Source organism: Micromonospora sp. NPDC005299, from assembly GCF_042872345.1.
In the GTDB taxonomy this organism is placed as follows: Bacteria; Actinomycetota; Actinomycetes; order Mycobacteriales; family Micromonosporaceae; genus Micromonospora.
Map to the genome: position 1 here is coordinate 1 of NZ_JBIAKG010000006.1, position 57,405 is coordinate 57,405.

The 57,405-nt window shown below is 73.4% G+C and carries 48 protein-coding genes (1 of these 48 only partly in view); 22 read left to right on the forward strand and 26 right to left on the reverse strand.

Annotation, left to right across the window (positions count from 1 at the left end; translation table 11 throughout):
• Positions 1-206 precede the first annotated feature (206 nt).
• From ACFYPD_RS18270 to ACFYPD_RS18285, 4 genes are all read right to left on the reverse strand, one after another.
• Positions 207-1,469 carry a WD40/YVTN/BNR-like repeat-containing protein gene (locus ACFYPD_RS18270; protein WP_387114423.1) on the reverse strand — a complete coding sequence of 421 codons (1,263 nt, stop codon included), beginning with the start codon at positions 1,467-1,469 and terminating at the stop codon, positions 207-209.
• Positions 1,462-2,019, reverse strand: coding sequence for an RNA polymerase sigma factor (locus ACFYPD_RS18275; RefSeq protein ID WP_387114426.1), 558 nt, complete (start codon positions 2,017-2,019; stop codon positions 1,462-1,464). The genes ACFYPD_RS18270 and ACFYPD_RS18275 overlap by 8 nt, the downstream gene beginning before the upstream one ends.
• An 83-nt stretch (positions 2,020-2,102) precedes the next feature.
• Positions 2,103-4,235 carry an RNA polymerase recycling motor ATPase HelR gene (gene helR / locus ACFYPD_RS18280; RefSeq protein WP_387114429.1) on the reverse strand — a complete coding sequence of 711 codons (2,133 nt, stop codon included), beginning with the start codon at positions 4,233-4,235 and terminating at the stop codon, positions 2,103-2,105.
• Positions 4,236-4,493: 258 nt separating this feature from the next.
• Complete coding sequence (locus ACFYPD_RS18285) at positions 4,494-6,044, reverse strand: chitinase (RefSeq protein WP_387114432.1); 1,551 nt, start codon at positions 6,042-6,044, stop codon at positions 4,494-4,496.
• A gap of 158 nt (positions 6,045-6,202) precedes the next feature.
• On the opposite strand from ACFYPD_RS18285, the gene ACFYPD_RS18290 reads away from it, so the two are divergent.
• Positions 6,203-6,493, forward strand: a complete 291-nt coding sequence (locus ACFYPD_RS18290; protein WP_387114435.1) for a GNAT family N-acetyltransferase — start codon at positions 6,203-6,205, stop codon at positions 6,491-6,493.
• 9 nt (positions 6,494-6,502) lie between these two features.
• On the opposite strand, the gene ACFYPD_RS18295 is transcribed toward ACFYPD_RS18290, so the two are convergent.
• The 3 genes from ACFYPD_RS18295 to ACFYPD_RS18305 form a co-directional block, all read right to left on the reverse strand.
• Positions 6,503-6,679: a hypothetical protein gene (locus tag ACFYPD_RS18295; RefSeq protein ID WP_387114438.1), complete on the reverse strand. Its 177-nt coding sequence runs from the start codon at positions 6,677-6,679 to the stop codon at positions 6,503-6,505.
• A gap of 176 nt (positions 6,680-6,855) precedes the next feature.
• Positions 6,856-7,488 carry a TMEM175 family protein gene (locus ACFYPD_RS18300; protein ID WP_387114441.1) on the reverse strand — a complete coding sequence of 211 codons (633 nt, stop codon included), beginning with the start codon at positions 7,486-7,488 and terminating at the stop codon, positions 6,856-6,858.
• 178 nt (positions 7,489-7,666) lie between these two features.
• On the reverse strand, positions 7,667-8,629 hold the full coding sequence (locus ACFYPD_RS18305; RefSeq protein ID WP_387114444.1) for a zinc metalloprotease: 963 nt from the start codon (positions 8,627-8,629) through the stop codon (positions 7,667-7,669).
• Between the two features lie 257 nt (positions 8,630-8,886).
• On the opposite strand from ACFYPD_RS18305, the gene ACFYPD_RS18310 reads away from it, so the two are divergent.
• The gene (locus tag ACFYPD_RS18310; RefSeq protein WP_387114447.1) at positions 8,887-9,822 is read left to right on the forward strand and encodes a hypothetical protein; all 936 of its coding nucleotides are present in this window, start codon (positions 8,887-8,889) and stop codon (positions 9,820-9,822) included.
• 24 nt (positions 9,823-9,846) lie between these two features.
• Here ACFYPD_RS18310 and ACFYPD_RS18315 read toward each other — a convergent pair whose 3' ends face one another.
• The 9 genes from ACFYPD_RS18315 to ACFYPD_RS18355 all read right to left on the reverse strand — a co-directional run bounded on the left by ACFYPD_RS18315 (position 9,847) and on the right by ACFYPD_RS18355 (position 21,098).
• The gene (locus ACFYPD_RS18315; protein WP_387114450.1) at positions 9,847-12,594 is read right to left on the reverse strand and encodes a hypothetical protein; all 2,748 of its coding nucleotides are present in this window, start codon (positions 12,592-12,594) and stop codon (positions 9,847-9,849) included.
• Positions 12,594-13,739, reverse strand: a complete 1,146-nt coding sequence (locus ACFYPD_RS18320; protein WP_387114454.1) for a Gfo/Idh/MocA family protein — start codon at positions 13,737-13,739, stop codon at positions 12,594-12,596. The genes ACFYPD_RS18315 and ACFYPD_RS18320 overlap by 1 nt, the downstream gene beginning before the upstream one ends.
• A complete protein-coding gene (locus ACFYPD_RS18325; protein ID WP_387114457.1) occupies positions 13,736-14,647 on the reverse strand; it encodes a sugar phosphate isomerase/epimerase family protein in 912 nt (303 codons plus the stop codon). Before ACFYPD_RS18325 ends, ACFYPD_RS18320 begins: the two co-directional genes overlap by 4 nt.
• Positions 14,638-15,846, reverse strand: a complete 1,209-nt coding sequence (locus ACFYPD_RS18330; RefSeq protein ID WP_387114459.1) for a CehA/McbA family metallohydrolase — start codon at positions 15,844-15,846, stop codon at positions 14,638-14,640. The genes ACFYPD_RS18325 and ACFYPD_RS18330 overlap by 10 nt, the downstream gene beginning before the upstream one ends.
• Positions 15,847-15,848: 2 nt before the next feature.
• Entirely contained in the window at positions 15,849-17,018 is a 1,170-nt protein-coding gene (locus ACFYPD_RS18335) for an ABC transporter ATP-binding protein (RefSeq protein WP_387114462.1), read from the reverse strand.
• Entirely contained in the window at positions 17,018-17,890 is an 873-nt protein-coding gene (locus ACFYPD_RS18340; protein ID WP_387114466.1) for a carbohydrate ABC transporter permease, read from the reverse strand. Before ACFYPD_RS18340 ends, ACFYPD_RS18335 begins: the two co-directional genes overlap by 1 nt.
• Positions 17,887-18,834, reverse strand: coding sequence for a sugar ABC transporter permease (locus ACFYPD_RS18345; protein ID WP_318298706.1), 948 nt, complete (start codon positions 18,832-18,834; stop codon positions 17,887-17,889). Before ACFYPD_RS18345 ends, ACFYPD_RS18340 begins: the two co-directional genes overlap by 4 nt.
• Positions 18,809-20,206, reverse strand: a complete 1,398-nt coding sequence (locus tag ACFYPD_RS18350; RefSeq protein ID WP_387114469.1) for an extracellular solute-binding protein — start codon at positions 20,204-20,206, stop codon at positions 18,809-18,811. The genes ACFYPD_RS18345 and ACFYPD_RS18350 overlap by 26 nt, the downstream gene beginning before the upstream one ends.
• 154 nt (positions 20,207-20,360) lie before the next feature.
• The gene (locus ACFYPD_RS18355) at positions 20,361-21,098 is read right to left on the reverse strand and encodes a GntR family transcriptional regulator (RefSeq protein ID WP_387114472.1); all 738 of its coding nucleotides are present in this window, start codon (positions 21,096-21,098) and stop codon (positions 20,361-20,363) included.
• A 189-nt stretch (positions 21,099-21,287) separates the two neighbouring features.
• Between ACFYPD_RS18355 and iolC the strand changes: the two genes are divergently transcribed.
• The 7 genes from iolC (at position 21,288) to ACFYPD_RS18390 (ending at position 27,967) form a co-directional block, all read left to right on the forward strand.
• Positions 21,288-22,271 (forward strand): 5-dehydro-2-deoxygluconokinase, encoded by a 984-nt coding sequence (iolC, locus tag ACFYPD_RS18360; RefSeq protein ID WP_387114475.1) that lies wholly within the window; start codon positions 21,288-21,290, stop codon positions 22,269-22,271.
• The gene (locus tag ACFYPD_RS18365) at positions 22,268-23,155 is read left to right on the forward strand and encodes an aldolase (protein WP_387114478.1); all 888 of its coding nucleotides are present in this window, start codon (positions 22,268-22,270) and stop codon (positions 23,153-23,155) included. The genes iolC and ACFYPD_RS18365 overlap by 4 nt, the downstream gene beginning before the upstream one ends.
• Positions 23,152-24,045, forward strand: a complete 894-nt coding sequence (iolB, locus tag ACFYPD_RS18370) for a 5-deoxy-glucuronate isomerase (RefSeq protein WP_387114482.1) — start codon at positions 23,152-23,154, stop codon at positions 24,043-24,045. Before ACFYPD_RS18365 ends, iolB begins: the two co-directional genes overlap by 4 nt.
• Entirely contained in the window at positions 24,045-25,886 is a 1,842-nt protein-coding gene (gene iolD / locus ACFYPD_RS18375) for a 3D-(3,5/4)-trihydroxycyclohexane-1,2-dione acylhydrolase (decyclizing) (protein ID WP_387114485.1), read from the forward strand. Before iolB ends, iolD begins: the two co-directional genes overlap by 1 nt.
• Positions 25,887-25,936: 50 nt before the next feature.
• The gene (locus tag ACFYPD_RS18380) at positions 25,937-26,509 is read left to right on the forward strand and encodes an RNA polymerase sigma factor (RefSeq protein ID WP_387114488.1); all 573 of its coding nucleotides are present in this window, start codon (positions 25,937-25,939) and stop codon (positions 26,507-26,509) included.
• The gene (locus ACFYPD_RS18385) at positions 26,506-27,582 is read left to right on the forward strand and encodes a hypothetical protein (RefSeq protein WP_387114491.1); all 1,077 of its coding nucleotides are present in this window, start codon (positions 26,506-26,508) and stop codon (positions 27,580-27,582) included. The genes ACFYPD_RS18380 and ACFYPD_RS18385 overlap by 4 nt, the downstream gene beginning before the upstream one ends.
• A 73-nt stretch (positions 27,583-27,655) precedes the next feature.
• A complete protein-coding gene (locus ACFYPD_RS18390; RefSeq protein ID WP_387114494.1) occupies positions 27,656-27,967 on the forward strand; it encodes an NIPSNAP family protein in 312 nt (103 codons plus the stop codon).
• A 36-nt stretch (positions 27,968-28,003) separates the two neighbouring features.
• On the opposite strand, the gene glpK (ACFYPD_RS18395) is transcribed toward ACFYPD_RS18390, so the two are convergent.
• A complete protein-coding gene (gene glpK, locus ACFYPD_RS18395) occupies positions 28,004-29,527 on the reverse strand; it encodes a glycerol kinase GlpK (RefSeq protein ID WP_387114497.1) in 1,524 nt (507 codons plus the stop codon).
• Positions 29,528-29,573: 46 nt separating this feature from the next.
• On the reverse strand, positions 29,574-30,341 hold the full coding sequence (locus ACFYPD_RS18400; protein ID WP_387114500.1) for an IclR family transcriptional regulator: 768 nt from the start codon (positions 30,339-30,341) through the stop codon (positions 29,574-29,576).
• A 125-nt stretch (positions 30,342-30,466) separates the two neighbouring features.
• Between ACFYPD_RS18400 and ACFYPD_RS18405 the strand changes: the two genes are divergently transcribed.
• The 3 genes from ACFYPD_RS18405 (at position 30,467) to ACFYPD_RS18415 (ending at position 34,670) form a co-directional block, all read left to right on the forward strand.
• Positions 30,467-31,300, forward strand: coding sequence for an MIP/aquaporin family protein (locus ACFYPD_RS18405; protein WP_387114503.1), 834 nt, complete (start codon positions 30,467-30,469; stop codon positions 31,298-31,300).
• 42 nt (positions 31,301-31,342) lie between these two features.
• On the forward strand, positions 31,343-32,860 hold the full coding sequence (gene glpK / locus ACFYPD_RS18410; RefSeq protein ID WP_387114505.1) for a glycerol kinase GlpK: 1,518 nt from the start codon (positions 31,343-31,345) through the stop codon (positions 32,858-32,860).
• Positions 32,861-32,945: 85 nt separating this feature from the next.
• Positions 32,946-34,670: an FAD-dependent oxidoreductase gene (locus ACFYPD_RS18415; protein ID WP_387114508.1), complete on the forward strand. Its 1,725-nt coding sequence runs from the start codon at positions 32,946-32,948 to the stop codon at positions 34,668-34,670.
• Between the two features lie 4 nt (positions 34,671-34,674).
• Here ACFYPD_RS18415 and ACFYPD_RS18420 read toward each other — a convergent pair whose 3' ends face one another.
• From ACFYPD_RS18420 to ACFYPD_RS18430, 3 genes are read right to left on the reverse strand one after another with little or no spacing between them, the layout of a single operon-like run.
• A complete protein-coding gene (locus tag ACFYPD_RS18420; protein ID WP_387114511.1) occupies positions 34,675-35,115 on the reverse strand; it encodes an ATP-binding protein in 441 nt (146 codons plus the stop codon).
• 58 nt (positions 35,116-35,173) lie between these two features.
• Entirely contained in the window at positions 35,174-36,811 is a 1,638-nt protein-coding gene (locus tag ACFYPD_RS18425) for a PP2C family protein-serine/threonine phosphatase (protein ID WP_387114513.1), read from the reverse strand.
• Positions 36,804-38,090, reverse strand: a complete 1,287-nt coding sequence (locus ACFYPD_RS18430) for an MFS transporter (RefSeq protein WP_387114516.1) — start codon at positions 38,088-38,090, stop codon at positions 36,804-36,806. Before ACFYPD_RS18430 ends, ACFYPD_RS18425 begins: the two co-directional genes overlap by 8 nt.
• A gap of 511 nt (positions 38,091-38,601) precedes the next feature.
• Here ACFYPD_RS18430 and ACFYPD_RS18435 point away from each other — a divergent pair.
• Positions 38,602-39,804, forward strand: a complete 1,203-nt coding sequence (locus ACFYPD_RS18435; protein WP_387114519.1) for a S1 family peptidase — start codon at positions 38,602-38,604, stop codon at positions 39,802-39,804.
• 160 nt (positions 39,805-39,964) lie between these two features.
• The gene (locus ACFYPD_RS18440) at positions 39,965-41,605 is read left to right on the forward strand and encodes a glycoside hydrolase family 10 protein (protein ID WP_387114522.1); all 1,641 of its coding nucleotides are present in this window, start codon (positions 39,965-39,967) and stop codon (positions 41,603-41,605) included.
• On the opposite strand, the gene ACFYPD_RS18445 is transcribed toward ACFYPD_RS18440, so the two are convergent.
• The 4 genes from ACFYPD_RS18445 to ACFYPD_RS18460 form a co-directional block, all read right to left on the reverse strand.
• On the reverse strand, positions 41,580-42,557 hold the full coding sequence (locus tag ACFYPD_RS18445; RefSeq protein ID WP_387114525.1) for a DUF817 domain-containing protein: 978 nt from the start codon (positions 42,555-42,557) through the stop codon (positions 41,580-41,582). The two genes, ACFYPD_RS18440 and ACFYPD_RS18445, sit on opposite strands and share 26 nt — an antisense overlap.
• An 11-nt stretch (positions 42,558-42,568) precedes the next feature.
• Positions 42,569-43,768, reverse strand: coding sequence for an MFS transporter (locus ACFYPD_RS18450; RefSeq protein WP_387114528.1), 1,200 nt, complete (start codon positions 43,766-43,768; stop codon positions 42,569-42,571).
• A gap of 37 nt (positions 43,769-43,805) precedes the next feature.
• Positions 43,806-44,522, reverse strand: coding sequence for a DUF1223 domain-containing protein (locus tag ACFYPD_RS18455; protein WP_387114531.1), 717 nt, complete (start codon positions 44,520-44,522; stop codon positions 43,806-43,808).
• An 86-nt stretch (positions 44,523-44,608) separates the two neighbouring features.
• Positions 44,609-45,022 (reverse strand): condensation domain-containing protein, encoded by a 414-nt coding sequence (locus ACFYPD_RS18460; RefSeq protein ID WP_387115583.1) that lies wholly within the window; start codon positions 45,020-45,022, stop codon positions 44,609-44,611.
• A 508-nt stretch (positions 45,023-45,530) separates the two neighbouring features.
• On the opposite strand from ACFYPD_RS18460, the gene ACFYPD_RS18465 reads away from it, so the two are divergent.
• Positions 45,531-46,433 (forward strand): NAD-dependent epimerase/dehydratase family protein, encoded by a 903-nt coding sequence (locus ACFYPD_RS18465; protein WP_387114534.1) that lies wholly within the window; start codon positions 45,531-45,533, stop codon positions 46,431-46,433.
• A gap of 250 nt (positions 46,434-46,683) precedes the next feature.
• Positions 46,684-49,923: a hypothetical protein gene (locus ACFYPD_RS18470; RefSeq protein ID WP_387114537.1), complete on the forward strand. Its 3,240-nt coding sequence runs from the start codon at positions 46,684-46,686 to the stop codon at positions 49,921-49,923.
• 51 nt (positions 49,924-49,974) lie between these two features.
• Here ACFYPD_RS18470 and ACFYPD_RS18475 read toward each other — a convergent pair whose 3' ends face one another.
• The gene (locus tag ACFYPD_RS18475) at positions 49,975-51,024 is read right to left on the reverse strand and encodes a zinc-dependent alcohol dehydrogenase family protein (RefSeq protein ID WP_387114540.1); all 1,050 of its coding nucleotides are present in this window, start codon (positions 51,022-51,024) and stop codon (positions 49,975-49,977) included.
• Positions 51,025-51,182: 158 nt separating this feature from the next.
• Here ACFYPD_RS18475 and ACFYPD_RS18480 point away from each other — a divergent pair, with 158 nt between their 5' ends.
• The 6 genes from ACFYPD_RS18480 to ACFYPD_RS18505 all read left to right on the forward strand — a co-directional run.
• The gene (locus tag ACFYPD_RS18480) at positions 51,183-52,091 is read left to right on the forward strand and encodes an arginase family protein (RefSeq protein WP_387114543.1); all 909 of its coding nucleotides are present in this window, start codon (positions 51,183-51,185) and stop codon (positions 52,089-52,091) included.
• Between the two features lie 265 nt (positions 52,092-52,356).
• Positions 52,357-53,619 carry a cytochrome P450 gene (locus tag ACFYPD_RS18485; RefSeq protein WP_387114546.1) on the forward strand — a complete coding sequence of 421 codons (1,263 nt, stop codon included), beginning with the start codon at positions 52,357-52,359 and terminating at the stop codon, positions 53,617-53,619.
• A gap of 165 nt (positions 53,620-53,784) precedes the next feature.
• Positions 53,785-54,237, forward strand: a complete 453-nt coding sequence (locus ACFYPD_RS18490; RefSeq protein WP_387114549.1) for a helix-turn-helix transcriptional regulator — start codon at positions 53,785-53,787, stop codon at positions 54,235-54,237.
• A gap of 198 nt (positions 54,238-54,435) precedes the next feature.
• Positions 54,436-56,868, forward strand: a complete 2,433-nt coding sequence (locus tag ACFYPD_RS18495; RefSeq protein ID WP_387114552.1) for a nitrate- and nitrite sensing domain-containing protein — start codon at positions 54,436-54,438, stop codon at positions 56,866-56,868.
• Positions 56,869-56,885: 17 nt separating this feature from the next.
• Positions 56,886-57,290, forward strand: a complete 405-nt coding sequence (locus ACFYPD_RS18500) for a roadblock/LC7 domain-containing protein (protein ID WP_121398599.1) — start codon at positions 56,886-56,888, stop codon at positions 57,288-57,290.
• Positions 57,291-57,336: 46 nt separating this feature from the next.
• On the forward strand, positions 57,337-57,405 hold the beginning of the coding sequence (locus ACFYPD_RS18505) for an ABC transporter substrate-binding protein (protein WP_387114555.1). 1,125 nt of this gene lie beyond the right edge of the window; only the first 69 of its 1,194 coding nucleotides appear in the window; its start codon is at positions 57,337-57,339; its stop codon lies beyond the right edge, outside the window.

The window sequence follows — 57,405 nt, forward strand, 5'->3', positions numbered from 1 at the left end:
ACGCCGGGCAGGTCACAGAAACGTACGTCGACGAACTTCACGTCCTCGTTGCTGAGGTATCGCAGGAGTTCCTCGGGATTGGCGAACACACGTCCCCCTGACACGTCTGACACGGCGGTTGAGCGCCCGGGATTACCCGTTCTGAGCCGGCGTACACCCGAATCGGATGCTCCCGGCGGCCGGCCCGCCAGGAGCACCCGGTCCGCTCAGGGCAGCTCGGGCGGGTCCAGCCACGTCCAGGTGACGCCGTCGGCGGAGAGCCAGGCGCCCTTGCTGTCCGGCCAGCCGGTCTGCACGTACCCGTCCGGCACCGGGCGGGGGTCGGCGCCGGGCTCCAGTGGCGCGGGGCGCAGCGTCGCGCCGGTGTCGGAGCTGGCGAACATCAGCGGGTTCTCCTGGGCCGAGACGCCGGCCTGGACGACCAGCACACCGTCGGGCCGCACCGCCGCGCGGATCGTGCGGTCGCCGACCGTGGCCGTCGCGGCGGTCCGCCTCCAGGTGCCTCCGCCGTCCGTGCTGCGCCAGACCACCAGGGCGCCGCGCACCCGGCCGAGCGCGTAGACGGTGCGGCCGTCCCGGGTGGCGACCGCCGGGCCGCCGACGTCGTCGGAGGCGCTGAGGTCGTCCGGGAACTCGTGCCGGGACCAGGTGCGACCGCCGTCGCGGCTCACCTCCACGGCGCCACCGGTGCCGACGATTCGGCCGTCGTGCTCGATGCGCTCACCGGTGAACCCGCTGACCCACAGACCGGCCGCGGCGGGCACGCTCTCGACCACCGCCGAATTGCGCAGGGCCGACCGCCGGGTGAGCTGCGCCAGGTCGCCGGTGGCCGGGTCGGCCGCGATGATCGGGTCGTTCGTGGGGCCGGGCTGCCGGCCGAGGACCCGCCAGCCGGTCGGTAGCGCGTCCACGGGCCGCACGGTCACCTCGCGCCAGGTGGTCCCGCCGTCGGCGCTGGCGATCCATCGCCCGGACCTGCTGTCCGGGGCAGACCGAGCCACGTAGTGGGCCACCACGGTGCGAGGTCCGGCCGCCCGCAGGTCCACCATGGCGTCGGCCGGCACGGGTAGCGGACCGGTGCGCCAGTGCCGGCCGCCGTCGTCGGTGCCCGCCCAGCGAGGGGGACAGTCGCGGCACTCGGTCCAGCGCAGGTAGACGTGGGTCAGGTCGCCGGCGGCGGGCCGACCGGTGGCGACCTGCGGGCCGGTGCCCGGGCTGGGCGTGCCACCCGGAGTGGGGATGAAGTCCGGCGTACGGTCGGTGCCGAATCGGGTCGCCGGCGGGCCGTCCTCGCCGGATCGGGCCGCCACGGCCACGCCTGAGCCGGCGAGCAGCGCCGCGGCGGTGGCGACGGTCAGGATCTGGCGCCGGCGACGGCGTCGGCGCGCCGCGGCGACGACCTGCTCGAAGTGCGGCTTGAACCCGGCCTGGGCGGCGGCGTTGAGGCTGGCGAAGTTCAGCTCAGGCATGGCGGGCCTTCCGGTCGGGGCGGGTCGGGACACCGTGCGAGGCGGCCGGCGCGGGCGCGGACGGGTCGTCCTCACCGAGCTGCTCGGCCAGCGCGCGGCGGGCCCGGACCAACCGGGTCTTCACCGCCTCCACCGAGCAGCCCATGGCGGTCGCCACCTCGGTGACGGGCAGGTCCGCGAGGTGGTGCAGCACCACGGTCTCCCGGGCCGCCCGCGGCAGCCGCTGCAACGCCGCCACCAGCGCGACGTGGTCCGGGGACAGCGCCGGTGCGCTCGGCTGCGCCGGGTCGAGGCGACCGGAGCGGACGAGACCGTGCAGCAGCACCCGCCGGCGGTGCCGGGACCGGGCGACATTCAACGCCACCGTCCGCAGCCAGGCCTCCGGGTTGGCCACCTCGCGGAACCGTCCCGGCCGGGCCAGCGCCCGGACGAACGCCTCCTGCACCACGTCCTGCGCCTCGGCGTAGTCGCCGGTCATTCCGTACACCTGCGCCACGAGGCGGGCCGCTGAGGTGGCGTACACCTGTCTGATCTGTTGCTGTGGCTCCACATCGTCCCCTCCCGTGCCGATCACTCCACCCGTACGACCGGCGAGCGGGCCGCGAGGTGACATCATCGTCGGGCGATCACCGATCAGGCGCTGGTGAGGACGACGAGCTGCTGGGTCGCCCGGGTCATGGCGACATAACGGTCCACCGCTCCTTCGATGCCGTCGCCGAACGCCTCGGGGTCGACGAGGACGACCAGGTCGAACTCGAGCCCCTTCGACAGCTCCGGGGTCAGCGACCGGACGCGGGAGGTAGCCCGGAACGAGGGGTCGCCGATGACGCAGGCGATCCCCTCGGCGTGCGCGGCGAGCCAGGTGTCGAGGATCGAGCCCAGATCAGAAGCAGATCCGTGTACGACGGGGACGCCGCTGCCGCGGATGGAGGTCGGCACGTTGGCGTCCGGGAGCACGGCCCGGATGACCGGCTCGGCTTCCGCCATAACCTCCTTCGGCGTCCGGTAGTTGATGCTCAGGGTGGCCAGGCTTATCCGGTCGAGCCCGATCCGTTCGAGCCGTTCCTGCCACGACTCCGTGAACCCGTGCCTGGCCTGGGCGCGGTCCCCGACGATGGTGAAGCTCCGGGACGGGCAGCGGAGCAGGAGCATCTGCCACTCCGCGTCGGTCAGTTCCTGCGCCTCGTCCACGACGATGTGCGCGAACGGGCCGGCGAGCAGGTCCGGATCGGCGCTGGGCAGTGCGGCCTCGTCGACCAGGGCATCCTGGAGATCCAGTTGACGCAGGCTCGACAGCACACCTTCACCGTCGTCATAGGCGTGGGCCTCGATCAGTTCGTCGACGACCGTGGCCATGCGCGCGCGTTCGACGGCGACGATGGCCTCCTGCCGACGCTTACGCCCGGACTCCTCCGGGTCGCCGAGCCGCTGCCGGGCCGCGTCCAGGAGCGGCAGGTCGGACACCGTCCAGGCCTGGGCGTCCGCACGCTGCAACGTCCGAACCTCGTCCGGGCTGAGCCACGGTGCGCACTTCCGCAGGTAGGCGGGGACCGACCACAGGTCTCCGACGAGGTCGGTCGCTTCGAGCAGCGGCCACGCCCGGTTGAAGGCCGCGTGCAGCTCCCTGTTCCGCAGCAGTGACCTGCGGAGCTGGTCAGCCGGTTCGTCGCCGTCGTGCTTGTCCACCAGGATCGTGAGCAGCTCCTCCCAGATCTGGTCGCGCGCCTCGTTGTGCGGTGTGCCGGGGTCCGGTGCCTCGAACGCCTCGGCCCAGTCGTCGGCGCTCAGCCGGATGTCGGACTCGTCGGTCGTGACGGTCATCCCCTTGGTCGGCGGCTCCTCGTAGAACCGGACGGCCGCCTCGATCGCCTTCACCAGGTCCGCGGAGGATTTCAGGAGCGCCACGGCCGGGTCGGTCTCGATGGTTGCCGCGGCGCCCGCGGGGACGAGGTCGCGCAGGGTGCAGGTCTGCACCTCCTCCTCGCCGAGGCTGGGAAGGACGTCGCCGACGTAGGCCAGGTAGGGCTGGTGCGGACCGACGAACAGCACGCCGCCCCGACGGTGACCGAGGCGAGGGTCGGCGTAGAGGAGGTAGGCGGTGCGGTGCAGGGCCACGACGGTCTTTCCGGTGCCCGGACCGCCGTCCACGACGAGCGCGCCGCGGGAGTCCGCGCGGATGATGGCGTCCTGGTCGGCCTGGATGGTGCCGAGCACATCCCGCATCCGGTTCGACCGGCTGCCGCCCAGGCTGGCGATGAAGGCGGACTGGTCGTCGAGCGCGGCGTGCCCTTCCAGCCCGTCCGGGGCGAACACCTCGTCCCAGTAGTCCGTGATCCGGCCGCGGGTCCAGCGATACCGGCGGCGGCTCGCCAGACCCATCGGGTTGGCGTGGGTCGCGCCGAAGAACGGCTCGGCCGCGGGGGAGCGCCAGTCGAGCAACAGCCGACGACCCTCGCTGTCCGTGAGGCCACGTCGTCCGATGTACACGGGCTCGACGTCGTCGGCGCCGACCATGCGTCCGAGGCACAGGTCCACACCGTAGCGACGCAGGGTGCGCAGCCGGGCGGTCAGCCGGCGGACCTCCTCGTCCCGGTCCGACGCCTGCCGGCCCTTGCCCCCGGGCGCTCTGCGCGCCGCATCGAGGCGGTCGGACAGGTCGGCGGACAACCGCTCGAGGCTCTCCGCCATGGCGGCGAAGTGCTCCTCGTCGCGGGCGATCAGCGTCGGGTCGGCCTTGGGCGAGAGACGGTCGGGAAGGTCGAACACGCTGCTGGTCAGGGGATTCAACGCACCATTTCCGATCTGGGGCCGCGGCGGCGCCGCCGGGTCACCGGCACCGTTCCGCCACCCCGTTTCCGCAGGTTGCTGGCTTAGGCCGGTGATTCTGCGGCACTACCGGGGTCTTGCCGCAAGCCCCCAGGTGCGATATACGTTGGAGGTGGAAGGGAGCAGGTGCTCCCTTTTTTCGTGTCGAGGCCGGCCGCCCCGGGCCCGGTCGGTGCGACCCGGGGCGCCGGCGCGCGGTCAGGGCAGCGCCCTCAGGAAGGGGCCGTGCTGGAGCCGGAACTCCCACCCGTAGTAGCGGTCCCAGTTGATCGACCACGTCATCAGGCCGCGGAAGCCCGGGTTGGTGCCGCTGCGCGGCGTGTAGCCGCCGCAGCTCTGGCCCCTGACCAGGCAGGTGACAGCCTGCTGCACCCCCGCCGGAGCGACGTAGCCGTTGCCGGCGCTGGTCGACGACGGCGCGCCGAAGGCGACCTGGTCCTCCCGTAGTGCCGGGAACACGGCGCTGGCGTTCCCGGCGACCGGGAAGCCGGCGAGCAGCATGTCGGTCATCGCGATGTGGAAGTCCGCGCCGCCCATGGTGTGGTACTGGTTGTCCAGCCCGACGATCGGGCCGGAGTTGTAGTCCTGCACGTGCAGCACGGTGAGGATGTCGCGCAGGGCGTGGATCACGGGCAGGTACGACCCGGCGCGGGGATCCTGCCCGCCCCACGGGCCCGACCCGTAGAACTGGTAGCCGAGCTGCACGAAGAACGTCTCCGGAGCCATCGTGAGGACGAAGCCGGCGCCGTAGCGCTGCTTGAGGGTCCGGATCGCCGCGATCAGGTTGACGACCACCGGAGTGGTGGGGTTGCGGAAGTCGGTGTCGCCGGGGTTCAGGTAGAGGGAGTGGCCCTCGAAGTCGATGTCCAGGCCGTCGAGGCCGTACCGGTCGATGATCGCGGACACCGACCGGACGAAGGTGTCCCGGGCGGCGCTCGTGGTGAGCTGCACCTGCCCGTTCTGGCCGCCGATGGACAGCAGCACCTTCTTGCCCTGCTGCTGCTTGGCCCGGATGGCCGCGGTGAACTCCGCCTCGCTCTCGACGGTGGGGCACTCGGCGACGGGGCAGAGCTGGAAGCGGATGTCGCCGGAGGTGACCGAGGTGGGCTCGCCGAAGGCCAGGTTGACGATGTCCCAGTCGGCGGGCACGTCGGCCATCCGCAGGTAGCCGGAGCCGTTGGCGAAGCTGGCGTGCAGGTAGCCGATCAGGGCGTGCTTCGGCAGCCCGCCGGCGGGCGGCGGGTTCGTCGGCGGTGGCGTGGTCGGCGGGGCCGTGGTGGGCGGAGCCGTGGCGGGCGGCGGGCTGGTCGTGGGCGGTGCCGTGGTCGTCGGCGGGGTGGTCGGGGTGCCACCGCCGCACGGGGCGCCGTTGAGGGTGCAGTCGGTGGGCGAGCCGGACCCGGTGGCGAGGAAGCCGAACGACACCGAGGCGCCGGGGGCGATGCCGCCGTTCCAGGACCGGTTCGTGAACGTGTGCCGCTGGCCCACGCTGCTGACCGTGGCGTCCCAGTACGAGCCCAGGGTGGTGCCTGCGGGCAGGGTGAAGGCGACCTGCCAGCCGGTGATGGTGCTGGCGCCGCCGTTGGTGATGGTGTATTTGCCCTCCCAACCGCTGCCCCAGTCGGAGGTCTTGACGAAGGTCGCGGTGGGGCCGGCGGCCAGGGCGGGGCCGGCGAGCGCCACGGTCGCGGCGGCGGTGGCGAGCGCCGCGAGAGCGGCCAGGAACGGGGTACGGGCGGTGCGGTGCATCCGGTCCTCCCGGTACGGGGGTGGGCCGTCGGACGTATCGACGGATGCACAATTATTAGGTTTGTTAACTGTAGCTGTCCAGGATCGGTCTGTCGCCGCGGTCACTATCAGCGGTGGACCCCATCGGGCCGTGGTTGGATGGCGGAATGGGTTTCACGGTGACTGACGTGCCCGAGCGGGACCGGTTCGAGGCGCGGGACGAGACGGGCGCGACGGCCGGCCTGGTCACCTACCAGCTGACCGGCAACATCATCGCCTACACCCACACCGAGGTCGCCCCGGAGTTCGAGGGGCGGGGCGTCGGCTCCCTCCTGGCCCGCGCGGTCATGGACGACGCGCGGGCCAACCGGCGGACCGTGGTGCCGATCTGCCCGTTCCTGAGCGGCTGGCTGGAGAAGCACCCCGAGTACGACGGCATCGTGGTCCGCTCGACCCGCAAGGTCAAATAGCGGACGGCCTCACTCCGCCGAACGGGTGAGGACCGGTGCCGCGCCGAGCGGCGGCGAGGAGACGGCCGTTTCGGTGCCGTCGCCGCCCCGGACCGGAAGGGCAACCGGCGGGGTGTCTCCCACGGCGTGCCGGCGCCCGGCGCGGACCACCGCTGCCGCCGCCACCACCGCCGTCAGTGTGATCATCGCTGCCTGCAGCAGCGACCGCCGCCTGCTCCGTCGACGCTTCATCTCGTTGCCTCCTGGCTCTCGCGTCCCGTCTCGTTGTCATGATGAAGGCGTCAAACCGGCCGCTCGGGACGTTTCGGAACTTCGACACCGCACGGGTGAGTCCGCCCGGCTGCCGTTCCGGCCACCCGCGGTCACACCGGATCGACCGGGCCACGGCCGGGCCCTATCCTGCCCGTCTCGCCCCGGATCGGCAGCCAGTAGAAGGGAATGAACGCGGCGATCACCGCGACGCCCAGAGCGGGAACGAGGGCACCCAGCAGCGTGCCGGCGGCGATCCAGGTGAGGGCGAGCCGGAAGCGCCGGCCGATGGCTCTGGCGCCGGCGACATCGATGGTGGTCACGAGCAGCCGGGGACGACGGCGTGCGTACGCCCAGATCACGTTGAACAGGATGGCCGCCAGTTCGAACGTGATGCCGTGGAGGACGACGGCGACGCGCTCGCCCTGCCCGTCGCGGAACGCCTGGGACAGCACCGAGGCGGCGAAGGGCAGGAAGGCGATGTCCATCAGCAGCACGGTGTTGAGGAACAGCACCGTCCGGTCGGCGGTCCGGATCTGGTCGAACATGACGTGGTGATTGGCCCACACCTGTCCGATCAACATGAAGGTGACGACATAGGCCAGGTAGGACGGCCATAGCGCGAGGAGGCCGTGCACCAGGTGCCGGCTGTCCTGCGGCGGACGGATCTCCAGGACGAGCAGCGTGACGGCGATGGCGATGACGGCATCGCTGAACGCGACGACCCGCGAGGGATCCCGCTCCACGCCGAACGGTGATGACCGTCCTGGCCCCCGAGCAGGTTCTGTCACCGTCCCAGCATCAGGCACCGACCGCCGCGCGACGCGGAGCCGAGCCGCATGTCGCGGCGCCGGAGGACGGCCGGGAGTGGGTGGGCGCTGACGGGCCGCTGGTTCGCGGCCCGTCAGCCCCGACTGGTGGTGGCTACTTGCCGCCGCCGGCCCGGAACGCCACCCAGGCGTCGCTCATCCGGTCCGCCTGTCCGGCGGTGAACATGTTCATGCAGGAGTCCTGCGTGTAGTCCATGAAGTTGTGGATCGGGTCCAGCCCGGGTGCGGTGCAGGTGTCCGCGCCCACCGGGCAGTTGAACTGCGGCGCGGCCTCCCGCGGGGTGTCCGCGACGAAGTCGCCGGAGGCGGAGCACCCGTGCGCGAAGGTGTGCTCCAGCATCAGCCAGTGCCCGACCTCGTGCGTCAGCGTGTCACCCAGGGCGTACTTGCCCGCCGTCCCGCCCGGCATCGACTCGTCGAGCATCACCACGCCGTCGATGTAGTCCCGGCCGTTGTTGTAGCCCTTGGGGAAGTACGCCCAGCCGAGGAGGCCGCCGCCGATGTTGGCCGCGTACACGTTCAAGGTGCGGGCGTCGCCCGTGTACAACGCCTTCTTCATGTCGCGCTCGTTCTTGCCGGGCACGACCGTGTACCAGTCGCTGTTCACCGTCCACGTCGTCCCGACCAGCGAGAACCGGAACGGGGTGTCGGAGGCGTCCGCCGCGGTGCGGCCGGCGTACGAATCGTTGAGCACCGTCATCTGCGCCGCGATCAGGGTCTTCCACCGGTTGGTCTCCGCCGCGCTGAGGGGGTGGTCGGAGACCATGTGGAAGACGGTGGGCACGGTGACGCTGCCGTTGGGCAGGCGCGGCGAATCCTTGATCACGCCGTAGGCGTTCGCCTCGTTCTTGGAGTACAGCTCGGGCTCCTGGGCGGTGGCGCCCCCGCTCACCCGCGCCGCGCTGTGCCCCTCGGCACCCGGCGCGCACGCCGTCACGCCCGCGGAGGCGGTCACGGACCCTGCCGTGCCCGCCGCCGCGGAGGCCCCGCCGGACGCCAGGAACGTCGCAGCGGTGGCGGTCAGGACCGCCAGTTGGAACGTGGATCTTCTGTGCATCGTTGCACCTTTCGCCGGGGGATGGCGTCACCGACCGGATGGACGAGCGCTGCCGCCGGCAGGTCGGTGACATCGTCGTTCCGTATGAGAACACGCCGTTGACCTGAGCAGAAGGCCCCAACCGGCAGCCTTTGCCAACTCCCCGACCCGACGGGCCGGCCGCACCGTGCCAGTGCGCCTCGCGCCCCGGAGGGTGACAGGCCGCCGCCGGCATGGGAACCTACCGATCGGTAACGTCCTCGGCGGAAGGCAGTGACATGGCGGACCTGACAGCGCTGGCGGATCCGGGCGGGCAGCAGCCGGCCGCGCTCGATCCCGCCGTCGTGCGCCGGGCGTGGCGGGTGACCGAGCCCCTGCACGCGATGATCTACTTCGTGCCCGAGGCGCACGAGCGGTACGCCGCCCTCGGCCTCCCCGCGCCGGCCGGCTACTTCGCCTCCCGCGCGGCCGCCCTGGGACCGGTCGGCCCCGGCCCGGTCGTGGCCAGCTTCTTCAACTTCAGCCCGGACCTCGTGGCCCGGGTGCTGCCGGCCGCCTGGGAGCGGGCGACACCGGCCGCCGTGCTGGCCGCCCGGCGGGACGCCGCCGACGCGGCCCTGACCCGGGCGCTCGGCGACGCGGTGCGGGCCCCGGAGCTGGTCGAGGCCGCCGAGCTGGCCCGGCGCGCCGCCGAATCCGCCACCGCCCACCCCGAGGGTCGGCCGCTGTTCGCCGCCCACGCCGCGCTGCCCTGGCCGGACCAGCCGCACCTGATCCTCTGGCAGGCCCAGACGCTCCTGCGGGAGTTCCGCGGCGACGGGCACGTGGCTGCCCTGGTGCTCGCCGGCCTGACCGGGCTGGAGGCGCTGGTGCTGCACGCCGCCTCCGGCGAGGTGGCGGTCCGCTTCCTGCGCCGCACCCGGGGCTGGACCGGCGAACAGTGGGCGGACGCGATCGAGCGGCTGCGTGGGCGCGGGCTGGTCGAGGGCGACGAGCCGGCCCTGACCGACAGCGGACGGGCGCAGCGCGCATGGATCGAGGCGGCCACCGACCGGCTCGCCACGCCCGCGTACGCGGTGCTCGGCGCCGACGGGTGCGCCCGCCTCGCCGAGCTGACCCGGCCGCTGAGCCGGGCCGTGGTCGACGCCGGACTGCTCGACGTCGACAACGCCGTGCCGCCGCGCGCCGACCGGGCGGCGCCCCGCGCAACGTGAGCCGCGCTGGGCCGTTGCCGACGGTCAGGTGAGGTCGAGCTGCACCGTGGCGATCTCCCAGGCCCGCAGGGGCAGCCGGACCATCCCGTCACCGTCGACGGCGAGCGGCTCGCCGGCCCGGCCGAGCAGGTCGGCCCGCCACGCCCCGCGGACCGTCGCGGCGCCGAGCACGGCGGTGGTGTCGACCGGGGTCTGCGCCACCAGCCGGACCTCGGTGCGGCCCGCCCGGTCCCGGACGCTGGTCACCGCGACGCCCGCACCGTCGACGGAGAGCCCGACCGTCGGCGCGGGCAGCGCGGTGGCCGGGTCGGCGGTGCCGGGGAACGCCAGCACCTCGTGCCGGTACGTCTCGGCCGCCGCCAGCACCCCCGCCTCGTGCCAGGCGCCCTGGTAGGGCAGCACCGCCAGCTCGACGGTGCGGGTGCCGCGGCACTGCGCCTCGGGCGTGGGCAACTGCGGGCCGGCGGGCTCGTCGCGCAGCGCGTGCCGGTTGCGCGACAGCATCCCGATCGACCGCAGCACGGTGACCGCCAGCTCGCGGCCGGCGTCGGTCAGCTCGTACTCGGTGGGCTGGGTGAGCAGCACGGCGAGCGCGCCGTGCGGCCCGCCGGCGGCGACGAACCCGTTGGCCGGGAAGGTGGGCAGCGGCACCTCGCCGCCACCGCCCTCGGCCGTCAGGCCGCGCGCCACGACGGCGAACTGGCCCTCGGCGTACGAGGTGTCGGCCGGCGACGGCAGCGGCAGGTGCAGCCGCACCCGGTGGTCGTCGCAGCGGTTGTCGAACTCGACGCGCAGCCGGACGAAGCCTTCGCCGCGGCGCAGCTCGACCCGGGTGGTGACGGTGATCGGCTCCCGGTCCACGGCGCGCGAGCCCGCGTCGACGTCCGCGGCCACCGGCCAGCGGTACTCGCGTACCACCTCCAGGACGGCCACCAGCGGTCCGTCGTGGCGCACCACGGTCCGCACCGCCCGCGGCTTGTCCACCAGTTCGTCGGCGGCCGGCGGGGCGTAGTTGTAGCTGTCGCCGACGTCGCCGCCGTCGACGATCCGGCCGACCCCGTCCACGGTCACCCCGTCCGGGGTGGACAGCGACAGGGTGCCGTCCTCGGCGACGTCGACCCGGAGCAGGCCGTTGTCGAGGCTGCGGCCGGCCACCGTGACCGGGTCGGACGCGGGCGTCGCGGTCGCCGGGAGCGGCGCCGGCCGGACCGCGGCGTGCCCCAGCGGTGGCACGTCGACCAGGGCGGCGACGGTGGCCCGGGGAGCGGCGAGGATCCGTACCCGCCACCGGTCGGGCTGCCCGGCGGCGGCGAGCGCCAGGCGGACGTCCTCCACGTCGAAGGCCGGGTCGCCGTGTCGCGCCACCTGGACGGTGAGGGTGGCGTCGTCGGGCGACACCGACCAGGCGGTCACCTCCTGGCCGTAGAGCTCCCGGCCGTGCACCCGGGTGAGCACGGCCGGCAGGTCGGCCGCCGGCACCACGTCGTCGGCGAGCAGCGTGCGGCCCCGGTCGAGGACCTGGGTTGCCACACTGTGGCCGGCCGCGTCGGCGAGCGCCACCGTGCTGTCGGCCGGTGCCTCCACATCCAGGCACACCAGGGCGGTACGCGCCGCCGGGGTGGGGTTGAACAGCAGGTAGCCGTCCCGGGGCACGGCGGCCGACAGCCGCGCGCCGACCAGGTCGCAGACCGCCCGGCCGAGCTGGTCGGCCTCGGCGAGCCGGGCGGCGACCTGTTCGGCGGTCTCGTCGCAGCCGCAGCCGGTCACCGAGTCGTGGCAGCTGGCGTCGATCAGCCGGGTCCAGGCCATGTCGAGGAAGCGCTGGACGGACCCGTCGTGGGTGAGCGCGGCGAGCGGTTCGGCGTACCGTTCGACGCGCCGCTCGGCGCGGTTCATCGCCTGCTTCAGGTGCGCGCGGACGGAGATGACGCCGGGCAGGATGTTGGCCCGGGCGTGCGAGCGCAGCTCGCCGCGGACCACGGGCAGGCCGTCGACCGTGGCCGGTTGCGTGGCGAAGTATTCGGCGAGGGTGCCCAGCCGCAACCGGGTGCCGTCCACGTCGGCGGTGGCCAGCAGGTCGGGGGCGTCCGGCGCCGGGGCGGCATGGTCGGTGCCGTACATGGCCAGGACCGGGGTGTCGTCGCCGGCGGGCCGCCACGCGGCGAGCCGGTCGGCGAGGTCGCCGGCGCGGCGGGTGACCTGCGCGGCGTCGTCCATCAGTCCGGCCGCGTTGCCGTAGCCGCCGGGCAGGTACTGGGCCCGGAGCGTGGTGCCGTCGGGCGCCTGCCAGGCGAACGCGTGACGGTGCACCCGCTCGGGCACGCCCCGGAACACGCAGGCGTGCGCCAGCCCGGCGCCGGCCAGGATCTGCGGCATCTGGGCGATGTGGCCGAACATGTCGGGCAGGTAGCCGACCGGCATGGCGCCGCCCAGGTCGGCGCTGCGGGCCAGGCCGCGTTCCAGGTTGCGGACGATGTTCTCCCCGGAGCAGAGGAACTCGTCGAGCAGGATCTGCCACGGGCCCACCGACAGGCGGCCGGCGCGGACCAGCTCGATCACCTGCTCCCGCCGCTCCGGGCGGACCTCCAGGTAGTCGTCGACCGCGGCGAGCTGCCCGTCCAGGGTGAACCGCTGCCGCGGGTCGCGCTCCATCCGGTCGAACACGTCGTCCAGCAGCGCCACCAGCCGCAGCCGGAACCGCTGGAACGGCTCGTACCACTCCCGGTCCCAGTGCGTGTGTGGCACCACGATGATCTCGGTCGGTCGCGTCATCAGCTCGCCGCCTCTCCGCCGATCGCCGCCCCGGTCAGCTCACCGTAGCGGCGTACCACCTGCTGGCTGGTCCGCACGTCGGCCGCGCCCTCGGCGATTCCGGTCAGCGGCGCGGCGCCCGCGGTGACCATCGCGTGGAACGCCACCAGTTCCTGCTCGAACGCCTCGGTCACCGACCGGTACGCGGCCCGCCGCTCGCCGCCGCCGTGCTCGTCCACCACGGTCAGCGTGGTCGGCGCGTTGAGCAGGTACGGCGAGGGGAACACCAGCTCCAGCGAGCCTCGGGCGTGGTGCACGGTGACCGTCTCCCGGTAGGCGGGGTAGTCCGGCAGGTTGAGCCACCGGATGCCGTAGCGGGCGCCGCCCGGCAGCCGCCCGCTGATCTCCACCGACGGCTCGGTCGGGCCGTCCGGGGTGAGCGGCCAGGTGGCGACCTGCTCCACGGTGGCCGGCGCCCCGCTGAACAGCCGCAGCAGGGACAGGTCGTGCGAGATGCTGTTGATCAGGATCTGGTAGAGGGTGCGGGCGCCCGGGTCGGCGCCGACGGCGGCGTCGAGCAGCGCCCGGTCGACGGCGGAGAGCCGGGCCAGCTCCTCGGCCGGCACGTCGCCGGCGGCCGGGGGCAGGTTGGCGAAGCGCAGCTGCCGGTCGCCGCCGGCGTGCAGCACGGTCACCTCCACGGCGTGCACCCGCTCCGCGCCGCCGAGGTCCGCGAGCAGCCGCGCGGCCTCGGCCACCGCCGGGTCGTACTGCTTCATGTAGCCGACCATCAGCGCCGGGCTGCCGGCGCCCAGCTCGGCCAGCCGGGCCGTCTCGGAGAGGGTGTAGGCCAGCGGCTTCTCGCACAGCACGGGCAGGCCGGCGCGCAGCGCCAGCGCGGCCAGGTCGCCGTGCGAGCCGGAGGTGGCCAGCAGCACCGCGTCGCAGCCGCCGTCGGTGACCATCCGGGCCGCGTCGGTGTAGCGGCGGGCGGGCTCGACGCCGTACCGCTCACCCAGCTCGCTCAGCCGGGACGGGGACAGGTCGGCCAGCGCGACGATCTCGAACAGGTCGGCGCGGCGTTGCAGCAGCGGCAGGTGCACGGTGCGGGCGATGATCCCCAGCCCGGCCACCGCGATCCGGATCCGCTTGCCGGGCTCGGTCATCGCAGCGCCTCCTCGAGCCACCGCCGGTTGGCGTGCTGGTCGGCGCGGATCCGGTCGAGGTCCCGGCCGTCCTCGGGGGCGTCCTGTTCGACCACCAGCCAGCCGGTGTAGCCGGTGTCGTCGAGCGCGGCGAACACCCCGGCGAGGTCGACGTCGCCGCGGCCCAGGGCGCAGAAGCCGCCGGCCGCGACCACGTCCATCAGGCCGCCGCCGGCCGCCCGGGTCCGGGCATGGGCGGCGAGGTCGGCGTCCTTCAGGTGCACCTGGCCGATCCGGCCGGCCCAGCGGCGCGCGGCGGCCACCGGGTCGCCCCCGGCCAGCGCCAGGTGCCCGGTGTCCAGGCAGATGGCGATGTCGGTCAGGTCGAGCAGCCGGTCGGCCTCCGCCTCGGTCTCCACGTCGGTGCCGAGGTGGTAGTGGAACACCGGCTCCAGGCCGCGGTCGCGGCACCGGTCGGCGGCCTGCTGCACCCGCGCGGCGAAGTCCGGCCAGGCCGCGGCGGGCAGCGCCGACGCCAGGTCGGTCGGGACGCCCGGCCGGGCCATCCGGCCCGGGTTGCCAGGGCAGGCCAGGGTCGGCCGGGGCGCGAACCGGGGGTCGTCGACCGGCGCGGCGGTGAACACGTCGAGCGCGGCGTCGAGCTGGGTCAGGTCCTCGGCGAAGCCGGCCGGGTCGGCGAAGCGCAGGTCGACCCAGCCGCCGGCCAGCCCGATGCCGGCCGTGGCCAGCCGGCGCGCCAGGGTCTCGCCGGTGCCGAGGTAGCCGATCGGGCCGGAGTCCACCCCGGTGTAGCCGTCGCGGGCCAGGGCCGCGAGCAGGTCCTCGGGGCCGACGGGCGCGCCGGTGGGCTGGTAGATGCCGTAGTTGACGGGGGCGCCGGCCACCCGCGTGCGTGCGGTCAGCTGCACAGTGCGATCACCTCCATGCGGTGGGACTCCAGGACGTGCAGCCCGTCGCCGGCCGGCAGCAGGCACCGGTCGCCGCGGACCACCCGGTGCCGCCCGTCCGGGTCGGCCAGCAGCGCGCCGTCGGCGTCGAGCGCCAGCAGCTCGTCACCGAGGCGCAGCAGCAGCGGCCCGTCGGGGTCGGCCGAGACGGCGGTACGGCCGCCGCGCAGCGCGTCCAGCACGGCGTCGCCGGGTGCGCGGTCGGGGTCGGCGAGCACCCAGGTGGTGGGGGAGCCGGGCGGCGCGTCGTCGCCGGGGCGGTGGAAGTCGCTGCCGCCCACCGCCACGACGTCCGACCGCCAGGCCCGCGCCCACGCGAGGGGGGCGCCCCAGGTGCGGTCCCACCAGCCGGAGTGCCACACCTCGACCAGCGGGGTGCGGTCGGCCAGCGGCTGGCGCCAGGCGCAGTCGCCGCCGAGGGGGTGGTTGACCGACATGAGCCCGCCGTCGCGCCGGGCGGCGGCGAGCCACTCGTCCGGCGGGCGGCGGAAGTCGACCCAGCCCACCGGCCCGAACACGTTGGCGTGCCCCCGGTCGGTGGTCACCTCCTGGCCGGGCAGCAGGGTGATGCCGTAGTGGGCGGAGGCGGCCGGCAGCCACGGGTGGTGGCTGACGGTGTTGTGGTCGGTGACGGCGAGGAAGTCCAGGCCCCGGGCGGCGGCGAGCGCGGCCAGCTCGTCGATGGTCTGGCTGCCGTCGCTGTGCACGGTGTGCGCGTGTAGGTCACCGGCGAGCCAGCGCCGGCCGTCGACGGCGGGCAGCTCGCGGCGGGGCGGGCGGTCGGGGCGCGGTGGCGCCGCCGGTGGGGGTGGCGCGGGCGGCGGTGCGGTGCTGGTGGTGGCGGTGACCTCGTAGTCCAGCCCGTCGGGTGGGATGCGGTGCAACCGCAGCAGCACCTGCCACTCGCCGGGTTCCAGCTCGCCCGGCAGGTAGCCGGGGGTGGCCCAGTCGGCGGCCACCGTGTAGCCGTCGCGGGCGCCGCCCGACCAGCCGCGGAAGCCGTCCGGCCCGATGCAGCCCAGGTCGAGCACCCCGGCCTCGCGGGAATAGTCCAGCCGGACGGTGAGCGCGGCGGTGCCCGGTGCGACGGTGACCGGCAGGGCCCGCAGCACGTCGTCGGCCCGGTCCTGGAGGGTCCACCTGCCGCGGTGCACGACCATGGTCAGCTCCGGACGGCCGCGTCGGAGCGGGGGGCCGGCACGCCGGCCGTGGCGGTGGCGGTGGCGGTCACCAGGTTCCCGTCGCGGTAGAGCAGGGACCGGCCGGGGCGGGGCACCGCCCAGCCGGTGTCGCCCGGTTCGGGCTCGCCGCCCTCGGGCACCACGACCTGCACGCTGGTCCGGCCCGCGCCGCCGGCCTCCTCGCCCGCGTCGGTGTCGTCGGTGGGGACGTCCAGGGAGACCAGGGAGACGCTGCCCAGGTTCTCCACGACGACCACCTCGCCGGTCAGCGCGCCGGGGACCGCGGTGGGGGAGTAGTCGAGGTATTCGGGGCGGATCCCGTAGACCAGCCGCTCGCCGTCGGTGACCTGGCCGCGGGCGTCGTCGGGCAGCGGCAGCCGGGCCCGGGCCACGGCCAGCTCGTCGCCGTGCACCCGCGCGTCGATCAGGTTCATCGGGGTGGAGCCGATGAAGCCGGCGACGAAGGTGTTGGCGGGGCGGCGGAACACCTCGGTGGGGGTGCCGACCTGGCGGATCCGGCCGCCCTCCATCACCGCGATCCGGTCGGCCAGGGCGAGCGCCTCGGCCTGGTCGTGGGTCACGAAGACGGTGGTGACGCCGAGCTCCCGCTGCAGGCGCTTGAGGAAGGTCCGGGCCTCCAGCCGCAGCCGGGCGTCGAGGTTGGACAGCGGCTCGTCGAGCAGGAACACCTGCGGGTGGCAGGCCATCGCCCGGGCCAGGGCGACGCGTTGCTGCTGGCCGCCGGAGAGCTGCCCCGGACGGCGTTCGAGCAGCCCGGACAGGCCGAGCTCGTCGGCGGTGTCGGCGGCCTTGCTGCCCCGGCTGCGCCGGTCGACCTTCTTGATCCGCAGCGGGTAGGCGATGTTGTCCCGCACGGTCATGTGCGGGAAGAGGGCGTAGTCCTGGAAGACCATGGCCACGTCCCGCTTGCCCGGCGGCAGGTTGGTGACGTCGCGCTCGCCGATTTGCACGCCGCCGCCGGAGGCGACCTCCAGCCCGGCAATGGTGCGCAGCAGGGTGGTCTTGCCGCAGCCGGACGGGCCGAGCAGGGCGAAGAACTCGCCGTCGGCGATCTCCAGGTCGAGGGCGTCCAGGGCGCGTACCCCGCCGGGGTAGACCTTGGTCAGCTCGCGCATGGTGATGGCGGACATCAGCGCTTGATCCCTCCGTGGAAGCGGAACCCGTACCGGCTGCTGACGAAGACGAACATGAGCGCCACCGGCAGCGAGTAGAGGAGCGAGAAGGTGGAGAGCAGCCGCAGGTCGGCCTGCCCGCCCTCGGTGTAGAGCGTGTACATGATCACCGCGGCGGGGGCCTTGTCCGGCCCGCGCAGCAGCAGGAACGGCACCAGGAAGTTGCCCCAGACGTTGGCCACCGCCCACACCCCGACGGTGGCCAGGCCGGGGCGGACCAGCGGCACCACGATGTGCCACATGATCTGCAACGGGCCGGCGCCGAAGACCCGGGCCGACTCCTCGTAGGACGTCGGGGTGGAGTCCATGAAGTCCTTGAGGATGAAGATGGCCGCCGGCAGCAGCCCGCCGCTGAGGATCAGGATGACGCCCAGCCGGGAGTCGATCAGGTTGAGCCGGAAGGCCAGCTCGAACAGCGGCACCATGGTGGCGGTGCCGGTGACGATCGACGACAGCAGCAGCAGCCCGTAGAGCAGCGCGTCGCGGCCGGGCACCCGGACCCGGCTCAGCGCGTACGCGGCGAGCGCCGCGAAGGTCACCACCAGCGCCGCGGTGCCGACGGCCAGGTAGACCGAGTTGAGCAGCGAACTCAGCGCGTACGGGTTGTCGAGCAGCGCGCGGAAGTTGTCCAGGGTGAACCGTGGCAGCGAGGCGGTGACGGTCGGGGTGTCGTCGAACGGGGCGGTGGCCAGCCACAGCAGCGGCAGCGCGAAGAAGCCCAGCACGGCGCAGAGGAACGTGTAGCGGCCGATCTGGGCGAGCAGGTGGCGTACGGCGACGGTGGGCCGGGTCGACTCGGTGGTGGGCGCGGGCGCGGTATCGGTGGTCACGCCGCCTCCTTCCGCCGGCCCAGCATGCGCAGGTAGACCAGCGCGATGACCAGGTTGATCAGCAGCATGATGAACGAGATGGCGGCCCCGAAGCCGAGTTCACCGCCGGAGAGCGCCACCTTGTAGACGTAGACCGGCAGGATCTCGGAGCGCTGCTCGGGCCCGCCGGCGGTGATCAGGAACGGCGCGAAGTCGTTGAACGTCCAGAGGCTGATCAGCAGCAGGTTGGTCAGCACGTGCCCGCGGATGCGGGGGAAGACCACGTCGCGCAGCTGCTGCCAGGTCGAGGCGCCGGCCAGCCGGGCGGTCTCCAGGTGCGAGCGGGGGACGTTCTCCAGGGCGGCGGCGTAGAGCATCATCGAGAATGCCGTGCCGCGCCAGGTGTTGAAGACGATGATCGACAGCATCGGGTGGTCCAGCAGCCACGCCGTCCCCGGAATGCCGAGCAGCGCGTTGAGCGTGCCGGCGTCCCGGTCGAGCAGGGCGATCCACAGGAAGGCGACCACCGAGCTGGGCAGGATCCAGGAGAGCAGGACGAACCCCTCGACCACGCGGCGCAGCGGGCCGCGGCGGTCGCGCAGCGCGAACGCGATGGCGAAGCCGAGCCCGGCCTGGCCGATGACCGCCGAACCGAGGACGAACTGCAGGGTCAGCAGCAGGGAGGTGCGGAACCGCTCGTCGCCGAGCGCCTGGGTGTAGTTGTCCAGGCCGACGACCTCGGGATGGGCGGCGGCCAGGCCGGTCAGCCGGTAGTTGGTCACGCCCAGGTAGATCGTCCAGGCCGCCGGCACCACCAGGAAGACCAGGATGAGCACCATGGCCGGGACGAGGAATCCGGTGGCCCGGGCCCGGCCGAGCCCGGCGGCGTCGGGGGCCGGGGAGGCGCCCGTGACCGGGCGCGCTCCCTCGACCACCTCGTCAGGAGGTGACGTTACCTGGACCACCGACGTACCCTTCGACCTTCTTCTGGTACGCGGCGGCCGCCTCGTCGGCGCTCTTGCCCGACGTGGCCGCGGCGGTCGCCTCCTGCAGCGCCACCGACACCTGCGGGTACACCGCCAGCGGTGGCCGGTACGCGGTCACCGGCAGCACCTTCTCGGTGATGAAGCTCAGCATCGGGTCGCCCGCGAGGACCTCCTTGTTGACGTCCTGCCGCGCGGTGATGCGCGCCTCGCCGGCGAGTTCGGCCTTGACCGCCTCCGCGGAGTGCATGAACGACAGCAGCTCCCACGCCTGGGAGGGGAACTTCGAGTTGGGGTTGAGCGTCCGCACACCGCCACCGGACATGCTGACGAAGTCCTGGCCGCGGATGCCGGCGCCGGGCTGCTTGGCGGGGATCATCGCGTAGCCGACGGCGGTGTCCCGGTCGGCCATCTTGGCGATGCCGGTGGTCGGGTTGATGACGCTGCGCCAGAAGTAGTCGCCCTCGGCGAGGATGCCGATCTTGCCGGCGGCGAACTCGGCGAACGACTTGTCGCGCCCCTTGGCCTCCTGCTGGAGCTTCGGGTCGCCCAGACCGCCACCGTAGACCTTGGTGTAGAAGTCGAGCATGTCCTTGACCGGCTGGCTGGCCCCGGCCCACTTGCCGTCCTTGTAGATCTCGCCGCCCGCGCCGACCAGCAGCGGCAGCGCGCCCTGCATGGAGGTGGCCTCGCCCATCGCGGTGCCGGCGTTGATCTGGATCGGGGTCACCCCGGGCAGCGCCTTCAGCTTGGCGCCGGCGTCGAGGATCTCCTGCCAGCTCTTGGGCTGCCAGTCGGCGGGCAGGCCGGCCCGGGCGAAGAGCTTCTTGTTGTAGTAGAGGACCCGGCCGTCGGTGCCGAGCGGGATGGCGTAGCGCTTGTTCTCGAACGAGCCGAGGCCCTGCACGGTCTCCGGGATCTGGGACCAGCCCTCCCAGGAGTCGACCTGGTCCCCGGCCACCTCGGACAGCGGCTTCAGGTAACCGGCCTGGACGAACTCGCCGACCCAGATGCCGTCCACGGCGATCACGTCGGCGCCGCCCTTGGAGCGCAGGTCCAGGGCCAGCTTGGTCTTGTACTGCTCGTCGTCGACGCCGCTGGGCACGAACGTCACCTTGGCGGTGACACCCTTGGCCTTCTGCGCTTCGACGAACTTGGGGATGACCCATTTCTCGATCCACTCCGCGCCGGCGGAGTTCTTGCCGCCGACGATGGAGTTGGCGGAGATGGTGAGGGTGATGTTCTTGGCGTCCTTACCGGCGGGCTCGTCCGAGCCGCCGCAGGCCGTGGCGGCGAGGGCGACGGCGGTGAACGCGGCGAGCACGCCGGCGGCGCGTCTCGACTTGGCTGACATGGGCTGTTTCCCTTCGCAAGGAGGAACTTCGAAGAGACTCGCGGGGTCGCCCCACCGGCCGCACGTCCGCCGCCGGCGGTGCTTGCGGCCACAATGTCATGACAGCCTGACGACGTAAATACCTGTCACTGAAATGAGCGCGAAACATCCACCGTCACCGCTCGGCGACGGTCACCTCGAGGGAGTAGCGGCTGGCCCGGTAGATGTGCGCGCCGTGCTCGACGTAGCGGCCCTGGTCGTCGTAGGCCGTGCGGGTCATGGTGAGCAGCGGCGCGCCGCGCCGCTCGCCGAGCATCTGCGCCTCGGCGGCGGTGGCGGCCCGCGCCCCGATCCGCTGCTGGGCGCCGCGGATCCGCCGCCCGCCGGCACGCAGGATCGCGTAGAGGCCGTCGGCCTGCAGGGCCGCCATGGTGAGCCGCGGCAGGTCGACCGGGAGCCAGTTCTCCATCAGGGCGAGCGGTTCCCCATCGGAGAACCGCAGCCGGCGCAGGTGCTGCACCTCGCCGCCGGGTGCCACGCCGAGCGCCGCGGCGACTGCCGGCGGGCAGGCCACGGTGGCCAGCTCCAGCACCGAGGTCGACGGCCGCTGGCCGGCCCGGACCAGGTCGTCGTGCAGGCTGGTCAGCTCGACGGCCCGCCGGACCTCACCCCGCACCACCTGGGTGCCCACACCCCGCCGGCGGACAATCAGTCCCTTGTCGACCAGGTGCTGGATGGCCTGCCGCACGGTGGGCCGGGACAGCCCCAGCCGGTCGGCCAGTTGCAACTCGCTGTCCAGGCGGTCCCCCGGGGCCAGCTCACCGCGCTGGATCGCCGCGGCGAACTGCTGCGCGACCTGGAAGTAGAGCGGGACCGGGCTGCTGCGGTCGACCGCGATCTCGGGGCCGGTCACGGAAACCTCCTCGCTGCGGCTGCGCGGGATCGGGCGTGCTGATGCGCGCCACTGTACCGAAGCGATCACGGAGCGCAGAGCACGGTTGTCATGACAACACATTGACACAACTCGTAGAGCACTGTTACCAATCAGGGACGGAATCGAGCTGGCGGACACGCCGACGCCGGCCGGGACGGAGGGCGCCGCATGCTCGATGTGCTCACCATCGGCCGGGTCGGGGTGGACATCTATCCGTTGCAGGTCGCCACGCCGCTGGCCGAGGTCGAGACGTTCGGCAGGTTCCTCGGCGGCAGCCCCACCAACGTGGCGGTCGCGGCCAGCCGGCAGGGCCTGCGCGCCGGGCTGATCACCCGCACCGGTGCCGACGCCTTCGCCGGCTACGTGCACCGCGCGCTGCGCGAGTTCGGTGTGGACGACAGCCAGGTTCGCCCGGTCGACGGGCTGCCCACCCCGATCACATTCTGCGAGATCTTCCCGCCGGACCACTTCCCGCTCTGGTTCTACCGCACCCCCACCGCCCCCGACCTCCAGATCCACCCCGAGGAGCTGGACCTCGACGCGATCACCTCGGCCCGCGTCTTCTGGCTCACCGGCACCGGCCTGTGCCAGCAGCCCAGCCGCGATGCGCACACCGCCGCGCTGGCCGCCCGGGCCAGCCGCCCGCACACCGTGCTGGACCTGGACTACCGGCCGATGTTCTGGCCCGACCCGGCGGCCGCGACCGCGGCCGTCGCCGAGGCGCTGCCCCGCGTCACCGTCGCCGTCGGCAACCTCGACGAGGTGGAGATCGCGGTCGGCACCCGCGACCCGGACCGGGCCGCCGAGCTGCTGCTCGAACGCGGGCCCCGGCTCGCCGTGGTCAAGCTCGGCCCGGCGGGCGTGCTGGCCCGCACCGCCGACCAGAGCGTACGGGTGCCGCCGGTGCCGGTGGACGTGGTCAACGGGCTGGGCGCCGGCGACGCGTTCGGCGGCGCGCTCTGCCTCGGGCTGCTGCGCGGCTGGCCGCTGGAGCGGACCATGCGCTTCGCCAACGCCGCCGGCGCGATCGTCGCCTCCCGCCTGGCCTGCTCCGCCGCCATGCCCGACTACGCCGAGACCGCCGCGCTGGCCGGGGACGCCGCGCCGGATCCGGCGCCGTCGACCGCCGTCCTGACAGGAGAAGACCGGTGAGCACCGAGTACGACGCGCTGACCCGCACCCGCGCGCACCGGCCGCAGGCGATCGCCGAAGCCGCCGCCCGTCGTACCCGTCGACCCTGGCCCGAACCCGGCCGGCCGCTGTTCGTCATCGCCGCCGACCACCCGGCCCGGGGCGCCCTCGGGGTGCGGGACCGGCCGATGGCCATGGCCGGGCGGGTGGACCTGCTCGACCGGCTGCGCGTGGCGCTGTCCCGGCCCGGCGTCGACGGCGTGCTCGGCACCCCGGACATCCTGGAGGACCTGCTGCTGCTCGGGGCGCTGGAGAACCGCCTGGCCATCGGCTCGATGAACCGCGGCGGCCTCTCCGGCGCCACCTTCGAACTCGACGACCGGTTCACCGCCTACGACGCCGACAGCATCGCCGCGATGCGCTACGACGGCGGCAAGATGCTCTGCCGGATCGACCCGGACGACCCGGGCACCGCCTCCACCCTCCAGGCCTGCGCCCAGGCCGTCACCGCCCTCGCCGGGCACCGCACCGTGGCCCTCGTCGAACCGCTCTGGGTGGCCCGCACCGGCGGCCGGGTCAGCGCCGACCTGCGCCCGGAGGCGGTCATCAAGGGCGTCAGCGTCGGGCAGGCGCTCGGCGCGACCAGCGCGTACACCTGGTTGAAGCTGCCGGCCGTCGACGAGATGGAGCGGGTGATGGCCGCGACCACGCTGCCGGTCCTGCTCCTCGGCGGCGACCCGGTGGAGGCGCCGGACGTGGTGTACGCGCGGTGGGCGCGGGCGCTGCGGCTGCCCGGCGTGCGCGGCCTGGTGGTCGGCCGGGCGTTGCTCTATCCGCCCGACGACGACGTGGCCGCCGCGGTGGACCTGGCCGGCTCGCTGCTGCCCACCGGGCAGGACGCGTGAGGACCCGCGAGGCCCACCTGCCCTGGGGCGGCACGGCCCGCGCGCCGTGGGCGCTGGAGGTCACCCCCGAGCGGGCCGGCTGGACCTACGCCGGGCTGCGGGTGCTCACCCTGCCCGCTGGCGGCGAGGCCAGCTTCACCACCGGCGACGAGGAGATGTTGGTCCTGCCGCTGGCCGGCGCCGCGACCGTGCACTGCGACGGGTTGCGGCTCGCCCTGACCGGACGGACGTCGGTGTTCGCCGCGGTCACCGACTTCGCCTACCTGCCCCGGGACGCCGACGTGACGATCCGCGGCGCGGGACGCTTCGCGCTGCCCTCGGCGCGCGCCAGCCGCCGGCTCTCGCCCCGCTACGGCGCGGCCCGGGACGTGCCGGTGGAACTGCGCGGCGCCGGGCCGGCCAGCCGGCAGGTCAACAACTTCTGCGCGCCGGACGCCTTCGACTGCGACCGGCTGGTCGCCGTGGAGGTGCTCACGCCCGGCGGCAACTGGTCGTCGTACCCGCCGCACAAGCACGAGCAGGACCGGGCGTACGACGACGGGCGGGTCGAGGCCGCGCTGGAGGAGGTCTACTACTTCGAGGTGGCCGGCGGCGCGCCCGGCGAGGGTCCGGTGGGCTACCAGCGGGTCTACGGCACCGCCGACCGGCCCATCGACGTGCTGGCCGAGGTGCGCACCGGCGACGTGGTGCTCGTCCCGTACGGCTACCACGGGCCGTCGATGGCCGCCCCGGGCTACGACCTCTACTACCTCAACGTGCTGGCCGGACCCGGGGCTGCCCGGACCATGGCCTGCGTGGACGATCCCCGGCACGGCTGGATCCGGGGCAGCTGGGCCGGCCAGCCGGTGGACCCGCGGCTGCCGCTGACCCGCGGAACGAAAGAGGCGTGATGCCCAGGTTGACGGTGGCGCAGGCGGTGGTCGCGTTCCTGGCCCGGCAGTTCTCCGAACGTGACGGGCGGCGACAACGACTCGTCCCGGCCTGCTTCGGCATCTTCGGCCACGGCAACGTCGCCGGGATCGGCGAGGCGCTGGCCACCGCCGGCGCCGACCTGCCGTACCACCTCTGCCGCACCGAGCAGGGCATGGTGCACACGGCGGCGGCGTACGCCCGGATGACCGACCGGCTCAGCACCCTGGCCTGCACCACCTCCATCGGCCCCGGCGCGACCAACCTGGTCACCGGCGCCGCCGGCGCCACCATCAACCGGCTGCCGGTGCTGCTGCTGCCCGGCGACATCTTCGCCACCCGGGTAGCCAACCCGGTGCTCCAGGAGGTGGAGGACCCGCGCTCCCACGACATCAGCGTCACCGACGCGCTGCGGCCGGTCTCCCGCTACTGGGACCGGATCAACCGGCCGGAACAGCTGCCGGCGGCGCTGCTCGCCGCCATGCGGGTGCTGACCGACCCCGTGGAGACCGGCGCGGTCACCCTCGCGCTGCCGCAGGACGTGCAGGCCGAGGCGTACGACTGGCCCGACGAGCTGTTCGCCGAACGGGTCTGGCACGTGCCGCGCCCCCGCGCCGACGAGGCGGCGCTGGCCCGGGCGGCCGGGATCGTGCGGGCGGCCCGCCGGCCGCTGCTGGTGGCCGGCGGTGGGGTGATCTACAGCGGGGCCACCGAGGCGCTGCGCCGGTTCGCCGAGGAGCACGGGGTGCCGGTCGCCGAATCCCAGGCCGGCACCGGCGCGCTGCGGCACGACCACCCGCTCGCCCTCGGCGCGGTCGGCGTCACCGGCACCACGGCGGCCAACGAGATCGCGGCCGGCGCGGACGTGGTGATCGGGGTGGGCACCCGCTACAGCGACTTCACCACCGCCTCCGGCACGCTGTTCGGCGACGGGGCGCGTTTCGTGAACCTCAACGTCACCGGCTTCGACGCGGCGAAACTGTCCGGCACGCAGGTCGTCGGCGACGCGCGGGAGAGCCTCGCCGCCCTCGACGAGGCGTGCGCCGGCTGGGCCACCGAGCCGGCGTACCGGGAGTCGGTGACCCGGCTGCGCGAGCGGTGGACGGCCGTGGCGGACCGCGCCCGGCACGCCGACCCGGACGCGCGGCCCACCCAGACCGCGGTGATCGGCGCGGTCAACGACGCCGCGGGCCCGCGCGGCGTGGTGGTGTGCGCCGCCGGGTCGATGCCCGGCGACCTGCACCGGCTGTGGCGCAGCGAGGACCCCAAGAGCTACCACGTCGAGTACGGCTACTCCTGCATGGGCTACGAGATCGCGGGCGGGATCGGGGTGAAGCTGGCCGCGCCGGAGCGCGAGGTGTTCGTGCTGGTCGGCGACGGGTCCTACCTGATGCTGCCCAGCGAGCTGGCCACCGCCGTCGCCGAGGGCGTCAAACTGGTCGTGGTGCTGGTCGACAACGCCGGCTTCGCCTCGATCGGCCGGCTGTCGGAGAGCGTCGGCGCACACCGGCTCGGCACCGCCTACGCCGACCGCGCTGGGGAGCCGCTGCCGATCGACCTCGGCGCCAACGCGGCCAGCCTCGGCGCCCACCTGATCCGGGTGTCCACCATGGAGCAGCTCCGGGCCGCTCTGGCCACGGCGAAGGCGGCCACCCGGACCACCGTGGTGCACGTGCGGACCGACCGGTTCGAGGCCGGCCCGGACGCCGGCGCCTGGTGGGACGTGCCGGTCGCCGAGGTCTCGACCACCGCGGAGGGCCGGGCGGCCCGGGCCGCGTACGAGGCGGGGCGCAAGAACCGCCGCACCCATCTGCGTCCCTGAGGACCTGTTCGGTCCTCACCTGTCACGATGTGGGCCTGACCGGACATGGGATGGATGTGAGCTCCGGGACCGAGCACGAGGACCGCTTCCGACGCGTCTACGCCGCCGACTTCCAGGCGCTGCTGGCGTACGCCCTGCGGCGCGTCGCGCACCCCGAGGACGCGGCCGACGTCGTCGCCGAGACCTTCCTCGTCGCCTGGCGGCGAAGACGCGACCTGCCGGTCGACGGCGAAGCCCGGCTCTGGCTGTACGGCGTCGCCCGCCGCGTGCTCGCCAACCACCACCGCGGCGGCGTACGTCGGCAGCGGCTGGGGGAGCGGCTACGCCAGCGGATCACCATGGCGATCGGCGGCGACCCGGGCAGTGAGGTGCCCGAACGGCTCGCCGTGCGGGCCGCGCTGGCCCGGCTCGGCGAGCTGGACCGAGAGGTGCTGCTGCTCACCGTCTGGGAGGGACTCGAACCGCGCGAGGCGGCCGAGGTCCTCCGGGTGAGCCCCGCCGCGGTGCGTACCCGCCTGTCGCGGGCGCGAGCCCGGCTGCGCGAACTCGTCGGTGACGACCTCGGCCCACCCGGACATGTACTCGACGTCATGACCGCACCCGCCCCGAAGGAGGGCAGATGACCGAGGAGCACCTCGACCGGCTGGTCCGAGACGCCGATCCCTACCGACCCGATGTCATCGGGCACCTCGACGGGGCGCAGCAGGCTCTCCTGGAGGAGATCATGTCCGAACCGACGCTCGACCGCGTCGCCGAAGCACCGCAGCCAGGTCCCCGGGCGCGCCGCGGCCTGGTTCGCCGCTTCGCCGGCCCGCTGACCGCGGCCGCGGCGCTCATCGGTGTCCTCGCCGTGTCCACCATGCTCCGCGACCATCCGGACGACCGCCAGGCCGCCCCGACGGGTACCCCCGGACCGGCCACCTCCGTCGTCTACTCACCGGTGGCGTTGAAGGCCGCCGAGGAGAACCCGCGGCTGCTGATCGACGAGCCCGGTTGGAAGGTGACCAACGTCTGGGGGTTCGCCAAGCAGCAGGGCGCCATCGCGTTCAGCAACGGCGGACGGCACGTGGAGATGAACTGGTACCCGGCGGCCCAGTACGACGGTTACCACGCCGACCGGCTCAACGTCAGCCCACCGGAAGCGGTGAAGGTGGACGGCTGGCAGGGTGACCTGTTCCGCTACAGCGCCAAGGACTTCGCGGTCATGCTGCGCCCTCGCGACGGTGTCTTCGTCGAACTCCGCGCTGAGGGCGGGAACCGCTCCCAGTTCGACCGGATCCTCACCCACGTCGTCCGCGTCGACGTGCGCACCTGGCTGGCCGCGCTCCCGCCGGAGATCGTCACGCCGGCCCGCGTGGACGAGCAGGCCGCGAAGGTGCTCGCCGACATTCCCCTGCCGCCGAACTTCGACCGGGCCGCGCTGGCCGACGTCGGCACCAACGACGCCTACCAGTTCGGCGCCCAGGTGACGTCTCGGGTCGGCTGCGCCTGGATCGCCGAGTGGCAACGCGCGAAGCGGGCTGGCGACGACGCCGCGCTCCGGCGGGCCGCCGACGCGCTGCGCAGCAGCCACAACTGGCAGGTGCTGCACCAGATGAACGACGAGGGCGACTGGCCGGAGGTGTTCTGGGAGACGGCGGACAAGGTGGCCGCCGGACAACCGGTCGAGTACGCCCCGGCGCTGGGCTGCGACTGACCGTCCCGCGTCCCGGCCGTGCCGGCGCGTCCGCACCGGGAGCGCCGGCACGGCGGCCCGTAGGGTGGGTGCCGTGATCACCTGCGTCGTGCACTACACCATCGACCCCGCGCAGATTGAGGCGTTCGAACGCTTCGCCCGTGAGTGGATGCGCCTGGTGGCCAAGCACGGCGGCCTGCACCACGGCTACTTCCTGCCCGCCGAGGGAGCCAGCGACCGGGCCGAGGCGCTGTTCAGCTTCGAGAGCCTGGCGGCGTACGAGCGCTACCGCGCACGGTTCGGCGACGACCCGGAGTTCGTGGCGGCCGACCGCATCCGCGACGACTCCGGCTGCGTCCTGCGGTACGAGCGCACCTTCATGCGCCCGCTCCTGCCGACCGACTGAACGCTGCGGGGCTAGCGGCCGTTGGCAAGCGGCGGGTCATTGGTTGGCGGCCCGGGCCTCCGGTTTGATCCACCCGAAGGTGCGCTCCACCGCGCGTTGCCAGTTCTCCCGTTCCTCCGCGCGGATCGCCTCGTCCAGTTCCGGCTCCCACCGGGCGGCGAGGTGCCAGTTGCTGCGTAGCCCCTCCAGGTCGGCCCAGTAGCCGACCGCGAGCCCGGCGGCGTACGCGGCGCCGAGCGAGACCGTCTCGGCGACCATGGGGCGCACCACGGGGACGCCGAGCACGTCGGCGACGAACTGCATGAGCAGGTTGTTGGCGGTCATCCCGCCGTCGACCCGCAGCGCCGTCAGATCCAGGCCGGAGTCGGCGTTCATCGCCTCGACCACCTCGCGGGTCTGCCAGCCGGTGGCCTCCAGCACCGCCCGGGCCAGGTGCCCCTTCGTGATGTACGAGGTGAGCCCGACGATCACGCCCCGCGCCTCGCTGCGCCAGTGCGGCGCGAACAGCCCGGAGAAGGCCGGCACGATGTAGCAGCCGCCGTTGTCGTCGACGGTGCGGGCGAGGGTCTCGATCTCCGGCGCGGTGGTGATGAGGTCGAGCTGGTCGCGGAACCACTGCACCAGGGAGCCGGTGATCGCGATGGAGCCTTCCAGGGCGTAGACGGCCGGCCTGCCGGCGATCTGGTAACCGACGGTGGTGAGCAGGCCGTGGTCGGAGTGCACCGGCTCCTCGCCGGTGTTGAGCAGCAGGAAGCTGCCGGTGCCGTAGGTGCACTTGGCGTCGCCGGGCGCGAAGCAGGTCTGGCCGAACAGGGCGGCCTGCTGGTCGCCGAGCGCGGCGGCGATCCGCACGCCGGGCAGGACGGCGGTCGCCATGCCGTACACCTCCGAGGAGGAGCGGATCTCGGGCAGCATGGCGGCCGGGATGCCGAAGAAGGCCAGCGAGTCGGGGTGCCAGCGGAGCGTGCGCAGGTCCATGAGCATGGTGCGGCTGGCGTTGGTCACGTCGGTCAGGTGCAGGCCGCCGTCCGGCCCGCCGGTGAGGTTCCAGATCAGCCAGCTCTCCATGGTGCCGAAGAGCACCTCGCCCCGCTCGGCCCGCTCCTGCAGGCCGGGCGTGTGGTCCAGCAGCCAGCGCAGCTTCGGTGCCGAGAAGTACGTGGTGAGCGGCAGACCGCAGCGCTCCCGCAGGCCCTCGGCGCCGGCCGCCTCGGACAGCGTCTCCACCAGCGCGTCGGTGCGGGTGTCCTGCCAGATGATCGCGGGCGCCACCGGCACGCCGGTGCGGCGGTCCCACACCACGATGGTCTCGCGCTGGTTGGCGATGCCGATCGCGGCGATCTGGTCGACGCCGATGCCGGCCTCGACGAGGGCCCGGGGGACCACCTTGCCGACGTTGCGCCAGATCTCCAGGGCGTCGTGCTCGACCCAACCCGGCCGGGGGAAGTGCTGCTGGTGCTCCCGTTGTGCCACCGAGACGAGGTTGCCGCGGCGGTCGAACACGATGCAGCGGGTCGAGGTGGTGCCCTGATCGATGGAGACGACGTAGCTGTCGGTCATGTCCTCGTCCTCTCTGGCGCGGGTGTGGCGGAGCAGGGTGGACGGATCACCAGCGGGCGGCGCCGAGGTCGCGGGACACCGCGCGGGCGGCGTCGCGGACGTACGCGACGAGCACGGGCCGGGGGTGGCCCTTGCCGTCGCAGACCCGGTCGACCGGGCCGGAGAGCCCGATCGCGCCCACGACGAGGCCGCCGTAGCCGCGGATGGGCGCGGCGATGCCGGCCTCACCGAGGGTCATCTCCTCGATCTCGGCGCCCCAGCCGTTGTCCCGGATCTCGGTCAGCGCGCGGGACAGGGTCCGGGCGGTGACCAGGGTGCGGCGGGTGTACGGCTCGGGTTCGCCCTGCAGGACGGCGTTGGCGGCGCCGACGTCGTAGGCGAGCAGGACCTTTCCGAGCGCGGTGGCGTGCGGGGGCAGCAGGGACCCGACGTCGAGCGTCTGCAGGGTGTCGTCGGGCCGGAAGACGTGGTGGACCACCAGCACCTTGCCGTCCAGCAGGGTGCCGATGCGGACGGACTCGCCGCTGCGCGCGGCGAGCGGGTCGGCCCAGTTGATGGAGCGGGAGCGGAGTTCGTTGACGTCGAGGTAGCTGGTGCCGAGGTGCAGCAGCGCCGCCCCGAGCTGGTACTTGCCGGAGGTCTTGTCCTGCTCCACGAAGCCGACGTCCTGAAGGGTCCGGACGATGCCGTGCGCCGTGCCCTTGGGCAGGTCGAGGGAGCGGGCGATCTCCCCGATGCCGAGCCGGCCGGAGCTGCTGGCCAGCAGGCGGAGGATCGCCGCGGCACGCGCGATGGACTGCACCTGACCCGGCATGGGGCGGAATGCTAGCGGCGTTCCACGAATCGCAACAGTGTTCGACAATGTCGACCGGGGTTCGTTGACCGGCCTCGCGGCGCTTTCTACGGTTCACCCACTCCCACCGCTTCTGGAGGCACCAGATGACGCAACGAGCGAAAGTTCCGGGGCTCCTCGGCGAGTTGGCCGCCGAGTTCGCCGGCACCGCGATCCTCATCCTGTTCGGCGTGGGCGTGGTGGCCCAGGTGGCCGCCGCGGGCACCGGCGAGTTCGACAGCATCGCCTGGGCGTGGGGCCTCGGCGTCACGCTCGGCGTGTACGTGGCGGGCCGGATCAGCGGCGCCCACCTCAACCCGGCGGTCACCGTCGCCCTGGCCGTGTTCAAGGGCTTCTCCTGGCGCAAGGTGCTGCCGTACGCGCTGGCCCAGACCGCCGGCGCGTTCGTCGCGGCCCTGGTCATCCGCTGGAACTACAGCGAGGCGCTGTCCCGCTTCGACCCGGGCCTCACGGTCAAGAGCCAGGGCGTCTTCTCCACCCTGCCGGGCGCCGGCGTCACCGAGTGGGGCGCCCTGCGCGACCAGATCATCGGTACGGCGATCCTGCTGTTCCTGATCCTGGCAGTCACCGACGCGCGCAACTCGCTGCCCGGCGGCAACCTCGCCCCGCTGATCGTCGGCCTGATCGTGGTGGCGATCGGGATGGCCTTCGCCGCCAACGCCGGCTACGCCATCAACCCCGCCCGCGACTTCGGCCCCCGCCTCGCCTCCTTCCTGACCGGCTACGAGACGGCGTTCCAGGATGCCGGCGGTTACCCGTACTTCTGGGTGCCCATCGTCGGGCCGCTCGTCGGCGGCGTGGTCGGCGCCGGCCTCTACGAGCTGATCGTCGGCCGCTTCCTACCCGACGAGGACGCCCCGGAGCCGGGCGCCCTGGCCACCGAGGCCACCCCGGCCGAGGCCGAGCTTTCCCGAGTCTGACCCGCCGACCCGCATTCCCCCGTACCGGAAGGAGACCCCCGCATGGCTGACTTCGTCGGCGCCGTGGACCAGGGCACCACCAGCACCCGATTCATGATCTTCGACCACGGTGGCAACGAGGTCGGCCGCCACCAGCTCGAACACCAGCAGATCCTGCCGCGGGCGGGCTGGGTCGAGCACAACCCCCTGGAGATCTGGGAACGGACCCAGACGGTCATCCAGACCGCGATGAACGAGCACGGTCTGGCCGGCTCCGACCTCGCCGCGCTCGGCATCACCAACCAGCGCGAGACCACGGTGGTGTGGAACCGCCGGACCGGCCGGCCCTACTACAACGCGATCGTCTGGCAGGACACCCGCACCGACCGGATCGCCTCGGCCCTGGAACGGGAGGGCAAGGGGGACGTCATCCGGCGCAGGGCGGGCCTGCCGCCGGCGACGTACTTCTCCGCCGGGAAGATCCAGTGGATCCTGGAGAACGTCGACGGGGTCCGGGAGGCGGCCGAGCGTGGCGAGGCCGTCTTCGGCAACACCGACACCTGGCTGCTGTGGAACCTGACCGGCGGCACCGAGGGCGGTGTGCACGTCACCGACCCCACCAACGCCAGCCGCACCATGCTCATGAACCTGGAGACGCTCGACTGGGACGACGAGCTGCTGTCGTTCTTCGGCATCCCGCGGGCCATGCTGCCGGAGATCCGGCCGTCCTCCGACCCGCGCTCGTACGGCAGCACGCTGCCGCACGGGCCGTTCAGCAGCCCCGTCCGGATCACCGGCGACCTGGGCGACCAGCAGGCCGCGACGGTCGGGCAGGTGTGCTTCGCGCCGGGCGAGGCGAAGAACACGTACGGCACGGGCAACTTCATGCTGCTCAACACCGGCACCGACATCGTGCGCTCCAAGGCCGGACTGCTCACCACGGTCTGCTACCAGCTCGGCGACGAGGCGCCGGTGTACGCGCTGGAGGGCTCGATCGCGGTCACCGGCTCGGCAGTGCAGTGGCTGCGCGACCAACTCAAGATCATCAGCACCGCCGCGCAGAGCGAGATCCTGGCCCGCCAGGTCGAGGACAGCGGCGGCGTGTACTTCGTGCCGGCGTTCTCCGGCCTGTTCGCCCCGTACTGGCGCTCCGACGCCCGCGGCGCGATCGTCGGCCTGTCCCGGTTCAACACCGACGCGCACATCGCCCGGGCCACCCTGGAGTCGATCTGCTACCAGAGCCGCGACGTGGCCGAGGCCATGGAGCAGGACTCCGGGGTGCACCTGGAGTGCCTGAAGGTCGACGGCGGCGTCACCGTCAACGACCTGTGCATGCAGCTCCAGGCGGACATCCTCGGGGTGCCGGTCAGTCGGCCGGTGGTCGCCGAGACCACCGCCCTGGGCGCGGCCTACGCGGCCGGGCTCGCCGTCGGGTTCTGGAAGAGCACCGACGAACTGCGCGAGAACTGGAACGAGAGCCGGCGCTGGCAGCCGGCCTGGTCGCCGGAACAGCGCGAGACCGGCTACGCCCGGTGGAAGAAGGCGGTCGGCCGCACCCTCGACTGGGTCGACGTCGACTGACCGCGTACCCCTGTCCCACCCCCAGGGTCCGGGCGGCCGGCGCCCCCTCGCCGGCCGCCCCACCCCTCGCAGAGAGAGAAGACGGATGCACTCCGCGACACTGTCACCGGCCGCCCGCGAGCGGTCCCTGGCCGCGCTCGGTGACGGCCAGGAACTGGACGTCCTGGTGATCGGCGGCGGCGTCACCGGCGCCGGCTGCGCGCTCGACGCCGTCACCCGCGGCCTGTCGGTCGGGCTCGTCGAGGCGGGCGACTGGGCCAGCGGCACGTCCAGCCGGTCCAGCAAGCTGATCCACGGCGGCCTGCGCTACCTGGAGATGCTCGACTTCGGGCTGGTCCGGGAGGCGCTGCGCGAGCGGGGCCTGCTCCTGCAGCGGCTCGCCCCGCACCTGGTCCGCCCGGTGCCGTTCCTCTACCCGCTGCGTCACCGCGGCTGGGAGCGGTTGTACGCCGGAGCCGGCGTCCTGCTCTACGACACCATGAGCCTCTCCGGCAACCACGCGCGCGGCGTGCCGGCCCACCGGCACCTGACCCGCCGCGGCGCGCTGCGCGCGTGCCCGTCGCTGCGGCCCGAGGCGCTGGTCGGTGCCCTGCAGTACTACGACGCCCAGGTCGACGACGCCCGCCTGGTGACCTTCCTCGTCCGCACCGCCGCCGGGTACGGGGCGCATCCGCTGTCGCGGGCCCGGGTGGTGGGTTTCCTCCGCGAGGGCGCCCGCGTCACCGGGGCGCGGGTGCACGACCTGGAGACCGACCGGGTGTTCGAGGTCCGCGCCCGGCAGGTCGTCAACGCCACCGGGGTGTGGACCGACGACAGCCAGGCCCTCGTGGGCGAGCGGGGCCAGGTCCAGGTCCGGGCCTCCAAGGGCATCCACCTGGTCGTGCCGCGCGACCGGATCCGGTCCCGTACCGGCCTCATCCTGCGGACCGAGACCAGCGTGCTGTTCGTGATCCCGTGGGGCCGGCACTGGCTGATCGGCACCACCGACACCGACTGGGACCTGGACAAGGCGCATCCGGCGGCCACCAGCCGCGACATCGACTACCTGCTGGGGCACGTCAACCAGGTGCTGGCCACCCCGCTGACCCGCGACGACGTCGAGGGGGTGTACGCCGGCCTGCGCCCGCTGCTGTCCGGGGAGTCCGACGCCACGGCGAAGCTGTCCCGCGAGCACACCGTGCTCAGCCCGGCGCCCGGGCTGGTCATGGTGGCCGGCGGCAAGTACACGACGTACCGGGTCATGGCACGCGACGCGGTCGACGAGGCCGTGCGCGGCCTCGGCGGCGGTGTTCCCGCCTCGTGCACCGACCGGGTGCCGCTGCTCGGCGCGGAGGGCCACGTCGCGCGATGGAACCAGCGACGCCGGCTGGCGCAGCAGTTCGGCCTGCACACCGAGCGTGTCGAGCACCTGTTGCACCGCTACGGCGCCGCCGTCGACGAGGTGCTGGAGCTGCTGCGGGAGGACCCGACGCTCGGCCGGCCGCTCGACGGCGCGGAGGACTACCTGCGGGTGGAGATCGCCTACGCGGCCTCCGCCGAGGGAGCGCTGCACCTGGAGGACGTGCTGACCCGGCGTACCCACATCTCGATCGAGAGCTTCGACGGGGGGCTGACGGCTGCCCGGCCGGCGGCGGAGCTGATGGCCCCGGTCCTCGGTTGGGACGAGCAGCGGGTCGACCGGGAGGTGGCGCACTACCTGGACCGGGTCCGGGCCGAGCGAGCCGCGCACGAGCAGCCCGACGACACGGCGGCCGACGCGGCCCGGCTGGGCGCCCCCGAGGTGGTGCAGCAGGCGGCCCTGGCGGCCTGACCGGTCAGCTCAGCGCGATGGTGACGGTGGCGGTCAGGCCGTCGGCGCGCCGGTCCAGGCTCAGCGAGTCGGCCAGTTGGCCCGCCAGCCAGAGGCCCCGGCCGCCGGCCACGTCCCCGGCCACCTGCCCGATCGGCGGTGCGTCGATGCCCGCACCGTGGTCGACGACGTCGCAGAGCAGGAGGTCACCCTGCCGCCGCAGGTGCAGGTGGCCCATGCCGCCGCCGTGGCGTACGGCGTTGGTGGCCAGCTCGTGGACGGCCAGGACGAAGTCCTCGGCCGGTTCGCCGGTCAGCCCCACCGCCGTGACACCGGCGGCGACAGCATGCCGCAGCTCGGTGATGGTGGCAGCGGTGAAGTCCCGGGAAAGGAGCGACGACGCCCCACATCCCTCGTGCCCGGCCCCCGTGAAGTTGATCTCGGCCGGCGGTCCGAAACCGCCCATAGGAAAAGAGGCTACCTGCATTCCTGATATCCGGCCGCGGCACCCCGGCGTCGCCGTCCTACCCGGGGATGCCGGCCGGCTCCGGCGGAATCCGCAGCACCACCAGGGCGATGTCGTCGTCGCTGCTGGCGGCGAAGCGGGCGAGCAACTCGTCGCAGAGCTGCTCGGCGGTCGACCCGAGCCGGCCGGTGAGGCTGCGCACCAGCTCCGCCAACCCGTCGTCGATGACCGCGTCGCGCCGGTCGATCAGGCCGTCGGTGTACAGGACGACGGCGCAGCCGGGCGTGAGAGTGACCCGGTGGTCGCCGCGCGCGACGCCGGCCTGGACGCCCAGCAGCATCTCCGGCGGTGTGCGCAGCAGGGCCGCGGTGCCGTCGGGGTTGACGAGGACCGGTGGCGGGTGCCCCGCGTTGGACCACGACAGGGTGTGTACGCCGTTCCGCGCCTGCTCCTCGTCCTGCTCCACCCGGGCCAGGACCGCGGTCGCCAACGCCTCCACGCCCAGGCCCCGCATGGTCGCCTCCAGGCCCTCCAGCACCCCGCCCGGCGGCTTACCCACCACGTACGCGACCCCGCGGAGCACGTTGCGGATCTGCGCCATGGCCGCGGCGGCCTGCTGGTCGTGGCCCGCCACATCCCCGATCACCAGGGTGAGGGAGCCGTCGGGCAGCAGGAACGAGTCGTACCAGTCACCGCCGACCCGCGCGCGTTCGGCCGCCGGCTGGTAGCGGACCGCCACCTCCGTCCGGGGCGGCTGGGCGGGTGGCGTCAGCAGGCTGCGTTGCAGTCTCTCCGACAGCTCCCGTTCCAGGATCGCGACCCGCCGCTCGGCCTGGCGCGCCTGGGCCCGTTGCAGCGCCTGCGCCACCGTCGCGCCCGCCAGTCGCACGAACCCGACATAGCCGTCGTCGAGGGGTAGGTGCTGGCTCAGCCGTGCCACCAGGACCGTCTCCGCGGACGGTGCCAGGCCGGGCAGGCGCACCCGCATCACGGGGACGTCCGCCATCGTCTCCAGCACGAAGTCCCCGTCCCGGAAGATCGTCGACGGCAGCGCGGGCAGCGGTGGGCGACCGGCGTCGGCGGCGGCGTCCGGGACGAGGATGTCGACGTCCGGCAGGTCCTGGGGATCGGTGCGCAGCACCCGTACCGCCCGGTCGAGGATCTCCGCCGGATCTTCGAGGCCGCTGAGGGCGTCGCTGAGCCCGACCAGCATGATCAGCCGCCGCTGGGACAGCACCTGCGTGGTGGTCTCCGTCGCGATGTCGATCACGCCCTCGGCCTGGCCGTCCGGGTCGCGGACCGCGGAGTAGGAGAACGTGAAGAAGCACTCCTCGGGGTAGCCGCGCCGGTCCATCAGCAGCCGCATGTCCCGGGTCCAGGTCGCGCGCCCGGTCGACCGCACCGAACGGAGCATCGGCCCGATGACGTCCCAGATCTCCGCGAACACCTGGGCCGCCGGGGCGCCGAGCGCGGCCGGATGCTTCTGCCCGATCAACTCGACGTAGGCCTGGTTGTAGACCATGACGAACTCCGGGCCCCAGAACAGCGTCACCGGGAACCGGGAGTGCAGGGTGAGGTCGACGGCGGCGCGCAGCGTCGGACTCCAGTCGCACACCGCGCCCAGGGGCGTGGACGCCCAGTCCACCCCCCGGTACGCCGTACGCAGCGTCCCGGCCGGCTCGAACAGCTCATCCACCGCCCGACCATAGCCCCACCGCCGCACCCCGGTCGGGCCGCTGCCGCGACCTGAGGCCGGCGAGCCCGGCGGCCACCACTCCGAGGACGACCGTCGCCGCGGCGCACAGCAGCAGCGTGTGGCGGGCGCCCATGCCGGTCGTCAGCGGGCCGCCGAGCATGGTGCCGAGCGGCACCGCCAGCACGATCACCGCGCTGTAGGCGGCCAGGGCCTGCGGGAGTCGCGCGGTGGTGGTGCTGCGCTGGAACAGCGCCATCGACGTGGACGTGTAGGGAGCCCACAGGAGGCCGGCCAGGGCGAAGGCCGGCAGCGAGAGGCCGACGGGCACGTCCAGGCCGAGCGGCAGCATGGCGACGCCGAACCCGACGACGATGCCGATGGTGGTGGGCCACAGCGGCCAACGGCGCACGTAGCCGGTGGCGAGACCGCCGAGGAGGGAGCCGGCGCCGAATGCCGTGTAGTACAGCCCGAGGTTCGTCGCGGAGCCGTGCAGCTCCTCGGTGACCACGACGGGCATGGCCACGTAGAACGGGCCGAAGAGAAGGAAGAACCCGAAGGTCAGGGCCAGCAGGCCGCGCAGGGCCCGGTGGTGGCGGATGACGCCGAAGCCGGCCGTGCGGGACGGAGCTGCCTCCGTCGGCTCCGCACGCGTGCCACCGGGGACGGCGAGGCGGTAGGTGAGGGCCAGCACGGCGAAGGTGAGTGCGTCGAGCGCGATGACCCAGACCGCACCGGTCGCGCCGGTCAGGATGCCCGCGAGCGGCGGGCCGACGATGGTGGCGGCCTGGCCGAGGATGGCGAGCACCGCGTTGGCCGGCAGGTGGTCCCGTTCGGGCAGGAGTTCGGCGATCAGCGTGAAGCGTCCCGCGGAACCCCACGAGTGCAGCAGCGAGGACGTGGCGAGCAGGGCCACGTACAGGCCGATGCTGAGCGCCCCGGCAAGGTGGGCGGCGGGGATGGCCGCGAGAGCGCCGGCCCGCAGGACGGCGTCCCAGCCGGCGAGCTGCGCCCCGCTCCGACCGGCCAGGAGTCGGCCGAAGACGATCGTTCCGGCGGCACTGGGCAGGGTGTACGCGGCCACCGCGACGGCCGTCCACGTCCCGCGTTGACCCTCGGGCGCGAGCTGCAACGCCAGCCAGGTCACCGCGACCAGGGCCATGCCGTCGCCCAGGGCGGACACCGCCAGCCCGGGCAGGACCCGCCGCAGCAGCGGATGACTCACCACCGGCCAGTAGGGCGAGGAACGCGGAAATCGGGACGTCATGGTGTCGGGCGGCATGTCGCCACCCGACACGAGGCAGGCCACCTGCCACAACGAAATCGCCTGAGGGCAGAAGGCCTGTACCCGCCCGACCGACCCCGAAGTGGCGGCGCCCATTCGGGGCGATGTCGGTCATGCGACATGGCGCGGCCGTGCGACAAGAGAACGGGGGAAGGGCTTTGTGAATAGTCGGTGAAATTCGCGCGACGGCACCCGCGGAAGGTGAGCATTCGTTCCATGTTCCGCGCTTTTCCGACAGTCGACCGGAATGGCGAAACGGCAGTAGCTGGCACGCATCTTCCCTGGTCAGCGCCCATGACGTGGTGGATGCGGAAGAACCGGCAATGGTCGCACGCCGACCCGGTCGGGGTAAATGGCTGAGTCCGCTTGGTAGCAGGAGTCTGGTGAATGGGATTCATCGCCTCAGAATTCGAGTTCGACCGGGGAAATTGTCACCCCGGCGGCTCTCACCTCCAGGAGGTAAATCCCCATGAGTCGAATGACATCGGGCGGACGCGGGGGTACGGTCATGCGCCGTACCATCTTCGCGTTGGCCGCCGCGATCGTCGCCACCGGCGCGTTCGGGAGCCCGGCGCTGGCCGACGGCAAACCCGTCACGCCGTCGGCCCAGCCGGCCGAGGCCGTGCCGGGCGGGTTCGCCAGTTGGCGTGCGCTGTTCGCGGAGCAGGACCGGCTCAACGCGGCGGCCGGCGAGATCACGGCCGCCCGCGGCGAGGGCTTCGCCGGCGTGGTCGCCGCGCCGGAGGCCCGCAAGCTCACCGTCTACTGGAAGGGGCGGGTGCCCGGGTCGGTCCGTGACCTGGCCAAGCGGCTGTCCGTACCGGTGAAGTTCAAGCCGGCCCGGTTCCACCAGCGCGAGATGGTCGCCGAGGCGCAGCGGCTCGCCGCCGACCCGCGGGCCGTCTCGGTGGCTGCCAAGGTCGACGGCAGCGGGCTCGCGGTGACCGTCAGCGGCAAGGCGCTGGCGTCGGGCAAACGGGACGTCCTGCGTACCGCGCGGCTGCCGCTCACCGTGAGCACCACGCCGAGCGCGACGTTGCTCGACCGCCAGAACGACTTCGCCCCGTATTGGGGCGGGGCGCGCTACTACGCCGGCGGCGGCTGCACCACCGGCTTCGGGGTGTACTGGAACGACGCCCGCCAGATCCTCAGCGCCGGGCACTGCGGCGTGAACGGTCAGGTCGCCTACGACGGTGGTGGCCCCACCAACACCATGGGCCCGATCATCAACGACAACAACCCGCGGGACACCCTGATGATCCGGGTCTCCGCCGGCGGCCGGATCTACACGGGCGCGTACAACGCCGCCACCAGCATCGGGGTCGGCGGCGCCGCCTCGGACTACGTCGGCAACTACGTCTGCACCGGCGGCTCGTCCAGCGGTGAGCACTGCAGCCTGCGGGTCAGCGTGGTCAACCAGTTCATCAACATCGGGTACGTGATCGGGCCGGTGACGCAGGCCAACCACATCGTGGCCGGAAGCTGCGCCGCGGCGCCGGGCGACAGCGGCGGGCCGGTGTACTCGTACCGCTCGGACGGCCGGATCGACGCGCGCGGCACCGTCTCCGCCGGGGTGCTCGGCACGGCGGTCTGCCCGGGCGTGAGTCCCAACGGCTCCAGCACGGTCTGGTACGCGCCGCTGCTGCGGCCGGTGGGTGACGCGCAGATCGGCTCGCTGACCTACTACGGCGCCTCGCTCATCCAGGGCTGAGGCCGCGACGCCGCAACGGCGTACCGCAGATCCGAACAGCGTGGGCCGGTCCGCACGGGACCGGCCCACGCCGCTGCCCGGCGCCGCCGGAGCATTAGGTGGCCGTTAAGAAGCGCTTCCGGCTGGTTCACCGGCCGGGCGGCGCTGGCAGACTGGGGCGATGCCCTCCGCCGACACGCCCGTTCCCCGCCGTCGTACCCGGGCGCTCGTGGCGGTGGTCGTCGCGCTCGCCGTGGCGGGCGCGGCGGGCGCCTGGTCGCTGCGGGACCGGGTCGCCGGCGACGGCGGCGGGCCGGACCCGGGTGGCGCGGCCGCGGTCGCCGTCCCGGCGGGCGGTGGCCGGGACTGCGCGGGCCGGCCGGCCCGGGCGACCCGCGAGCTGCGCGGCATGTGGATCACGACGGTGAACAACATCGACTGGCCGAGCCGGCGGGGGCTGCCGGCCGAGGCAGCGCGGGCCGAATTCCGCGGCTGGCTGGACCTGGCGGTGCGGCGCAACCACAACGCGGTCTTCGTGCACGTGCGGCCGAGCGGGGACGCGCTCTGGCCGTCGAACTACGCGCCCTGGTCGGAGTGGCTGACCGGGCGCCGCGACGGCCGCGACCCGGGCTGGGACCCGATGGAGTTCATGGTCGCCGAGGCGCACGCCCGCAACCTGGAGTTCCACGCCTGGTTCAACCCCTACCGGGGCGGCCAACCGGCCACCGTGGGCGGACCGGGCCCTCGCCTGGACCAGCTCGCGCCGACCCATCCGCTGCGGCGGCACCGCGACTGGGCGGTGACCTATCCCAGCGCCGACCGGCCCGGCAGCCGCCTCTACTTCAACCCGGGCATCCCGGAGGCGCGCCGGTTCGTCGAGGACGCGATGCTGGAGGCGGTACAGCGGTACGACGTCGACGGGGTCCACTTCGACGACTTCTTCTACCCCTATCCGGAGGCCGGACAGGACTTCCCGGACGACGCGGCGTTCGCCCGCTACGGCCGGCGGTTCGCCGACAAGCACGCCTGGCGCCGGGACAACGTGAACACCCTGGTCCGCGAGATGAGCGAGCGGATCAAGGCGACCAAGCCGTGGGTGAAGTTCGGCATCAGCCCGTTCGGCATCTGGCGCAACAAGCGCACCGACCCGGCCGGCTCGCCCACCGCCGGCCTGCAGAGCTACGACGACATCTACGCCGACACCCGGCTCTGGGTACGCCGGCAGTGGCTGGACTACGTCGTGCCGCAGCTCTACTGGCACATCGGATTCGGCAAGGCCGACTACGCCAAGCTGCTGCCGTGGTGGGCGGCCACGGTCCGGGGCACCCGGGTGCAGCTCTACATCGGCCAGGCCGACTACCGGGTCGGTGAGCGCGGCGCCTGGCGGGATCCGGCCGAGCTGGACCGCCAGCTCGCGTTGAACCGGCAGCACGGGGTGAGCGGAAGCGTGCACTTCAGCGCCCGGCAGGTGCGCGCCGACAAGCTCGGGGCGGTCAGCCGGTACAGCCAGGCGCACTACGCCGCCCCCGCGCTGCTGCCCACGATGGCCCAGCTGCCGGCGGCGGCGCCGCCCGCACCCGCCATCACGGGCGTGCGGCGTCAGGACGCCGGCGGGGTGGCGCTGACCTGGCGTGGCGACGATGCCGTGGGCTTCGCCGTCTACCGGGTGGACGGCGGCGGCGCCCGGCTCGTCGGCACCACCCGTGGCGGTGACTGGGTGGACCCCGCCGCCCCGGCCGGTGGGCCGCTCACCTACTGCGTCTCCGGGCTGGATCGCAGCGGCAACGAGGGTGGGCTCAGCGCGCCGGCGTCCGTCGCGTGACGGTGGCCGGAGGCGGAACGCTCGGCGCCGCGGCCACGTCGGGGTCCGCCGCCATGGCCGACTGCGGGTCGTCGGGCGGCTGCGGCGGGTCGGGCGGCTGCGGCGGTGAGATCCAGGTGACCAGCACCACCGAGATGATCATGAGGAGCAACCACGAGGCGAGCTTCGCCGGCGAGACCAGGTGCCAACCACCCAGCTGGCTGGGGTAGAGCCAGGCGCTCGACCAGGTGGCGATGTTCTCGGCGAGCCAGATGAAGAAGGCGACGAGGAGGAAGGCCAGCAGCAGCGGCATGCGCCACCGGCACCGGAAGATGCGGAAATGCATGACGCAGCGCCCGAACACGAGCGCGACGGCGGCGATGAGCAGCCACCGCATGTCGACGACGTAGTGGTTGGTGAAGAAGTTGGCATAGATCGGGGCGGCCAGCACCGCCGTCACCCAGCGCCTCGGGTAGCGGATGAAACGCAGGTCGAACAGCCGGTTCACCCGGACCAGGTAGGAGCCCACCGCGGCGTACATGAACCCGCTGAACAGGGGCACCGCGCCGACCCTCAGCAGGCCCTCGGAGGCGTAGGACCAGGAGCCCACCTGGGTCTTGAACAACTCCATCGCCGTGCCGACGAGGTGGAACAGCACCACCACCCGCAGTTCGCGCAGGGTCTCCAGGCGTCCGGCCACCATCGCGATCTGGATGGCGACCGCCGCGAGCGTCAGGAAGTCGTTGCGGGCGAACGCCGGGTCCCGCGGGTACCAGAGATGCGCCGCGAAGATCACCGCCAGCATCGCCCCACCGAAGACGCAGGCCCAGGCCTGCTTGAGCCCGAAGACCGCGAACTCGGTCAGCCAGCCGGCCGGCCCGTGCCGGGGCAGCCGGGCGAGGATCGCGCGGAAGCGGGTGTCGATCGCGCGTTCGGCCGTGGTGAGGGCGGCCGGTCCGGACGGGTTGAGCATCGCCTGCGACGCTATCGCGGGCTCACCGTGGTCGTCCGGCCCGTTCCGCGCAGCCCGAGCAGGGCGACCACGGCGAGCACGATGACGGCGACGGCGTACTCCTCGGCGGTCCGGCGCAGGCCGCCGCCGTGGACCACGAGGAACCCGGCGACGACGGTGGGCAGGCCGAAACCGACGTAGCAGACGATGTAGAGCAGGGAGAGCACGCTGGCGCGTTCGTGCGCCTCGACCAGCGGCGTGACGGTCTTGAGGCTGCCCTGGAAGCCGCCCCCGAAGCCGACGCCCCCGAACGCCAGGCCGACGAAGAAACCGGCGATGGAATCGGCGGCGACCGACACCAACGTGATGATCATGCCGACGACCAGCGCCGTGATGCCGGTGAGCATGACGGTCCGCGCGGGCCGGTCGCGCAGCACGAGGATGCCGGCCGACCCGAAGATGGCGAAGACGAAGATGCTCAGGCCCCCGGCCACGATCGAGGAGTTCATGAGGGCGCGCACGAGCGCCGGGCCGAGCGCGGCGAAGAACCCCGCGAGGGCCCAGACGGCGAAGGCGACCGGGGCGACGACCAGCATCGGCCCGCGTACCGCGCGGGGCAGCCGGATCTCCGGCCGCAGGCTCCGCAGCGCCCCCGTCATGGGCGTGACCGTCTCCGGCATCAGCGCGACCCCGACGCCCTGGATCAGCAGGACCACGAGCAGGACGACGTACACCAGTCGCGTCGGCGCGGGCAGGAACTGGACGAGCAGCGCGGAGAACAGCGCTCCGACCCCGGTGCCGATGCCCGGGGCGATCGAGTTGGCGAGCGTGCCGCGGGCACGGTCGATGTCGAGCATGGCGGCGGCCGCCGCGCCGGTGGCGGCGCCGGCCGCGACGCCCTGCACCACGCGGGCGGCGACCAGCGTGGGTACGCCGCCGGCGAGGACGAAGATCACCAGCGAGATGATCTGGACCGCGATCGCGGCGAGCAGGACCGGCCGCCGCCCGACATGGTCGGAGAGCTTGCCCACGGTGAGCAGCGAGGCGAGCACCGCGCCGGCGTAGACGGCGAACACCACGGTGGTGGTGATCGGCGAGAAGTGCCAGCGCGACTGGTAGATCGGGTACAGCGGGCTGGGGGCCGTCGACGCGGCGACGAAGGACACGATGATCGAGGCGAGCAGGAACAGGGCGGCCCTCGACGCGGGGCGCCTCGTCTCAGCGGTGCTCATCGGGCCTGCTCCTCGAGTGGGCGGCGCGCGGGCGGGTTCAGGCGGACACGTCCACGGCCGCGGCGCCGACGACGGCCCGCTCACCCTCCTGCTGCACGTAGCCGACCACCGACGCCTGCGCGGGATCGAGGTCCGGCGGCACCGCCAGGTCCACCCGGCCCTCCTCGTCGCCCAGGCCGACCGAGGTGAAGGCGCGTACCACGTTGTCCTGCCGCAGCCGGCGGCCGGCGTTCTCGCCCCGGGGCACGTCGTTCTCCAGGCCACGCTCCACGACCGCCACGTGCAGCATGCCCCGCGCCGGCGGCCGCTCGACCCGGTAGTCCACCACCACGTGCCCGCCGCCCGCGTCCCCGACCGACAGGGCGAGCGGCGTGATGGCCGCCGCCGACAGCGCGGCCGCGATGGCCTCGGCCGCCCGCCGCCGGTCGGAGCCGACGAACTCGGCGGTGCCGTTGACGACCATCTGCGGGGTGTAGAGGTGTCCGGTGCCGAAGGCCCGGGCGTACGCCTCCTGCCGGGCGGTGTACGCCCCGGCGGCGTAGGGGTCGGGCCAGCCCAGATGGTCCCAGTAGTCGACGTGGAAGCCGAGGGCGAAGACCGGCTCTCCCCGCTTGCGGGCGTCCCGCTCGATCTCGGTCAGCACCTCCTCGGCGGGCGGGCAGCTCTCGCAACCCTGCGAGGTGAACATCTCCACGACGGCGAAGCCGCCGTTGTCCGCCTGCGGCGGCGACCCGGTGGGCGAGAGGTCCGTCATGGCGTCGCTCCTGGCGTCCGTCGGTCCTGCTGGCGGCACTCCGATTCCCGCTGCCGCCGGGACCATGCACCGGCGTCCGCCCCGCGTCAGGTCGGCACCGTGTCCAGCGCCGCCAGGAAGTCGTGCACCCGCAGGAGGCCCGGGCGCGGCTCCTGGACCACCTGCACCAGGCGCCGCGCCGCGTCGTCGCCCGTCGGCTCGGCCGGAGCGTCGGCGGCCGGCGTGAGGGTGGTGCGCAGTGCGGCGTGCCGGGCGACCAGCCCGTCGAGCGTCGCCGACAGGGCGTTCACGTCCAGTGGGCCGTGCAGCCGGTATGCCAGCGGCACCAGGTAGGTGGCCGTTCCCGGGTCGAGGCGGCTCAGCTGCCACATCTGGCGCTGCGCGGCGGAGGCCGGAGCAGGGGCCGCGTCGGGTAGAAAATTGCCGGCGTCGACCCTTGTGATCAGTGTTTTCATAAGACAGGTGCAGATCCCTCGATAGGAATTTCCTGTCCACATCATCGGCGGCCGTGATCTTCGGCGGGATCCCCGGATCGGACGGCCGTCGATGCGTTTGGCCAACGGTCTCGCACGTTCGTCTATTTTTTGGGCGGCGGTAACCTTTGCGACTGCGGCGGCCCGTCGACCTCGTCCCCGCGACGGCACGACGCCACCCTCTAGCAGGGGACTTGCCCTCTCCGAGCTGGCCCGGACGGTGGTGCCGCCGGCCCTGTCTCGGCTCGCGGGCGCCACTGTTGATAATCCGACTCCGGGCTGGGGGTGTCCTGTCGGCGCATTTTGGTCGGATGCACCCGGCCATGACCTCTCTATGCGGCTGTGCCACTCCTATGTCGACTTGAGGCAGGCGCCGGTTGTGGTGAACAGGGTGTCTGGGACGATTTCCCGGGACGGGCTTGCAATGAGCATTTCCGGCAGTTCGGTGATGAATTGAGGCAGTGGCAGGCGAGGCATGGGGTGTCGTCGTGTGCTCCTGGGATGCCGGACCTCGGCGCGGGGGGAGGATGTGACCATGAGTGGTCTCGAAGCAGTAGTTCCCAGGCGGGTCGTCGTCACCGGCGCGGCCGGAAAGCTCGGTCGCGCTGTGGTCGCGCACCTGCGCGCGGCGGGCGTCGACGTGCTCGCGGTCGACCGCGCCGGCGGGCGCGACCCGCGTGACGTCGACGGCGAGTTCCTCCTGGTCGACCTCACCGACTACGGGCAGGTGCTGGAGGCGTTCACCGGCGGCGCCGACGAGCACGCCGGCGGTGTCGGGGCGGTGGTGCACCTGGCGGCGGTCCCGGCGCCCGGGCTGCTGCCCAACGCGGTGACCTTCGCGAACAACTCGGCCGCGACGTACAACGTCTTCGCCGCCGCGCGGGCGGCCGGGATAAAGCGGGTCGTGTGGGCGTCGAGCGAGACCGTGCTGGGCCTGCCGTTCGACACCCCGCCGCCGTACGCGCCGGTGGACGAGGAGTACCCGCCGCGCCCGGAGTCGACCTACTCGCTGAACAAGGCCCTCGAGGAGGAGATGGCGCGGCACTTCTGCCGCTGGGACCCCGAGCTGGTCATGGTGGGCCTGCGCTTCTCCAACGTGATGGACGTCGAGGACTACGCGGGATTCCCGGCCTTCCAGGCCGACCCGGGGCTGCGCCGCTGGAACCTCTGGGGCTACATCGACGCCCGCGACGGCGCCCAGGCGGTCGAGCGGGCGCTCGCCCACGACCACCCCGGCGCCGATGTCTTCATCATCGCCAACGCCGATACTGTGATGACCAGGTCCAGCGCCAGCCTGATGGCCGAGGTCTACCCGGACGTCGAGATCCGCGGGGAGCTCGGCGAACACGAGACCCTGCTGAGCATCGACAAGGCCCGCCGGGTGCTGGGCTACGAGCCGCGGCACTCCTGGCGCGACCACGTCGATCCCGCCGGTTGATCCGCCGATCAGGCGGCGGGGGCTCCCGTGAGCAGGGCCCCGCCATCCGATCGGGGGAGCGGGTCTGTATCGGAAGGTGGGGCGGCCCGCCGGTGCGGCCGGAATTGATGCCGTGCGGTGGAATCCGGGTGCGGCGCGGTACCGCGAAAAGACCGTGCCTTCTACCGTGACGTCCGGCACGCGGGCGGGTGGACGTTGCCGGGGACCGACCCGGTGGTGCCGTCTCGGGCGTTCACAGGGAGTTGACTGGATGCAGGTCTGGAGTCGCACCGTCGCGGGTCTGGTCGCCGGGGCCGTCGTGGTGATGGGCGTACCGGCGGTCGCGGGCACCGTGGCGACCAAGCTCACCGCCACCGGCGCCGGGACCACCGTGCAAACCGGCGCGGCGGCGATGAGCGGCGGCGCCGCGCTCGGCGCGGCGCGCACGGTCGCCACGGCGGCGCAGGTGGTGCCCGGGGACACCCGGCTGGTGCCGACGGCGCCGCGTACCGACACGCCGCGGATCACCAACGGCGAGATCAAGGACCTGGAGGTGATCGGCAACCGGGTCTTCATCGCCGGCACCTTCACCTCGATCGCCAACGTCGGCGGAACGTCGATCGCGCAGAAGTCGCTGGCCTCGTACAACCTGGACACCGGGAAGGTCGACACCGGCTTCCGGCCGACGTTCGACGGGTCCGTCGAGGCCGTGGAGGCCTCGCCCGACGGGTCGTCGCTCTACGTCGCGGGGTCCTTCAACACGGTCAACGGCGTCACGAAGCGGAAGATCGTGCGGCTCAACCCGACCACCGGCGCACCGATCGCGGCGTTCACCGCGACCGCGAACGCCCGCGCGACCGCGCTGGCCGTGAGCAGCACCGCCGTCTACGTGGGCGGCCAGTTCAACACGGTCAACGGCGTGAGCCGCAGCGGCCTGGTCGCGCTCAACCCGACCACGGGCGCGGTGGACACCGGCTTCAACCTGCCGCTCACCGGCGGCATCGGTGTCGGCGGCATGCTCACCGTGCAGCAGCTCAAGCTGACCCACGACCGGAGCAAGCTGCTGGTCGTCCACACCGGTCGGCAGATCGCCGGCCAGGACCGCTACGGCGTCGCCCTGGTCAACACCGCCACCAAGGCCCTGCTGCCGTGGCGCACCCGGCTCTGGGAGGACAACCTCTCCTTCGTCGGCGGCATCCAGCGGGTGTTCGCCGGTGACATCGCGCCGGACGACTCCTACTTCGTCGTCACCAGCGGCTCGGGCGGCGACCGCCCGCCGATCAACGACACCGCGATGGCGTACCCGCTCACCGGCGCCGACAACGTCCAGCCGCTGTGGGTGTCGCGGCACTTCGACAGCGTCTACTCGGTCGCCATCACCGCCACCGCCGTGTACGTCGGCGGCCACTTCAGCTGGCAGGAGTCGCCGACCTCGAACGTGCCCTGGCCCGGCCTGGACAACGTCGGGTACGGCACCGGCCAGGGCCTGAGCGGCTACGGCCTCGGCGACCAGGTGGTCCGGCGCGACCACCTCGGCGCGCTCGACCCGAAGACCGGCACGGCGCTGGAGTGGAACCCCGGCTCCAACTCCTACGAGGGGGAGAAGGCCATGCTGGCCACCGCGCGCGGTCTCATCGTCGGTGGCGACGGCAACGTCAAGGGCGGCAAGACGGTCGGCCGGGTCGGCTTCTTCGACCTCAACACGGTGCCGGCGCCGGCGGCGGTCGACACCACCATCGTCACCCCCATCGAGGGCGCGGTGAAGCCGGCCAACGAGTCGTTCACGCTCGGCGGCCAGGCGCTCGCCCCGGCCGGCGTCAGCCGGGTCCAGATCGAGATCCAGAACCGGAACACCAGCCAGTACCTCCAGGACGACCTGAAGACGTGGGGCGCGTCCAACAGCATCAACGCCACGGTCGCCGCGGTGAACGCCACCTCGACCACCTGGACGCTCCCGGTGTCGCTGCCCTCCGGCGTCTACCAGATCCAGGCGAAGACGTTCGGCCGCAACAGCACGAGCGACGCCACGAAGGCGGTCAAGAAGATCGAGACGTTCCGGTTCGACGACCTGCCGCCGTCGACGCGGATCGACTCGCCGCCCGGCGGCCTCGTCGCCACGAAGACCTTCGTCGCCACCGGCACCGCCACCGACGACAAGGGCGTCAGCGGGCTCACCTACTCGTTCCGCACCCCCGACAACCGCTACCTGCAGGACGACGGGACGGTGGCCGCGGTCTACAACACCTTCCGCGGGGAGCCGGACGTCATCGGCGCGCTGTCGACCACCTGGCAGTTCGAGGTGGCCCTGCCGATCGAGGGCCAGTGGAAGATGACGGCCACCGCGATCGACAACGCCGGCCAGAGCGACCTGCGCGGCGACACCCGGGACTGGACGGTCTCGTCGACCGGTGTCCCGCCCACGGTGGCCATCACTTCGCCCGTGCCGATGACCCCGCCGACCGCGGCCACACCGGTCACCGTCGGGCCGGGCGGCACCGTCACCTTCGCCGGCACCGCACAGGACGACGACGCCGTCCGGTCGGTCGAGATCTACCTGCGCAACAACACCACGCGGGAGGCGCTGGCCGCCGACGGCACGTGGGGCGCCGACTCGGTGGCGGCCTACTACCGGATCTCCCCGACCAACCTGAACGCCGCGTCGTACGCCTGGTCGTACACCACCGTGCCGCTCACCCCGGGCGTCTACGACTTCCGGGTGCGGGCCACCGACAGCCTGGGCCTGACGACGTCGGGCAGCAACCAGGGCCGGCTCAGCGTCACCGCGCAGGTGCCCGGCGACGCGTTCCCGGACGGTCGGCTGAGCTTCACCGGTGTCGACCAGAACGTCGACCAGTTGCACCTCAACCTGGCCGGCACGGCGACCGACGACAAGGGCGTGCAGAGCGTCCGGGTGGCGCTGCGCGACCTGGACACCGGCCGGTACGTGCAGCCGAACGGCACCATGGCCGCCGCCTTCGCCACGCTGAACGCCACGCTGGCCGCGCCGGGCGCGACGAGCACCGCGTTCACCCTGTCGACCGACCTGCCGACCAAGGGCGAGTACAGCGTCGAGGCGTGGGCCGTCGACACGGCGGGCCAGCAGGACGGCTCGACGTCCGGCGCCACCGCGCGGTACCTGGTCTACCCGGGTGACCTCGATCCGCGGCTGGAGCCGAGCATCACCCCGGTGGAGGGCGAGGTCTACACCGGCGGCCGCATCGTGGTCACCGGCCGGGCCGTCGACGACGTCGGGATGCTCCGCGTGGAGATCCAGATCTCCAACAGCGCGGGTCAGGGAATGAACGCCGCCGGCACGTTCAGCACGCCGGGCACCCCGGGCAACTTCCCGTGGATCGCGTCCTTCCTCACCAGCCCGGGTTCCCCGGGGTCGAACTTCGCGTACACCTCGCCGGCGATCCCGGCGGGCACCTACACGGTCTCGATCCGGGGCGTCGACGCGTACGGGCAGTTGCAGCAGCCGCCGAGGACCGTCTCGGTGACCGTCAACTGAGCTCGGCCACGGACCGGTCCGGCCCTCGGGACGGATCGGTCCGCGGCCCGCTCAGCGGGGTACGACGAGGCACATCCCGCCGGCGGTAGGACCGTCCATCATGGTCAGCGCGTCGGGCACCTCGTCGAGGCCGATGGTGCGGGTGATCAGCTCGCCGGGGCGCAGCACCCCGGCCGTGACCAGCCGGAGCAGCTCCGGATAGGCGTGCGCGGCCATGCCGTGGCTGCCCCGCAGCTCCAGCTCGTACGCGATCACCAGCTCCATCGGCAGCGCCGGGCGGCCCTGCGCCACGGGGAGGAGGCCGACCTGCACGTGCCGGCCGCGCCGGCGCAGGCTTTCGACGGATGCCGCGCAGGTGGCGTGACTGCCCAGCGCGTCGAGGGACAGATGGGCCCCGCCGCCGGTCGCCTCCCGGACGGCCGCGGCCACCGCACCGGGTCCGGTGAGCGCGCCGCCGTCGAGGCAGACCGTCGCCCCGCAGCGCCGGGCGAGGTCCAGCGCGCCGGGGGCGATGTCGACCGCCACCACCCGCGCGCCGCAGGCCGCCGCGATCATCACGGCCGACAGGCCCACCCCGCCGCTGCCATGCACCGCCACCCACTCGCCCGCGGCCACCCGCCCCTGGCTGACCACCGCCCGGAACGCCGTGGCGAAGCGGCAGCCGAGCGCCGCGGCGGTCGGGTGGTCCAGCCCGTCGGGGAGCCGGACCAGGTTGACGTCGGCATGCCGCACCACCACGTATTCCGCGAACGAGCCCCAGTGCGTGAAGCCGGGCTGCGTCTGCCGCTCGCAGACCTGCTGGTCGCCGGCGAGGCAGGTGGGGCACTGCCCGCAGGCACAAACGAAGGGCGCGGTGACCCGGTCGCCGGGCCGCCAGCCGCGGACGTCCGCGCCGACCGCCGCGACGACACCGGCGAACTCGTGCCCGGGCACGTGCGGCGGGCGGATGTCGGGGTCGTGCCCCTGCCAGCCGTGCCAGTCGCTGCGGCACAATCCGGTCGCCTCGACCCGGACGACCGCGCCGTCGGGCGGCGGCACCGGGTCCGGGACGTCGCGGACCTCGGGCCGGGCACCGAACTCGTCGAAGATCACGGCACGCATGGCCGCATCCTCACACGCCGCCGCCCGGCCGGCGGGCCCGGGCTTCCGCCGGGCCGTGCACCGCCCGCAACGGCCACCCCCCGGCGGGGCGGTGGACCGTGGTGGGCGGCCCGCGCATACCGCCGCTTCCGGAGGGCGACGGATGCCACCATGGGGGCGTGACAGCGCGGGGCTGGTATCTGCTGGGGGCGCCGTGGGACTGCTCGGGGCTCTCTCGGGGCGAGCAGCTCGCGCCGGCGGCGCTGCGCGCGGCCGGGCTGTCGGACCTCGTCCCCGACGACGCCGGGGACGCACCGATCGTCATCGACGACGACCGGCGGGACGAGGCGACCGGCGTACGCGCGCTGGCACAGACCGGCCGAGCGGCGCGGGTGCTGGCCGACTGGCTCGACGACGCCGCGGGGCGCCGACCCGGCCGCCGGCCGCTGGTGCTGGGCGGTGACTGCAGCCTGCTGCTCGGTGTCCTGCCCTGGCTGCGGCGCGACCGGGGTCGGGTGGGGCTCTGGTTCGTCGACGGGCACCCCGACTTCCTCGACGGCCACTCCTCGCCGACGGGGGAGACCGCCGACATGGACCTGGCCCTCCTCACGGGCTCCGGTCCCGAGCGGCTCACCGCGCCGGCCGGGGTGACCGCGCCGCTCGTCGCGCCGGCGGACGTGGTGCTGGTCGGCCACCGTACCTGTGATCTCGACCCGGAGGCCGCCGCGGAGGTGGCCCGGCTGCCCGACAGCATCCGGCGCCTCGACGCCCGGACGGTCGTCGACGCGCCGCGGCGGTGCGGCGAGCGCGTCGCGGCCCTGCTCGCCGACGTCGACGGGGGTGTCTGGCTGCACGTCGACTGCGACGTCCTCGATCCGGCGGTCATGCCGGCCGTCAGCTACCCGGAACCCGGCGGGCCGACGCCCGGACAGCTCGCCGACCTGCTGGAGCCGCTCTTCGCCTCGCCCCTGCTGCTCGGCGTGAGCATCGCCGACTTCCGGCCAGACCTGGATGCGGACGGCACCCACGCGGCGACGCTGGTCGCGCTGCTGCGCCCGCTCCTGTCCGACGACGGCCATTTCCCGTGACGGGCGGTTAATGGCGTGGCTGGCGGCGGCAATCCCCTTTTGTCGCCTCTCGCGGTAAGGTCGTTCGCGCTGCTCATCGCCAGGATCGCTGCGCAATCGGCGGGCCGCAAGTTGCAGACAGGCAAGGAATTCGCAAGGCCGACGCAATGCTATTCCTAAGCAAATCCCATTGACGTCGGCAAATCTTGACTTGATTCGCTGAGGGGCGCACCGTGAAAGGTGCCGGCACCCGACGGGTCGCCGGGTCGCCATTCAGGAGGCGGTCATGCGGTGGAATCCGTTCGCCGGCGCGTATCTCGCCGACCCGGCGCAGGTGTGGCGGGAGCTCCTCGACTCCCCGGGCGGGGTGCACCACGACGAGGGCCTCGGGCTGTGGCTGATCACCCGGCACGCCGACGTGCGCCGGGCGCTCGGGGACACCGAGAGCTTCGGCAACGCCCTCACCCTCGCGCCGGTCTACGACGTCTGCCCGGAGGCGATGGCCGTCATCATGCAGATCGACGCCCCGCCCACCACGGCCGCCGCCGACCCGCCGGTGCACCCGCGGACCCGCCGGGCGCTGCGGGCCACCTTCGCCAACACCGCCGACCGGGTCGAGCAGCGGTACGGCGCGATCGTCCGGCGCCGGGTCGACGAACTGGTCTCCCGCCTCGCCGCCCGCGCCGGCCAGCAGGTCGACCTCGTCCCGGAGTTCACCACCGAGCTGCCCCTGCTGGTCCTGCTCGACCTCCTCGGCGTGCCCGAGTGGGACATCGCCCGAATCCGCGCCTGGGCGGACGGCCAGATCGCGCTGGTCTGGGGGCGGCCGGAGCCGGCGGAACAGGTCCGGCTCGCCCAGGGTCTGCTGGATTTCTGGCGCTACTGCCAGCAGCTCGTGCGCGACCGGCTCGACAGTGGCCGGTCCGGCGACGGCTACGTCGACCAGTTGCTCGCGTACCGGAACGGCGACGACGAGGTGCTCACGGTCGCCGAGGTGTCGAGCATCGTGTTCAACCTCCTCGTCGCCGGGCACGAGACCACGGCCGGGCTGCTCGCCCACGCGCTGGACCAGGCGCTCGCCGACCCCGACCGGTGGCGGGCCATGGCGGCCGAGCCGCACCGGGTGCCCGGGTTCCTCACCGAGACGCTGCGCTTCGCGCCCGCCATCGACGGCTGGCTGCGGGTGACCAACCGGCCGGTCGCGCTGGGCGGGGTCACCATCCCGGCCGGGGCGCGCTGCCTGCTGCTCATCGGCGCCGCGAACCGGGACCCGGCGGTGTTCGCCCACCCGAACCGCTTCGACCCGGAGCGGGCCGACGCGAACGACCACCTCTCCTTCGGGCACGGGCCGCACTTCTGCATCGGTGCGGCACTGGCGCGGCTGGAGGCCGGGATCGCGCTCACCCGGCTCGCCGCGGCCGTGCCCGGGCTGCGGCCGGCCCCCGGGCACCGCCGGTCGTACCAGCCCAACGTGGCGTTCCGCGCGCACCGTGGCCTACCCGTGGTGGTCGACACGGCGGTGCCCGCCGTCCAGCGGCCCGCGGCCTGACCCGCGTCGCCGTGCCGGGCGCTGACCTGGGCACGCGGTCACGGAGCGGAGTCATGTCTTCACACCCGTCGGTGAATGGGTTAAGAATTGTCCCCTGCGAATGCCCAGTCATCACCCCACCCCGATCTCATGTCGATGCCGGCCCGGCGTCGCGAAGGTGAGCACATGGATCGCACGCCCCCGTCGAGCGCCGCTCACTCCGCTGCTAGCCATCGCTTCCGGGCGGAGTTGCGTCGCTGGCGGACGCGGCAGGGACTGACCCAGCGGGCGCTGGCGGAGCGGGTGCGGTTCAGCCGGGAGACGGTCGCCGCGGTCGAGTCCGGCCGCCGGTTCGGCAGCCAGGAGTTTGCCGTCCGCTGCGACGACGTGCTCGGCACCGGTGGCCGGCTCGCGGCGCTGTGGCCCCAGGTCGCAGCGGAGCAGTTGGCCGCGGACGGTCGTCGCGGGCCCCGGTTCGGCGAGGTGGCGAGGCTGGAGGCGGCGCCGGTCGCCCGGCGCGACGCGCGCGATCCGGAGGCGGTGGTGGCGGCCATCGACGAGTTGCGGGAACTGATCGGTCAGGTGCTCGGCCAGCCGGAGGCCGACGGTCCGCCGCCTTCGGGGCCTGGCCGGCGCTGACGACGGAGGGTCCGCACCGGGTGGGGCCCGCGGGTGCCGTCGGCGCTGCCCACTCTGGGTACAGATGCTGGTACGGGCTGTTTGTACCACCCTCAGGTCTGGTCTGGACGCACGGCTTCCGGCGCAATGAAACGTGCAATCCGCAAATGCAGATAGACCGTTGTTGATGAGTGCGGGGAGTCAGCCTTGGCGTCGAGCATGAGGTCCCACGCGGCCCGACCCTACCCGACCCGCCGCCGCGGCTGGAAGATTGCCGCCCGGATGCGCCTCATCGTCGCGGCTCCGCTGGTCGCCGTGCTGGGCTTCGCCGGCCTGGCGCTGACCGAGAGCGCCCGCCAGACCACCCGCGCCAGCGACCTCGGCGTCCTGGCGCAGCTCGGTGCCGAGGCGGGCGACCTGGCCCACCGGCTGCAGAACGAGCGCATCGTCGCCGCCGACCTGCTCACCCGGGGCGCGCCGGAACAGCAGGACGCCTTCGCCGACGCCACCACCGCCACCGACGCCGCCGTCGCGCACTACCGCCGGCAGCGGGCGAAGCTGCCCGTCGGCGCCGCCGCCGACCAGGCCGTCCTGCCGCGGATCGACGCGGCGCTGGCCGGCCTGCCGCCGCTGCGCGCCCAGGTGCGCACGGCGGAACGCGCCTCGGTGTCGGCGATGACCTTCAGCTACCGGATCGCCATCGCCGACCTGCTCAGCCTCCGCGGGAGCGTCACGCTCGGCGTGGTCAACGCCCGGATCGCGGACGGCATCCGCGCCTCCGCGGCGCTGTCCGAGGTGGCCGAGGCGATCGGCCAGCAGCAGGTCGCCGTCCTGCGCGCGGTCGCGGCCGACCAGTTGACCCCCGCCATGCAGCAGGACATCACGGCCGCCCGGGCCGGCTTCACCGAGTCGAGCCTCGCTTTCCTGGCGCTCGCCCGGCCCGCCTGGCGCGGCTGGTGGGAGCAGGCCGCCAGCGGCGAGAGCGCGCTGCTGCTGCAACGGATGCAGGACCAGGTGTCCCGGAGTGTCGCCGGCAGCCCGCTGGAGCTGGACCTCGACACCTGGGTCACCGCCACCCGGCAGTGGTCCGTGCGCCTGGCCGAGCTGCGCCAGCGGGTCGACGCGGTGGTGCTCGACGACGTCCGCGCCGCGCACGCGGACCAGCGGCGGCGCACCGTGATCGAGGCGGCGGCCGTCGTGGTGGCCCTGGTGCTCACCACGCTGGTCACCTGGGCGGTGGCCCGGCAGATCACCCGGCGGCTGCGCCGGCTGCGGGACGCGGCGAACGCCGTCGCGTTCGAGCGGCTGCCCCAGGTGGTGGCCCGGCTCGAGCACCGGGACAGCTCCTCGGTGGACCCCGACGAGCTGGCCCGGCGGCAGGCCGGCGCCGCGCTGGAGCCGTCCAGCGACGACGAGATCGGCGAGGTGGGGCAGGCCTTCACCGCGGTGCACCGGGCGGCGGTGCGGACGGCGGCCGAACAGGCGGTGATGCGGGCCAACACCGCCGAGATCTTCATCCACCTCAGCCGGCGGGAGCAGCGACTCGTCGACGCGGTGCTGGCCCAGGTCGACAAGGTCGAGCGGGACGAGACCGACCCGGACCGGCTGCACCAGCTCTACACGCTGGACAACTTGGCCACCCGGATGGGGCGGATCAACGCGAGCCTGCTGGTGCTCGGCGGGGTCGGCGTCGGGCGGGTACGCCATCACGACGTGCCGCTGCAACAGGTGCTCCAGGCGGCGCAGAGCCAGATCGAGCACTACGCCCGCATCCGCCTCGGCCTGGTCGACGGCGACGTCGCCGTCGGCGCCGAGTCCGTCGACGAGGTCGTGCACCTGCTGGCCGAGCTCATGGAGAACGCCACCGGCTACTCACCGCCGGGGACCGAGACCTGGGTGACCGGCCGCAGCCTGGGCGACCGGGTGATCGTCCAGATCAGCGACGAGGGCGTGGGGCTGTCCCCGCAGCGCCGGCAACAGCTCAACGACCTGCTCGTCCGCCCGCCCGCCATCGACGTCGCCGCGGTGCGGGCGATGGGGCTGGTCGTGGTGGGCCAGCTCGCCACGCGGCTGGGCGTGGCCGTGCAGCTCCGTCCCGGCCCGCGCCGCGGCACCATCGCCGAGGTGGCGCTTCCGGGGTCGATGATCCGGCCGCTGCCCCCGGAGGAGTTCCTGCTCACGTCCGCCCGACCGTCCCGGCGGGCGGCGCGGACCGCCGTGTCGTCGCCCTACCGGGCGGCGCCCGAGCCGTGGGCCGGCAGCCCGCCGGCCGACCAGGTGCTGCCCGTGGCGCCCGTCTTCCAGCCCGCCGCCGCGCCGGACCGTGGCGCCGTGCCCGCCGAGGACCTCGTCATCTACCACCAGGTCAACCACTGGTTCCAGGCCGACCGCCCGGGCGGCGGGAACGGTACGCCGTGGGCCAGCCCCGCCGACGACGGCTGGCGTACGGCGGCCCGGGCCGACGCGCCCGAGGTCGTCGGGACCACCACCTCGGGCCTGCCCAAGCGGCAGCCGCAGCAGCTCCTGGTGCCGGGCGGCGTCACCGTGCCGCGGCAGCGCTCCGAGCACCGCGACCCGGCGCGGGTGGCCACCGCGATGGCCGCGTACGCCCGGGGAGTCGCCGGCCGCCGGCCCAATCTGATCAACCACTGATCCGACAGGGAGTGCACGTGACCGACCACCAGGATCTCGGCTGGCTGCTGGACGCCTTCGCCGAGCGCGCGACCGAGGTCAGCCATGCCATCGCCATCTCCAGCGACGGCCTGATGGTGGCCGCCACCCGAGGGCTCCCACCCGATCGGGCGGACCAGCTGGCGGCCACCGGCAGCGGGCTGGTGAGCCTGCTCCGCGGCGCGGCGGCCTTCTTCGACGCCGGCGCGGTGATCTCCAACGTCACCCAGCTGGAGGGCGGCTTCATGTTCTCCATGGCCTTCAACGACGGCGCCTCGCTGCTCGTGCTCGCCGACCCGCAGTGCGACGTCGGCAAGGTCTCCTACGAGATGACCGAGCTGGCCAACCGCATCGGCGACGCCCTGACCCCCGCGGCCCGGGCGGCCCTGAGCCGCAGCCGCTGACCCCGGCGCCCCCACGCCGAAACCCACCCCTCAGCTAGGAGCACACATGTCCCTCACCATGCCCCGGCGCAGCCGCGCCCGCACCGCGGCGCTGCTCGCCCTCGTCCTCCTTGCC

Bases quoted from the DNA above. Each gene is read 5' to 3' on its own strand.
- ACFYPD_RS18430 (WP_387114516.1), bottom strand. From the start codon at position 38,090: ATGCCGCCCGACACCATGACGTCCCGATTTCCGCGTTCCTCGCCCTAC.
- ACFYPD_RS18420 (WP_387114511.1), bottom strand. From the start codon at position 35,115: ATGGGCGGTTTCGGACCGCCGGCCGAGATCAACTTCACGGGGGCCGGG.
- ACFYPD_RS18440 (WP_387114522.1), top strand. From the start codon at position 39,965: ATGCCCTCCGCCGACACGCCCGTTCCCCGCCGTCGTACCCGGGCGCTC.
- ACFYPD_RS18335 (WP_387114462.1), bottom strand. From the start codon at position 17,018: ATGTCCGCCATCACCATGCGCGAGCTGACCAAGGTCTACCCCGGCGGG.
- ACFYPD_RS18465 (WP_387114534.1), top strand. From the start codon at position 45,531: ATGAGTGGTCTCGAAGCAGTAGTTCCCAGGCGGGTCGTCGTCACCGGC.
- glpK (WP_387114497.1), bottom strand. From the start codon at position 29,527: ATGACCGACAGCTACGTCGTCTCCATCGATCAGGGCACCACCTCGACC.
- ACFYPD_RS18270 (WP_387114423.1), bottom strand. From the start codon at position 1,469: ATGCCTGAGCTGAACTTCGCCAGCCTCAACGCCGCCGCCCAGGCCGGG.
- ACFYPD_RS18495 (WP_387114552.1), top strand. From the start codon at position 54,436: ATGAGGTCCCACGCGGCCCGACCCTACCCGACCCGCCGCCGCGGCTGG.
- ACFYPD_RS18330 (WP_387114459.1), bottom strand. From the start codon at position 15,846: ATGGTCGTGCACCGCGGCAGGTGGACCCTCCAGGACCGGGCCGACGAC.
- ACFYPD_RS18415 (WP_387114508.1), top strand. From the start codon at position 32,946: ATGCACTCCGCGACACTGTCACCGGCCGCCCGCGAGCGGTCCCTGGCC.
- ACFYPD_RS18485 (WP_387114546.1), top strand. From the start codon at position 52,357: ATGCGGTGGAATCCGTTCGCCGGCGCGTATCTCGCCGACCCGGCGCAG.
- ACFYPD_RS18490 (WP_387114549.1), top strand. From the start codon at position 53,785: ATGGATCGCACGCCCCCGTCGAGCGCCGCTCACTCCGCTGCTAGCCAT.
- ACFYPD_RS18475 (WP_387114540.1), bottom strand. From the start codon at position 51,024: ATGCGTGCCGTGATCTTCGACGAGTTCGGTGCCCGGCCCGAGGTCCGC.
- ACFYPD_RS18455 (WP_387114531.1), bottom strand. From the start codon at position 44,522: ATGACGGACCTCTCGCCCACCGGGTCGCCGCCGCAGGCGGACAACGGC.
- ACFYPD_RS18400 (WP_387114500.1), bottom strand. From the start codon at position 30,341: ATGCCGGGTCAGGTGCAGTCCATCGCGCGTGCCGCGGCGATCCTCCGC.
- ACFYPD_RS18445 (WP_387114525.1), bottom strand. From the start codon at position 42,557: ATGCTCAACCCGTCCGGACCGGCCGCCCTCACCACGGCCGAACGCGCG.
- ACFYPD_RS18315 (WP_387114450.1), bottom strand. From the start codon at position 12,594: ATGACGCGACCGACCGAGATCATCGTGGTGCCACACACGCACTGGGAC.
- iolD (WP_387114485.1), top strand. From the start codon at position 24,045: ATGCCCAGGTTGACGGTGGCGCAGGCGGTGGTCGCGTTCCTGGCCCGG.
- ACFYPD_RS18405 (WP_387114503.1), top strand. From the start codon at position 30,467: ATGACGCAACGAGCGAAAGTTCCGGGGCTCCTCGGCGAGTTGGCCGCC.
- glpK (WP_387114505.1), top strand. From the start codon at position 31,343: ATGGCTGACTTCGTCGGCGCCGTGGACCAGGGCACCACCAGCACCCGA.
- ACFYPD_RS18310 (WP_387114447.1), top strand. From the start codon at position 8,887: ATGGCGGACCTGACAGCGCTGGCGGATCCGGGCGGGCAGCAGCCGGCC.
- ACFYPD_RS18470 (WP_387114537.1), top strand. From the start codon at position 46,684: ATGCAGGTCTGGAGTCGCACCGTCGCGGGTCTGGTCGCCGGGGCCGTC.
- ACFYPD_RS18380 (WP_387114488.1), top strand. From the start codon at position 25,937: ATGGATGTGAGCTCCGGGACCGAGCACGAGGACCGCTTCCGACGCGTC.
- ACFYPD_RS18350 (WP_387114469.1), bottom strand. From the start codon at position 20,206: ATGTCAGCCAAGTCGAGACGCGCCGCCGGCGTGCTCGCCGCGTTCACC.
- ACFYPD_RS18305 (WP_387114444.1), bottom strand. From the start codon at position 8,629: ATGCACAGAAGATCCACGTTCCAACTGGCGGTCCTGACCGCCACCGCT.
- ACFYPD_RS18320 (WP_387114454.1), bottom strand. From the start codon at position 13,739: ATGACCGAGCCCGGCAAGCGGATCCGGATCGCGGTGGCCGGGCTGGGG.
- ACFYPD_RS18385 (WP_387114491.1), top strand. From the start codon at position 26,506: ATGACCGAGGAGCACCTCGACCGGCTGGTCCGAGACGCCGATCCCTAC.
- ACFYPD_RS18295 (WP_387114438.1), bottom strand. From the start codon at position 6,679: ATGATCACACTGACGGCGGTGGTGGCGGCGGCAGCGGTGGTCCGCGCC.
- ACFYPD_RS18450 (WP_387114528.1), bottom strand. From the start codon at position 43,768: ATGAGCACCGCTGAGACGAGGCGCCCCGCGTCGAGGGCCGCCCTGTTC.
- ACFYPD_RS18285 (WP_387114432.1), bottom strand. From the start codon at position 6,044: ATGCACCGCACCGCCCGTACCCCGTTCCTGGCCGCTCTCGCGGCGCTC.
- ACFYPD_RS18435 (WP_387114519.1), top strand. From the start codon at position 38,602: ATGCGCCGTACCATCTTCGCGTTGGCCGCCGCGATCGTCGCCACCGGC.
- ACFYPD_RS18460 (WP_387115583.1), bottom strand. From the start codon at position 45,022: ATGATGTGGACAGGAAATTCCTATCGAGGGATCTGCACCTGTCTTATG.
- iolC (WP_387114475.1), top strand. From the start codon at position 21,288: ATGCTCGATGTGCTCACCATCGGCCGGGTCGGGGTGGACATCTATCCG.